At 62.2% G+C, this 57671-nt stretch carries 50 protein-coding genes (2 of these 50 only partly in view); 23 read left to right on the forward strand and 27 right to left on the reverse strand.

Going from position 1 to position 57671, the window contains the following annotated elements; all coding sequences use genetic code 11:
- On the reverse strand, positions 1-340 hold the 5' end (the start) of the coding sequence (locus tag DBR47_RS05075; protein ID WP_124447566.1) for an ABC transporter ATP-binding protein/permease. It extends 1478 nt beyond the left edge of the window; the window shows 340 of its 1818 coding nt (coding positions 1-340); its start codon is at positions 338-340; its stop codon lies off the left edge, out of view.
- Between the two features lie 127 nt (positions 341-467).
- Between DBR47_RS05075 and DBR47_RS05080 the strand changes: the two genes are divergently transcribed.
- Both DBR47_RS05080 and DBR47_RS05085 read left to right on the forward strand, forming a co-directional pair.
- Positions 468-851 (forward strand): acyl-CoA thioesterase, encoded by a 384-nt coding sequence (locus DBR47_RS05080; RefSeq protein WP_231512140.1) that lies wholly within the window; start codon positions 468-470, stop codon positions 849-851.
- A 20-nt stretch (positions 852-871) separates the two neighbouring features.
- Positions 872-2035, forward strand: coding sequence for an FAD-binding oxidoreductase (locus tag DBR47_RS05085; protein WP_124447570.1), 1164 nt, complete (start codon positions 872-874; stop codon positions 2033-2035).
- Between the two features lie 21 nt (positions 2036-2056).
- Here DBR47_RS05085 and DBR47_RS05090 read toward each other — a convergent pair whose 3' ends face one another.
- From DBR47_RS05090 to DBR47_RS05115, 6 genes are all read right to left on the reverse strand, one after another.
- Positions 2057-2821: an enoyl-CoA hydratase gene (locus tag DBR47_RS05090; RefSeq protein WP_124447572.1), complete on the reverse strand. Its 765-nt coding sequence runs from the start codon at positions 2819-2821 to the stop codon at positions 2057-2059.
- 111 nt (positions 2822-2932) lie between these two features.
- The gene (locus tag DBR47_RS05095; protein WP_197046876.1) at positions 2933-4147 is read right to left on the reverse strand and encodes an acetyl-CoA C-acyltransferase; all 1215 of its coding nucleotides are present in this window, start codon (positions 4145-4147) and stop codon (positions 2933-2935) included.
- A gap of 67 nt (positions 4148-4214) precedes the next feature.
- Positions 4215-6611, reverse strand: a complete 2397-nt coding sequence (locus tag DBR47_RS05100; RefSeq protein WP_124447576.1) for a 3-hydroxyacyl-CoA dehydrogenase/enoyl-CoA hydratase family protein — start codon at positions 6609-6611, stop codon at positions 4215-4217.
- A 72-nt stretch (positions 6612-6683) separates the two neighbouring features.
- A complete protein-coding gene (locus tag DBR47_RS05105; protein ID WP_124447578.1) occupies positions 6684-7124 on the reverse strand; it encodes a DUF2147 domain-containing protein in 441 nt (146 codons plus the stop codon).
- An 85-nt stretch (positions 7125-7209) separates the two neighbouring features.
- Positions 7210-9000, reverse strand: a complete 1791-nt coding sequence (locus DBR47_RS05110) for an acyl-CoA dehydrogenase C-terminal domain-containing protein (protein WP_124447580.1) — start codon at positions 8998-9000, stop codon at positions 7210-7212.
- Between the two features lie 54 nt (positions 9001-9054).
- Positions 9055-9753, reverse strand: a complete 699-nt coding sequence (locus DBR47_RS05115; RefSeq protein WP_231512129.1) for a TetR/AcrR family transcriptional regulator — start codon at positions 9751-9753, stop codon at positions 9055-9057.
- Between the two features lie 412 nt (positions 9754-10165).
- Between DBR47_RS05115 and DBR47_RS05120 the strand changes: the two genes are divergently transcribed.
- The 12 genes from DBR47_RS05120 to DBR47_RS05175 all read left to right on the forward strand — a co-directional run bounded on the left by DBR47_RS05120 (position 10166) and on the right by DBR47_RS05175 (position 24281).
- On the forward strand, positions 10166-10723 hold the full coding sequence (locus tag DBR47_RS05120; protein ID WP_124447582.1) for an HNH endonuclease: 558 nt from the start codon (positions 10166-10168) through the stop codon (positions 10721-10723).
- Between the two features lie 117 nt (positions 10724-10840).
- Positions 10841-11338: a glycine zipper 2TM domain-containing protein gene (locus DBR47_RS05125; RefSeq protein ID WP_124447584.1), complete on the forward strand. Its 498-nt coding sequence runs from the start codon at positions 10841-10843 to the stop codon at positions 11336-11338.
- A 638-nt stretch (positions 11339-11976) separates the two neighbouring features.
- On the forward strand, positions 11977-12525 hold the full coding sequence (locus DBR47_RS05130; protein WP_124447586.1) for a hypothetical protein: 549 nt from the start codon (positions 11977-11979) through the stop codon (positions 12523-12525).
- A gap of 42 nt (positions 12526-12567) precedes the next feature.
- The gene (locus DBR47_RS05135; RefSeq protein ID WP_124447589.1) at positions 12568-12933 is read left to right on the forward strand and encodes a response regulator; all 366 of its coding nucleotides are present in this window, start codon (positions 12568-12570) and stop codon (positions 12931-12933) included.
- Positions 12934-13031: 98 nt separating this feature from the next.
- Positions 13032-13349, forward strand: coding sequence for an STAS domain-containing protein (locus tag DBR47_RS05140; RefSeq protein WP_124447591.1), 318 nt, complete (start codon positions 13032-13034; stop codon positions 13347-13349).
- Positions 13350-13353: 4 nt separating this feature from the next.
- Complete coding sequence (locus tag DBR47_RS05145; RefSeq protein ID WP_231512130.1) at positions 13354-15612, forward strand: chemotaxis protein CheA; 2259 nt, start codon at positions 13354-13356, stop codon at positions 15610-15612.
- 29 nt (positions 15613-15641) lie between these two features.
- Positions 15642-18497: a methyl-accepting chemotaxis protein gene (locus DBR47_RS05150; protein WP_124447592.1), complete on the forward strand. Its 2856-nt coding sequence runs from the start codon at positions 15642-15644 to the stop codon at positions 18495-18497.
- A gap of 44 nt (positions 18498-18541) precedes the next feature.
- Positions 18542-21229 carry a methyl-accepting chemotaxis protein gene (locus DBR47_RS25435; RefSeq protein ID WP_124447594.1) on the forward strand — a complete coding sequence of 896 codons (2688 nt, stop codon included), beginning with the start codon at positions 18542-18544 and terminating at the stop codon, positions 21227-21229.
- A gap of 9 nt (positions 21230-21238) precedes the next feature.
- Positions 21239-21784: a chemotaxis protein CheW gene (locus tag DBR47_RS05160; RefSeq protein ID WP_124447596.1), complete on the forward strand. Its 546-nt coding sequence runs from the start codon at positions 21239-21241 to the stop codon at positions 21782-21784.
- Between the two features lie 22 nt (positions 21785-21806).
- Positions 21807-22607 (forward strand): protein-glutamate O-methyltransferase CheR, encoded by an 801-nt coding sequence (locus tag DBR47_RS05165; RefSeq protein ID WP_124447598.1) that lies wholly within the window; start codon positions 21807-21809, stop codon positions 22605-22607.
- Between the two features lie 19 nt (positions 22608-22626).
- Positions 22627-23148, forward strand: coding sequence for a chemotaxis protein CheD (locus DBR47_RS05170; protein WP_231512131.1), 522 nt, complete (start codon positions 22627-22629; stop codon positions 23146-23148).
- A 38-nt stretch (positions 23149-23186) separates the two neighbouring features.
- Entirely contained in the window at positions 23187-24281 is a 1095-nt protein-coding gene (locus DBR47_RS05175) for a chemotaxis response regulator protein-glutamate methylesterase (RefSeq protein ID WP_124447600.1), read from the forward strand.
- Between the two features lie 172 nt (positions 24282-24453).
- Here DBR47_RS05175 and DBR47_RS05180 read toward each other — a convergent pair whose 3' ends face one another.
- Positions 24454-24819 (reverse strand): response regulator transcription factor, encoded by a 366-nt coding sequence (locus DBR47_RS05180; protein WP_124447602.1) that lies wholly within the window; start codon positions 24817-24819, stop codon positions 24454-24456.
- Between the two features lie 280 nt (positions 24820-25099).
- On the opposite strand from DBR47_RS05180, the gene DBR47_RS05185 reads away from it, so the two are divergent.
- The 7 genes from DBR47_RS05185 (at position 25100) to DBR47_RS05215 (ending at position 32589) form a co-directional block, all read left to right on the forward strand.
- Complete coding sequence (locus DBR47_RS05185) at positions 25100-26647, forward strand: methyl-accepting chemotaxis protein (RefSeq protein WP_197046877.1); 1548 nt, start codon at positions 25100-25102, stop codon at positions 26645-26647.
- Positions 26648-26977: 330 nt separating this feature from the next.
- Positions 26978-28645 carry a type IV-A pilus assembly ATPase PilB gene (gene pilB / locus DBR47_RS05190; protein ID WP_124447743.1) on the forward strand — a complete coding sequence of 556 codons (1668 nt, stop codon included), beginning with the start codon at positions 26978-26980 and terminating at the stop codon, positions 28643-28645.
- Positions 28646-28683: 38 nt separating this feature from the next.
- Complete coding sequence (locus DBR47_RS05195; RefSeq protein ID WP_124447606.1) at positions 28684-29907, forward strand: type II secretion system F family protein; 1224 nt, start codon at positions 28684-28686, stop codon at positions 29905-29907.
- A gap of 13 nt (positions 29908-29920) precedes the next feature.
- The gene (locus tag DBR47_RS05200) at positions 29921-30853 is read left to right on the forward strand and encodes an A24 family peptidase (protein WP_124447608.1); all 933 of its coding nucleotides are present in this window, start codon (positions 29921-29923) and stop codon (positions 30851-30853) included.
- Positions 30854-30862: 9 nt separating this feature from the next.
- Positions 30863-31456: a dephospho-CoA kinase gene (gene coaE, locus DBR47_RS05205; protein WP_124447610.1), complete on the forward strand. Its 594-nt coding sequence runs from the start codon at positions 30863-30865 to the stop codon at positions 31454-31456.
- 148 nt (positions 31457-31604) lie between these two features.
- Positions 31605-32360, forward strand: coding sequence for a cell division protein ZapD (gene zapD, locus DBR47_RS05210; RefSeq protein ID WP_124447612.1), 756 nt, complete (start codon positions 31605-31607; stop codon positions 32358-32360).
- Between the two features lie 25 nt (positions 32361-32385).
- Entirely contained in the window at positions 32386-32589 is a 204-nt protein-coding gene (locus DBR47_RS05215; RefSeq protein WP_124447614.1) for a DNA gyrase inhibitor YacG, read from the forward strand.
- Here the strand turns inward: DBR47_RS05215 and DBR47_RS05220 are convergent, their stop codons facing one another.
- Genes DBR47_RS05220 through tal form a run of 3 tightly spaced genes read right to left on the reverse strand, consistent with a single transcriptional unit; the run spans position 32590 to position 35782 of the window.
- Entirely contained in the window at positions 32590-33207 is a 618-nt protein-coding gene (locus DBR47_RS05220) for an HAD family hydrolase (RefSeq protein WP_124447616.1), read from the reverse strand.
- Complete coding sequence (gene pgi, locus DBR47_RS05225; RefSeq protein ID WP_124447618.1) at positions 33204-34832, reverse strand: glucose-6-phosphate isomerase; 1629 nt, start codon at positions 34830-34832, stop codon at positions 33204-33206. Before pgi ends, DBR47_RS05220 begins: the two co-directional genes overlap by 4 nt.
- A gap of 5 nt (positions 34833-34837) precedes the next feature.
- A complete protein-coding gene (tal, locus tag DBR47_RS05230; protein ID WP_124447620.1) occupies positions 34838-35782 on the reverse strand; it encodes a transaldolase in 945 nt (314 codons plus the stop codon).
- A gap of 297 nt (positions 35783-36079) precedes the next feature.
- Between tal and zwf the strand changes: the two genes are divergently transcribed.
- The gene (gene zwf / locus DBR47_RS05235; RefSeq protein WP_124447622.1) at positions 36080-37525 is read left to right on the forward strand and encodes a glucose-6-phosphate dehydrogenase; all 1446 of its coding nucleotides are present in this window, start codon (positions 36080-36082) and stop codon (positions 37523-37525) included.
- Between the two features lie 2 nt (positions 37526-37527).
- A complete protein-coding gene (locus tag DBR47_RS05240) occupies positions 37528-38388 on the forward strand; it encodes a MurR/RpiR family transcriptional regulator (RefSeq protein WP_124447745.1) in 861 nt (286 codons plus the stop codon).
- Positions 38389-38422: 34 nt separating this feature from the next.
- On the opposite strand, the gene DBR47_RS05245 is transcribed toward DBR47_RS05240, so the two are convergent.
- The 16 genes from DBR47_RS05245 to DBR47_RS05325 form a co-directional block, all read right to left on the reverse strand.
- Positions 38423-38725 (reverse strand): lipid asymmetry maintenance protein MlaB, encoded by a 303-nt coding sequence (locus tag DBR47_RS05245; protein WP_197046878.1) that lies wholly within the window; start codon positions 38723-38725, stop codon positions 38423-38425.
- A gap of 17 nt (positions 38726-38742) precedes the next feature.
- Positions 38743-39402 (reverse strand): phospholipid-binding protein MlaC, encoded by a 660-nt coding sequence (locus DBR47_RS05250; protein ID WP_231512132.1) that lies wholly within the window; start codon positions 39400-39402, stop codon positions 38743-38745.
- 95 nt (positions 39403-39497) lie between these two features.
- Positions 39498-40259, reverse strand: a complete 762-nt coding sequence (locus DBR47_RS05255; RefSeq protein ID WP_124447628.1) for a VacJ family lipoprotein — start codon at positions 40257-40259, stop codon at positions 39498-39500.
- The gene (gene mlaD / locus DBR47_RS05260; RefSeq protein ID WP_124447630.1) at positions 40256-40741 is read right to left on the reverse strand and encodes an outer membrane lipid asymmetry maintenance protein MlaD; all 486 of its coding nucleotides are present in this window, start codon (positions 40739-40741) and stop codon (positions 40256-40258) included. The genes DBR47_RS05255 and mlaD overlap by 4 nt, the downstream gene beginning before the upstream one ends.
- Before the next feature lie 35 nt (positions 40742-40776).
- Complete coding sequence (gene mlaE / locus DBR47_RS05265) at positions 40777-41565, reverse strand: lipid asymmetry maintenance ABC transporter permease subunit MlaE (RefSeq protein ID WP_124447632.1); 789 nt, start codon at positions 41563-41565, stop codon at positions 40777-40779.
- Entirely contained in the window at positions 41562-42401 is an 840-nt protein-coding gene (locus DBR47_RS05270) for an ABC transporter ATP-binding protein (protein WP_124447634.1), read from the reverse strand. Before DBR47_RS05270 ends, mlaE begins: the two co-directional genes overlap by 4 nt.
- Positions 42402-43130: 729 nt before the next feature.
- Positions 43131-46625: a pilus assembly protein gene (locus DBR47_RS05280; protein ID WP_124447638.1), complete on the reverse strand. Its 3495-nt coding sequence runs from the start codon at positions 46623-46625 to the stop codon at positions 43131-43133.
- Positions 46626-46650: 25 nt separating this feature from the next.
- Complete coding sequence (locus tag DBR47_RS05285; protein WP_124447640.1) at positions 46651-47313, reverse strand: hypothetical protein; 663 nt, start codon at positions 47311-47313, stop codon at positions 46651-46653.
- Between the two features lie 8 nt (positions 47314-47321).
- Positions 47322-48425 (reverse strand): PilW family protein, encoded by a 1104-nt coding sequence (locus tag DBR47_RS05290; protein ID WP_124447642.1) that lies wholly within the window; start codon positions 48423-48425, stop codon positions 47322-47324.
- A gap of 9 nt (positions 48426-48434) precedes the next feature.
- Positions 48435-48839, reverse strand: a complete 405-nt coding sequence (pilV, locus tag DBR47_RS05295; protein WP_124447644.1) for a type IV pilus modification protein PilV — start codon at positions 48837-48839, stop codon at positions 48435-48437.
- A gap of 29 nt (positions 48840-48868) precedes the next feature.
- Positions 48869-49480: a GspH/FimT family pseudopilin gene (locus tag DBR47_RS05300; RefSeq protein WP_124447646.1), complete on the reverse strand. Its 612-nt coding sequence runs from the start codon at positions 49478-49480 to the stop codon at positions 48869-48871.
- Positions 49474-49947 (reverse strand): type IV pilin protein, encoded by a 474-nt coding sequence (locus tag DBR47_RS05305; protein ID WP_124447648.1) that lies wholly within the window; start codon positions 49945-49947, stop codon positions 49474-49476. The genes DBR47_RS05300 and DBR47_RS05305 overlap by 7 nt, the downstream gene beginning before the upstream one ends.
- Before the next feature lie 311 nt (positions 49948-50258).
- Positions 50259-51734: a glutamate synthase subunit beta gene (locus DBR47_RS05310; protein ID WP_124447650.1), complete on the reverse strand. Its 1476-nt coding sequence runs from the start codon at positions 51732-51734 to the stop codon at positions 50259-50261.
- Between the two features lie 47 nt (positions 51735-51781).
- Positions 51782-56527, reverse strand: a complete 4746-nt coding sequence (locus tag DBR47_RS05315) for a glutamate synthase-related protein (RefSeq protein WP_124447652.1) — start codon at positions 56525-56527, stop codon at positions 51782-51784.
- 116 nt (positions 56528-56643) lie between these two features.
- Entirely contained in the window at positions 56644-57366 is a 723-nt protein-coding gene (locus tag DBR47_RS05320) for a transposase (protein WP_124447654.1), read from the reverse strand.
- A gap of 76 nt (positions 57367-57442) precedes the next feature.
- Positions 57443-57671, reverse strand: partial view of a deoxyguanosinetriphosphate triphosphohydrolase gene (locus DBR47_RS05325; protein WP_124447656.1) — the 3' portion only. 899 nt of this gene lie beyond the right edge of the window; 229 of the gene's 1128 nt are visible here — the last part of the coding sequence; its start codon lies off the right edge, out of view; its stop codon occupies positions 57443-57445.

Below are 57671 nucleotides of genomic sequence, written 5' to 3' on the forward strand. Positions count from 1 at the left end.
CCTCGGTGGCCTTGGCGAAGATCAGCTCGCGCAACTCGGTGAACAGCGAGGTTGACAGACGCAAAGCGCCGTAGGCGAACAGCAGGCCCAGGGGCACGACGGCCATGCTCTGCACCGAACCGGGCTTGATGGCCAGGCTGTCCACCAGCGACTTGAGCAACAAGGGCACGCCCACATTGGCGAACTTGGCGCACAACATAAAGCCCAGGGCGATGGCCACCCGCCAGCGGTAGCGCCACAGATAGGGCAGCAGCTTGCGGACCGTCTGCCAGTCGCCACGTGGCGCTGGGCTGGCCGCTTCGGGCCCGCTGGGCATGGCAATGGCAGGGCTTTTTCGCATGTGGCTGTTGGCTTCGCTTGGGCTCGTTCAGAATGGAGGCTGATTCTCTCAGGCTTAGCTCATGCCCAACACCAGCGATCTTTCCTCCAATAACAACAGTCACCTGCCATCCGCTACCTCCCCCGCCATGCCGCGCGAGCTGGTGTTGCGCGTCATGCCCATGCCGGCCGATGCCAATGCCAATGGCGATATCTTCGGTGGCTGGATCATGGCCCAGGTGGACTTGGCCGGCTCCGTGCTGCCCAGCCGCGTCTCGCGCGGCCGCGTCACCACCGTGGCGGTGAACGAGTTCGTGTTCAAGCAGCCGGTTTCGGTCGGCGATCTGCTGTCCTTCTACGCCCAAGTCACCCGCATCGGCCGCACCTCCATCACCGTCCATGTGGAGGTGATTGCCGAACGCAATCCGGCGGACCCACAAGTGGTCAAGGTGACCGAGGCCAATCTGACCTATGTGGCGATTGACCGCGAGGGCAAGCCACGGCCTTTTGCAGAGGCACAGGCGCAGGCCTAACTTCTTAGTTAAACGCTCCCATGAACGCCCTCAGCTCCAGCACAAAGACCCGCGTCTTGATCCTGGGCGGTGGGGCCATGGGCAGTGCCCTGGCGGCAGCCCTGAGCCAGAGGCCCGGCTGGGCGGAGCGCATCAGCGTGCTGGAGCGCGACCCCACATATGCCCGCGCCTCCTCGGCACTGTCCGCCGCCTCTATCCGCCAGCAGTTCAGCACGCCGCTGAACATCGCCCTCTCGCAATACGGCTTGCAAACACTGCGGGCTCAGCCCCAGGCGCAGCTGCAGGAGCGCGGCTACCTCTACCTGGCCACCCCAGCGGGCCGAGCACGACAAGAAGCCCTGCACAGCCTGCAGCGCAGCCAGGGCGCCAGCATCGATTTGCTCAAGCCTACCCAGCTGCGAGAGCGCTGGCCCTGGCTGGCCACCCAGGACTTGAGCCTGGGCAGTTGGGGGCGCTCCGGTGAAGGCTGGTTTGACGGCTGGGGCCTTTTGCAAGGCCTGCGCAGCCAAGCGTTTCAAGCCGGGGTGCGCTACCTGCAAGGCGAGGCAGTCGCCCTGCGCACGGAGCCGGGCAGCGGTGCGCTGACGGGGGTGGAGAGCACGCTCGGGTTCTTGCAGGCCGATGTCTATGTGCTGGCCTGCGGCGCTTGGTCGGGCCGGCTGGCCGCCACGGCCGGCCTGGCCGTGCCCGTGAGTGCCAAGCGGCGCAGCGTTTACGGTTTTCGCAGCCCGGAAGTGGCGGCAGGCTGCCCGCTGGTCATCGACCCCTCGGGGCTTTGGTTCCGCCCCGAGGGCGATCAATTCATCTGCGGCGGGCCGCCCTTGGGGCCGGACGAAGACGATTTGCCGCTGGAGCCCGAGCCCGATCTGTTCGAGCAAAAACTCTGGCCCGCCCTGGCCGAGCGGGTGCCGGGCTTTGAGTCCCTGCGCCCCACACGCGCCTGGGCCGGCTATTACGAGATGAATAGTTTCGACCACAACGGTCTGGTCGGCGCGCTGGACACCTGCCCCAATCTGCTGCTGGCCTGTGGCTTTTCGGGCCACGGCCTGCAGCACGCCGCCGGCGTGGGCCGGGGCCTGGCCGAGTGGCTGGAGTTGGGGCGTTATCAAACGCTGGATCTGTCGCCGCTCTCCGCCAATCGGATCGCGGCGAACACGCCGGTGGTCGAGCTCAATGTGATCTGAACTCGACGCCGGCGACCTCGCTTACTCGAACTTGGAGAAATCCGGGGCGCGCTTCTGGAAAAAGGCCTGGAAGGCTTCCATGGCCTCGGGCGAGCGCAGACGAGCACCGAAGATTTCGGCCTCATGTTTGATGGTCTCCAGCACCTGCTCATGGCTGTGACGGCGCATCAGGCGTTTGCTTTCGCGCACGGCGCTAGGTGCCAGGGTGTTGAAACGCTCGGCCACGCGGCGGGCGTGATTCACGACTTCACCAGCAGGCAGCACGGCATTGGCGATGCCGCATTCCACCGCGTCGGCGCCGGTGAAGGGGTCGCCCAGCAGCAGCTTCTCGGCCGCTCGTGCGTGGCCCATCAGGCGGGGCACGACGATGCTGGAGCCAAACTCGGGCACCAAGCCCAGACCCACAAAAGGCATGGCCAGGCGCGCGTCGTCGGCCACATAGACGAAGTCACAGTGCAGGAGCAAGGTGGTGCCGATGCCGATGGCAGCGCCGTTGACGGCGGCGATCACCGGCTTCTCGCAGTTCAGCAAAGCGCGCATGAACTGGAACACCGGGGCGTCCTCGTCCCGCGGCGGGCTGCTCATGAAGTCCTCGATGTCATTGCCCGAGGTGAAGATGCCGGGCTGGCCCTGGATCAACACGGCGCGCACGCTCTTGTCGCTATTGGCGGCGACCAAGGCATCGGCCATGGCCTGATACATCACGCGGGTCAGGGCATTCTTCTTCTCGGGGCGGGCGATCTCGATGCTGGCCACGCCGTTGACGATTGCGGTCTTGATGCTCATGGAAATATCTCCTGCGGAATGCAAACTTTGGATGCGATTGTCCCGGATGTAGAGAAGGCCTGACGCACGGGCATCAGGCCTTCCATTCAAACGCGATCTAGGCGCGCCAGATCACAGGCGTTCGATGATGCCTGCGGCACCCTGACCCGCGCCCACGCACATGGTCACCATGCCGTACTTGCCGCCGGTGCGGCGCAAGCCGTGGATGACCGAGGCCGCGCGGATAGCACCGGTGGCGCCCAGGGGGTGGCCCAGGGCGATGGCGCCGCCATTGGGGTTGACCTTGCTGCGATCCAGCACGATGCCCTTGCTGTCCAGATCGTTCAGCACGGCCAGGGACTGGGCGGCGAAGGCTTCGTTCAACTCCACCCAATCCAGATCGGCGGCCGTGATGCCGGCCAGCTTCAGAGCGGCGGGGATGGCTTCGATCGGGCCGATGCCCATGATTTCGGGCGGCACGCCACGCACGGCAAAGCTGACGAAACGCGCCAGCGGAGTCAGGCCGAAGCGCTTGACCGCGGCTTCCGAGGCCACGATCAGGGCGCCGGAGCCGTCCGAGGTCTGCGAGCTGTTGCCGGCGGTGACGCTGCCCTTGGCGGCGAACACCGGCTTCAGACGGGCCAGGCCTTCCATCGAGGTGTCGGCACGCGGGCCTTCGTCGATCTCGACGATGCGGCGGCGCTCGGAGATGGAGCCGTCCAGCAGATTGGGCGAGCGCTCGATGATCTCAAACGGCGTCATCTCGGCCTTGAAGTGGCCGGCAGCGATGGCGGCCTGGGCGCGACGATGCGACTCGACGGCAAACTCGTCTTGCGCTTCGCGGCTGATCTTCCACTGGGTGGCGACCTTCTCGGCCGTCAGGCCCATGCCGTAGGCGATGCCGATGTTCTCGTCACGCTCAAAAATCAGCGGCGACAGCGAAGGCTTGTTGCCGCCCATGGGCACCATGCTCATGGACTCGACACCGGCGGCGATCATCACCTCGGCCTCGCCCACACGGATGCGGTCGGCCGCCATCTGCAGAGCGGTGATGCCTGACGCGCAGTAACGGTTCACCGTCACACCACCCACGGTGTTAGGCAGGCCGGACAGCACGGCACCGACGCGGGCGATATTCATGCCCTGCTCGCCCTCGGGGAAGGAGCAGCCGACGATGGCGTCCTCGATGGCCTTCGGGTCAAGACCTGGCACCTGAGCCAAGGCGGCTTGGATGGCGCGCACCAGCATCTCGTCCGGACGAGTGTTCTTGTAGTAACCACGACCCGACTTGCCGATGGGCAGGCGGGTGGCGGCGCAGATATAGGCTTCTTGAACTTGTTTGCTCATGATCTTCTTTCTGGTCAGTTGGGAACAGAGCTTCTCGATTGGCTCGAAGCTCTGTCCCGCAAGGTCATTAGTTGCGGACGGGCTTACCGGTTTGCAACATGCCCATGATGCGTTCCTGGGTCTTAGGGTGTTCCAACAAGCTGCAGAAATGCTTGCGCTCCAAGGCCATCAGGTATTCCTCGTCGACCAGAGAGCCGGCCTCCACGGCACCGCCGCAGACCACGTCAGCGATCAGGCTGGCGAGGTGGAAGTCGTGGGCGCTGATGAAGCCGCCGTCACGCATATTGGCCAGCTGACCCTTGATGGTGGCGATGCCCGAACGGCCGGCCACAGCGAACTTGGCCCGCAGAGGCGCGCGGTAGCCGGAGTCGAACATGGCCTTGGCTTGCGCCGTGGCCACAAACAGCAGCTCGTCCTTATTGGGCACGACGATGTCGCTGTCCAGCAAGAAGCCGTTCTTCTTGGCTTCCAGGGCCGAGGTCGCCACCTTGGCCGTGGCTGCGGTGGTGAAGCCGTCCTTCAGGAACATGAAGATGTCAGCATTCGCGTTGCCGGCCGCTGCCATCTCGGCCGCGCGGCGGGCGATGTAGGTCAGACCACCGCCGCCGGGGATCAGGCCCACGCCCACTTCCACCAGGCCCACATAACTTTCCATGTGAGCGACACGGCGTGCGCAATGCACGGCCAGCTCGGCGCCACCGCCCAGGGCCAGACCGCGCATGGCGGCGATCACCGGCACATTGGCGTAGCGCAGGCGCAGCATCATGTCCTGCAGCTTCTTCTCTTCCGGGGCGATGCCCTTGGCGCCCTTGCTCATGAAGACGGGCATCAGGGCTTCCAGATTGGCACCGGCCGAGAACACATCGTCCGGCGACCAGATCACCAGGCCCTTATAGCCAGCTTCAGCGATTTCGACCGCCTTCAGCAGGCCATCGGTCACGGTGGGGCTGATCAGATGCAACTTGGCGGTAATCGAGGCAATGACGACTTCATTGTCCAGGGTCCAGACGCGCACTTCCTCGTTCTTGAACAGCTCGGTGCCGGCCTTCAAAGGCTCGGCTGCGCCTTCGCCAAACAGGCTTTCCGGGAAGGCCTGACGCTGGTAGACGGGCAGTTCGGCGCGAGCCTTGAACTTGCCTTCCGCCGCGCTCCAGGAACCGGCCGAGCTGTGCACGCCGCCGTTATCGGCGACCGGGCCTTCAAACACCCAGGCGGGCAGAGCGGCGCTGGACAAAGTCTTGCCGGCCGCGATGTCTTCCTTGATCCACTCGGCCACTTGCTTCCAGCCAGCTTGTTGCCACAGCTCGAAGGGGCCTTGGCTAGAGCCAAAGCCCCAGCGCATGGCGAAATCGATTTCGCGGGCGGTGTCGGCCACGGTGTCCAGATGCACGGCCACGTAGTGGAAGCTGTCGCGCAGAATGGACCACAGGAACTGGGCTTGCGGGTTGCTCGACTCACGCAGCAGCTTGATGCGCTCGGCCGCGGGCTTCTTCAACATGCGGGCGACGATCTCGTCGGCCTTCTTGCCGCCGGCCACGTACTCGCCGGTGGCGAAGTCCAGACGCTGAATGTCCTTGCCGACCTTTTTGTAGAAGCCGCCGCCGCTCTTCTGACCCAGGGCGCCCTTTTCGATCAGGGTCGCCAAGACCTTGGGCGTGGCGTACATCGAGTAGAAAGGGTCGGCCTGCAGATTGTCCTGCATGGTCTTCATCACATGGGCCATGGTGTCCAGGCCCACGACGTCGGCAGTGCGGAAGGTGCCGCTGGAGGCGCGACCCAGCTTCTTGCCGGTCAGGTCGTCCACCAGGTCCACGGAGAGGCCAAACTTCTCGGCCTCGATCATGGTGGCCATCATGCCGGCGACGCCGACCCGGTTGGCCACGAAGTTAGGCGTGTCATTGGCGCGCACAACGCCCTTGCCCACGGCGGTGGTGACGAAGCTTTCCAGCTGGTCAATCACTTCCGGACGGGTGGTGGGGGTGTTGATCAACTCCACCAGATACATGTATCGCGGCGGGTTGAAGAAGTGGATGCCGCAGAAACGTGGCTTCAATTCTTCGGGCAGCACCTCGGCCAGCTTGGTGATGGACAGGCCCGAGGTGTTGGAGGCCACGATGGCGCTAGGCGAGACGAAGGGAGCGATCTTCTTGTAGAGATCCAGCTTCCAGTCCATGCGCTCGGCGATGGCCTCGATGATGAGGTCGCAGTCCTTCAGCTGTTCCAGATGCTCTTCGTAATTTGCTTGGCTAATCAGGGCCGCATCGGCCACATCACCCAGGGGTGCGGGTTTGAGCTTCTTCAGGCCATCAATCGCCTTGGCGACGATGCCATTCTTGGGGCCTTCCTTGGCCGGCAGGTCGAACAGCACCACGGGCACTTTGACGTTGACCAGATGCGCAGCGATCTGCGCGCCCATCACGCCAGCGCCGAGCACGGCGACTTTGCGAACTTGGAATCGACTCACGAACTTCTCCCAAAAAACACTGCTTGAGAGCAAAGCCCGCAGCATGCTGCGGCGGGCTTTGCCATAAAAGAATTACTCGGCACGCACCCAGGTCTGGGTCCGACCGAACATGGGCGCGCCGACATAGCCACGCATTTCCAGTTTCTTGCCACCTTCGATGGGCTTCAGGCGCGCCTTGTAGGTCTTGCCGTTATTGGGGTCGAGGATCTCGCCGCCACCCCACAAGCCCTTGTCATCGCTGTCTTGCTTGATGCCCTTGAGGATGGTCATGCCCACGACGGGCTTGTCCTTGCGCTCGTCTGTGCATTTATCGCATTTGGCGTCTTGTTTGCTGGCGTCGAAGATTTTCTCGATCACACCCGTGAGGACGCCGCCGTTGTCGCTGATGCGAACCAGGGACTTCTCGGTCTTGCCATCGTCGTCAATGGTCTTCCACAGGCCCACCGGCGTGGCTTGCGCCATGGCGAGATTAGCGACCAGGGTCAGAGCGGCAGCGGCAAAAATTGTCTTCATGGGTGTCTCCGATATAGGTTTGGTTTGAATCCCGAGCGATGAGCACCGAAGTGCTCATCTCAACAACAAGAAATCCGACGCGAGCTTAGAACAGGGCTTCGTCCATTTCCATCAAAGGCTGCAGGCCGGCACGTGCGGTGCGGATCAGCGATGCAGTCTCGGGCAGGAGCTTCGCAAAATAGAAGCGTGCCGTCGAGAGCTTGGCGGTGTAGAACTTGTCGCCGCTGGCTTGCTTCTCCAGCGCCACCTTGGCCATGCGGGCCCAGAAGTAGGCGAAGGTCAGGTGACCGACGACACGCAGGTAGTCGACCGCTGCAGCGCCAACTTCATCGGGGTTCTGGAAGGCCTTCATGCCGATCTCGGTGGTCAGCTTGGTGACCTTATCGCCCAGATCTGCCAGCGGGTTGATGAACTCCTGCATGGCTTCATTGGTACCCTCTTCTTCGACGAAGGCGGCGATCTTTTTGCCGAACTTCTTCAGCTTGGCGCCGTTGTCCATCAGCACCTTGCGGCCCAGCAGGTCCAGGGACTGGATGGTGTTGGTGCCTTCGTAGATCATGTTGATGCGGGCGTCACGGACGAACTGCTCCATGCCCCACTCGTGGATGAAGCCGTGGCCGCCGAAGACCTGCATGCAGTGCGAGGTGGCGATCCAGCCGTTGTCGGTGATGAAGGCCTTGATGATGGGCGTCAGCAGCGCGACTTCGTCGTCGGCCTCTTTGCGCTCGTCTTCATCGTCCGAGCTCAGGGCGCGGTCCAGGGTGACGGCCACATAGGTCGACAGGGCGCGGCCGCCTTCGGCGTAAGCGCGCGCGGTCAGCAGCATCTTGCGCACATCGGGGTGCACGATGATGGGGTCGGCGGCCTTCTCTGGCGCCTTGGGGCCGGACAGGGCACGCATCTGGATGCGGTCCTTGGCGTAGGCGGCGGCGTTCTGATACGCCACTTCGGTCAGGCCCAGGGACTGGTTGCCCACGCCCAGGCGAGCGGCGTTCATCATCACGAACATGGCGGCCAAGCCCTTGTTGGGCTGCCCCACCAGGGTGCCGACGGCGTCTTCCAGCACCATCTGGCAGGTGGAGTTGGCGTGAATGCCCATCTTGTGCTCCAGGCCAGCGCAGAAGATGCCATTGCGCTGCCCCAAGCTGCCATCCGCATTCACCAGAAACTTGGGCACGACGAAGAGCGAGATGCCCTTGGAGCCTTCGGGCGCGTCCGGCAGGCGGGCCAGCACCAGATGGACGATGTTGGACACCATGTCATGCTCGCCGGCGGAGATGAAGATCTTGGCGCCGTTGATCTTGTAAGTGCCGTCACCCACAGGCTCGGCCTTGCTGCGCAGCAGGCCCAGATCGGTGCCGCAATGGGGTTCGGTCAGGCACATGGTGCCGGTCCACTCGCCGCTGGTCAGCTTGGGCAGATAGGTGGCTTTTTGCTCGGGTGTGCCGTGGGCATGCAGGGCCTCGTAGGCGCCGTGGCTCAGGCCGGGGTACATGGTCCAGGCTTGGTTGGCCGAATTGAGCATCTCGTAGAAGCTCTGGTTCACCACCAGGGGCAGGCCTTGGCCGCCGAACTCGGGGTCGCAACCCAGCGAGGGCCAGCCTCCTTCCACATACTTGGCATAGGCTTCCTTGAAGCCCTTGGGCGGACGCACTTCATGCGTGGCCTTGTCCAGGGTGCAGCCTTCGGCATCGCCGCTCAGGTTCAAGGGCGCCACCACCTCAGCCGCAAACTTGCCGCCTTCTTCCAGCACGGCATTGATGGTGTCGGCATCGATGTCGGCATGCGGGGGCAAAGCCTTCAGCTGATCCACCACATTGAGCACTTCGTGCATCACAAACTGCATGTCGCGCAGCGGTGGGTTGTATTGGGGCATGTCTTACTCCGAGTGGTTTGATGGTGACAAAAATGGGGATGGCACAAGCGTGGCTCAGCGCCGCTTCTTGGCCGTGGCGTTTTGCCGTGCCTGGGCGTCCGCCACCAAGCCTTCCGGCGTGGCATAGGACTGCACGGCGCGCTCGAAACCCAGGCCCGCACGGGCCAGGGCGCCAGGATTGCGCAGAAAACGAGCGTCATGGTGCAGAGACAGGATCAGCCCGTGCAGCTCAAAAAGAATCTGTTCGACATCGGCGTCGGCATGCAGATGGCCGGCCTTTTGCGCCAGCACAATCGCCTTGTGCAGGGCGGCATGCCAGGCGCGCACCATGGCCACGAGCGCGTCGCGCACCGGGCCCGTGCGGTCATCAAATTCGACCGCGCCACTGATGTAAATGCAGCCGGAGTCCAACTCCAGCGAGACGCGCCGCACCCAGCGCTCATACAAGGCCCGCAAACGTGGCAGGCCGCGCGGCTCGCGGATGGCGTTGAAGAACACCTCTTCCTCGAACTTGGCGTGGTACTCCATCACCACCGCGATCTGCAATTCCTCACGCGAGCCAAAATGGGCGAACACGCCGGACTTGCTCATCTTGGTCACATCGGCCAAGGCGCCGATGGATAGACCCTCCAGGCCCATATGCGAGGCCAGACCCAGGGCAGCTTCCAGAATCACCGCCCGGGTGTGCTGGCCTTTTTGCAAGGACCGCACGCTGCGCGCCGGCTTGGCCGTCGCCGCAGGGGCTGTGTTCACAGAGGTTTTGGGAGGCAAGGTCGCTGACACAGAGTTGATCCGGGGCTGGCTGGCAAAGGGCTGGGAATTGAAGCGAATGAATTCGAGGTGGCGAATAATAAAACGAACGATCGTTCTATTTTGCAGAAACTTTGCCAACTTTGTCGAGCCCGCGTGCGATTTGCGGGCTTTCTAGAGGCGCCAGCCTAGGAGGCTGTCGCCGTGCGCACCGCCTAGCCTCGGCGTCAGTGCCGAACCGAGCGCAAGACCTTTCAGTTTCGGCAGCCAAGATGACAAGTGCTTGACCGCCTCCCTGCCCCGCGCGCCGCGTGGCGGCCATGGCACAGCGGGCAAGGGAGTGACGCGTGGCTTGCAGCAAAACTTGAGTCAGTGCGCACTATTGCAGTACGCTCCCACTTGGAGGTCACAAGCTGTGGACGTGCTTCAACTGGATGTCTCTGGTCGACCGCAGGCCTGGATCACGACCCGCGAAGCGGCCGTCATCTACGCCAGCGACGGCATCGCCTGGACCCTGGGCGAGCCCTGTCAGGTGCTGCGTGGCGGCATGCAGCGTCGCACCGGCGCGCAGTCGCGCATCGAAGTCCACCCCATCGTGGCCGTGCGCGGTTCGGTCCCCAGCCGGGCTTGGCGCCAGTCCCCCGCGCTCACCAATCCCAAGCTGTTTGCCCGCGATCGCTACGTCTGCGCCTATTGCGGCCACTGCTTCCACGCCGACAACCTCACCCGCGAGCACATCCACCCCAGCTCACGCGGCGGGCGCGACAACTGGATGAACTGCATCACCGCCTGCCGCGGCTGCAATGGCCGCAAGGGCAATCGCATGCCCGAAGAGGCAAATATGAGCTTGCTCTACCTGCCCTATGTGCCCAATTTGCACGAGGACATGATTCTGCGCGGCCGCCGCATCCTGGCCGACCAGATGGAGTTTTTGCTCGCCAGCGTGCCGCGCTCCAGCCGCTTGTACACCTGACCCGACTTCAGGCTGGTTTGCGTAAGCGCTTGTAAAGAAGCGTCGCCCGGTCAACCTCGGCACAATGACAATCGTTGGGCAGCGGTCTGCCCAAGGAGAAATCGAATGCCCATCTTGATGAAAAAACTCGTTCTCAGCAGCTGTGTGGTCGCGCTCGCGGCCCTGAGCGCCTGCTCAACCAGCAGCCCCGATGTGATCAAGCGTGAAGACGCGCAGCGCATGTCGCAAATCCAGGACGCGACCGTGCTGTCCGTTCGGCCGGTGACGGTGGACGGCAGCCAAAGCGGCATCGGTGCGGTGGCCGGTGGCGTGGTGGGCGCGGTGGCCGGCTCCTCGGTGGGCGGGCGCCGTGAAGGCCAGATCGCTGGCGTGCTTGGCGCCGTGGCCGGTGCCGTGGTCGGCAATGCGGTGGAACGCAACACCACCCGCGAGGAAGCCGTCGAGGTCATCGTGCAGCTGCGCAATGGCGAACGCCGCTCGGTGGTTCAGGCCAAGGGCAATGAGAACCTCAACCCAGGCGAGGCCGTCATCCTGGTGACCACGGGCGGCAAGACCCGGGTCAGCCGTGCCCCCGCCATCACCGCCCCCAGCAGCGCTGCCTCGGCCAATAACTGAGTTTGACCACGGGCTGGCGCAATGCCAGCCCGACGGGCGCCGTGCAATGCGGCCGCCCTGCTGAGCTCAAGCTCAGTCTTAGCAGGGATTGCACCTGCGGCCTTTTCCAAGCGCCTACTTTGTCAAGATGACAAAAGCCGGAGTCTCGCCTCCTGGTGGCCAAATGCAAATCTTGCCAAAGCGCTATCGCCTACAAACAACAATGCACTAACGCCCGACTCATACTGAGCCAAAGCGTTAAGTCTTGGGCGTTGAAATTCCACCAATGTCGGCGTTAGCTTGCTAAATTAGGCCCTTATCCAAGCATCACTGACTGTGCGGTTAGTGAAACTGGTGTTCTCAAGTCCTGATACCCATGCCGACCGGCTGATTGCGGTCGTGCCTGTCTTAGAAAGGCAGTGGATGAGTCGCCAAACGGGAGGAGCCTTTGGGCATTGCAGTCAGTCCAACGCGTTCGATCAAGCGGAGCGTCAGCCCTCGCGCCGAGCAGTTTTTGACCTTCATCAAGAGGCAAGGCGGCTTGAGCAAGCGCAGTACCGCGCTCGGCCTTCGGCGGAGCCAGGGCGGGGGGGCTATTGCCTCGACAAGGGTGCCCGCCCTCGCGGCCTCCCTCGGACACTTCTAGCCAGCCCACAGCCATGAGCTCGCAAGCCCGCCCCCCCAAAACCACGGCCCCTGTCGCTACAGCTGCGGCTACGACAGGCGTGGCGACCACGGCGGACGTTCCGCCCACAGGTGTCGGTGTCATGACCGAGGCCGTGGTCCCCGTCTGGACCCGACAGTTGGCGGCTATTCAGCACACGGTGCAAGGCGGTACCGTGGAATTGCTCACCAGCGTGGCCAGCATCCTGGGCTTGCAAGATCAACTCAGTGCCGAGCTCAAGAACTTGCCGCCCGATGCGCCGTTTGCCCAGGCCTTGAAGCAACTCAACGACGAATTCCAACAGCAATGCGAACACGCTTTGATGGCCCTGCAGTTTGGCGACCGGGTCGTGCAGATGGTCGACATCCTCTACCAGGACACCGAACGATTTGCGCTCGAACTGCCTGGCATGCAAGACGCCAGCCCGGCCGAGGCCGAGGCTTGGCTGAATGCCCTGGAATCCCGCTACACCACCGACGAACAGCGCCAGTTCCATCGCGGCGAGGAAGCCAAGCCGCCGCAGGACAACGTCGAATTTTTCTAGATCCAGCCCTATCTCTGACCCTTAGAACAGCAAGAGGACACCATGAGCAAAACCATTCTGGTCATCGATGACTCCGGGAGCTTCCGCACCGTGGTCAAACTGGCGCTGCAAAAGGCCGGCTACACCGTCATCGAAGCCGTCGATGGCCAGGACGCTGTAGGCAAGCTGACCGGAGCCAAGATCAATCTGATCGTGTGCGATGTCAATATGCCCAATATGGACGGCCTGACTTTTCTGCGCCATGTGAAGACGGTGGCGGCCTACAAGTTCACGCCGGTGATCATGCTGACCACCGAGTCGCAAGAAGCCAAGAAGGCCGAGGGCCGAGCGGCTGGCGCCAAGGCCTGGATCACCAAACCCTTCCAGCCATCGCAGCTGGTAGACGCGGTCAATCGACTCTGCGTCTGAAGGCAGGTCGGGCCTGAACACACAGGCCCGCCGCCTGAACCCTTCTTTGCAAAGTCGCGCGCCAGCGTCTGGCGCCTAACGTTCTTGGAGGTCTTTAGATGGCCGAAACGAATGCCGAGTTGTTTTCTCTGACCATGGGGCCGGAGATGACTATTTCGCAAGCCGCCGACATCCACGGTCTGTTGCTGGAAACCGTGGGCCGCCTCAATGGCGGTTTGAGCCTGGACCTGAGCGCGGTCAGCGACTTTGACAGCACCGGAATCCAACTGCTGCTGGCCACGCACAAAACCATGCAGGAGCGAGCCGCCGAGTTCAGATTGCACGAGCCCAGCAAGGTCGTGCTCTCCGCCCTCCAATGCTATGGCCTGGACGCGAATCTGCAGTCCCTCGGCCAAGCGAGTGCAAGCGAGGACTGAATCCATGTCAATGAATGACGAAGATGCAGAAATCCTAGCGGTCGCCCGGGCCGGCTTCTTGGACGAGGCGCAGGAGATGCTGCGCCAGTTCGAGCAAGGACTGCTGGTCCTGGAAGAAGACCCCAGCGATTCGGAAAGCCTCAACTCCGCCTTCCGCGCCGCTCACACCATCAAGGGTACGGCCGGCATGTTTGGCTGCGAGGCGGTGGTGACCTTCACCCACGAAGCCGAAACCCTGCTGGAAGCTTTGCGCTCGGGCACTCGCCAGCTCGATGAAGATGTGGTGGCTGCCCTGCTAGAAAGCCGCGACCAAATCGAACTGCTGTTGGGCGAGGTGCAAAGCGGTGAGGAAGACCCGGGCGTCAAGGCCAGCAGCGAAGCCCTGGCGGCCCGCTTGCGCGCCCTCCTGGGCGCAGAAGAGGCGGCCAGCGCTCCGGCGGCGGCCGCGGCCAGCAAAGCCCCTGTGCAGAGCGCCCAGGCCGAGCCAGAAGACAGCGGCGGCGATGCCTGCTGGCATCTGTCCTTGCGCTTCGGTCACGACGCCTTGCGCAACGGCCTGGACCCTTTGGCTTTTCTGCGCTACCTGGCCACCCTGGGCGAGATCAAGGCCTTGCGCAGCCAAGTCCAGGCCATACCCAATCTGGACGAGCTGGACGCCGAGGCCTGCTATCTGGGCTTTGAGCTGCGCTTCGATTCCAAGGCCAAGCGTGAAGACATCGAGCGCGTGTTCGAGTTCGCGCTCGAAGACAGCGATGTGCAGATCTTCGAGCCCGGCACCGCGCCCGCTGCTTTTGAAGAACTCGCCACCCGCCGCTGCGGTGACGATGCCGAGGCTCGCGCCGCCCTCTTCCAATGCTGGCACGAGATGGGCATGCGCTTCAAGGTGCGGCTTGAGGTCGCGGCCGTCCCCGAGGCCGAAGCACCCCAAGTCATTCCGCATATCGAGCGCCGGGTGGGCCCGGCCGAAGAAGGCAAGACCCAAAAGCGCAATGACCGCCGCAGCGGCGAGGGCGAGCGCCGCGAAGGTGGGCGCGACCGCCGGGCCGGTGACGAAACCCGCTTTGTACGGGTGCGCGCCGACAAGCTGGACAAGCTGATCGACCTGATCGGCGAGCTGGTGATCGCCGGCTCGGGCGCCCAGATGATTGCCCATCAGGAAGGCTCGGCTGTACTGGTCGAAGCCACCCAGCGGGTGATGGATCTGGTGCAGGAAACCCGTGACGGCACGCTGGCCCTGCGCATGGTGCCGATTGGCGAGACCTTTGGCCGCTTCCAGCGCGTGGTCCGCGATGTCTCCAAACAGCTGGGCAAGGAAGTCGATCTGGTGGTTACCGGCGGTGACACCGAGCTGGACAAGTCCATGGTGGACTCCATCGCCGATCCGCTGATGCATCTGGTTCGCAACAGCATGGACCATGGCCTGGAAACCCAGGAAGGCCGCATCGCAGCCGGCAAACCGCCGATGGGCCGCCTGGCACTGAACGCCTATCACGATGCCGGTGCGGTGGTGATCGAGGTCAGCGACGACGGCCGCGGCCTGGCGCGCGAACGCATTCTGGCCAAGGCGGTGGAGCGCGGCCTGATTGCCGAGGGTCAGGTCTTGCCCGACCACGAGGTCTGGCAGCTGATCTTCCATGCCGGCTTCTCCACCGCCGAGCAGGTCACCGACCTTTCCGGCCGAGGCGTGGGCATGGACGTGGTCAAACGCAATATCGAGGCCTTGCGCGGCACCATCGCGCTGACCAGCGAGGTCGGCAAAGGCACGCTGACCCAGATCCGCCTGCCGCTGACCCTGGCCATGATCGATGGCTTCCTGACCATGGTGGGTGGCGTCAACTATGTGTTGCCCTTGTCGGCGGTGGCCGAGTGCATCGATGTGCCGGCCGAGTGCGCAACGCAGGGCGAACGGGTCAGCGGCACTTTCGATCTGCGCGGCGAGGTGCTGCCCTGGCTGGATCTGGCCCGTTTTTACGGCATCACGCCAGACACCTCGCGCAGACGCAGCGTGGTGGTGGTGCGCGACGGCCAAACCCGAGTGGGTCTGATCGTGGATCGCCTGCTGGGCGAGCACCAGACGGTGATCAAACCACTCTCAGCCATCTTCCAGCATCTGAAAGCCTTGGCGGGTTCCACCATCCTTGGCTCCGGTGACGTGGCCCTGCTGCTCGACGTCTCCGGCCTGCTGAACGCTGCGGTCCGCAATGGCCAGCAGGTTCGCCAGATCGGCACGGCCGCCTTCGCTCACGCCGCCCTCAAATCCTGAACGCAAAAAACTTCACAGGGTCAAACGTTATGAACAGTCTTCTTCGCAACATCAAACTCTGGCAAAAATTTGTACTCATCGGTTTGGTGGGCTTTGTATTGGCCATCATCCCTGCCTCCCAGCTATTGCGAGGCTTGTTGGGCGATTTGAGCTTTGTGAAGACCGAGCTGACGGGCTTGCAGCCCATCAAGGAGGTACAAAAGTTGGCTCGCGCCCTGCAAGCGCATCGCAGCTACGCCACGCTGAGCCTGTCGGGCCAGCAAGGCAGCGAGGCGGAGCGGGTCCGAGCGCGCGATCTGGTGCGCACCGAGCTGGGCAAGGTGAGCGAGCTGCTGGCCAACCCACAGTTCAGCAAGGCGGCCGGCCGACTCAAGGACACGGCCAACGGCTTTGAACAAGTGGTCAAGGCCTTGGAGTCCGGCCAACTGCCCTTGAAGGACCTCTTGCAGCGCCATGCGCTGCTGCTGCAAAACACTTTGGAGGCGACGCTGGACATCGCCGACGCCTCCGGCCTGATCTTTGAGCCTGACGCCTCCACCTACTATCTGGTGACGGTGGGTTCAGACTTCATGCCCACCACGCTGGAGAACCTCTCGCTGGCCCAGGCCCAGGGCGCGGCCCTGCTCGGCAACAAGGACGGTGCCAGCGAGGCCCGGATGTTGATTGCCGCCTCACTGAACAGCGCCGCCCAGCAGCTCGGTCGCACCTCGACCCAGCTGGAAAATGCCATCAATCTGGAGCCCGCGCTGAAAGACAGCTTGGCCGCCCCGCTCAAGGCCGGCTTGGACAGCCTTGCCGCCTTTGACAAGCTGGCCCGCAATGAGCTGGTGCTCAACGACAAGCCCAGCCTGAATGTGGCCGAATTCCAGAATCGGGCCAATAGCACCATCGAGGCTCAGTACAAGCTGATGGACCAGACCCAGGATGCGCTGGCTCAGGCCCTGGAGCAAAGAGCGGCCTCGGTGCAACGCAAGGTCTGGACCGAGGCCGGCTTGTTCCTCTTGCTGATCGCTGTAGCGGTAGGTCTGATGATTGCTATCGTGCGCTCGGTCACCCGCCCACTGAGCAGCGCGATATCTGCCGCTGAAGCAGTGACCCAGGGTGACCTGAACTACCGCATCGAAGACAAGGGCCAGGACGAGGCCGCCCTGCTGCTGCAAAAGCTCGCCGCCATGCAAGGGAATCTGCGCGACCGTGCAGCCAGCGATGCCGCTGCATTGGCGGAATCCAGCCGGGTCAAACAGGCCTTGGACCGCTGCTCAACCAATGTGATGATTGCCGGCGCCGACGCCCATATCGTCTATATGAACAGCTCGGTGCTGAGCATGATGCAGCGCAATGAAGACGAGCTGCGCAAGGTCTTGCCGCAGTTCGATTCGAAGCGGCTGATCGGCCAGAACATCGATATCTTCCATAAGAACCCCTCGCACCAACGAAATCTGTTGGCGGGGCTCAACGGCGAGTACAAAACTCAGATCAAGGTGGGTTCCCTCACCTTCTCGCTGATCGCGAACCCCATCATTGACGCACAGAACCAGCGTCTGGGTACCGTGGTCGAATGGCGCGACGTGACTCAAGAACTGGCCGCCCGCGAACGCGAACTGCAACTGACCGCAGAAACCTCGCGGGTCAAGCAAGCGCTGGACATTTGCTCGACCAACGTCATGATTGCCGATCCTGACGGCAACATCATTTACAACAACGGCTCGGTGGCGCAGATGATGCAGCGCAACGAGGCCGAACTGCGCAAGGTCTTGCCGCAATTCGACGCGCGCCGCATCGTCGGCTCCAACTTCGACCAGTTCCACCGTAACCCCGGTCATCAACGCAATCTGCTGGGCGGCCTGAAGAGCGAGTACAGGACCGAGATCAAGGTCAGCAACCTCACCTTCTCTCTGATCGCCAACCCGATCTTCGACGCACAGCAACAACGTTTGGGCACGGTCGTGGAGTGGAAGGATCGCAGCGCAGAAGTGGCGGCTGAACAAGAGGTCAGCACCATGGTGGACGGCGCCACCCAAGGTGACTTCGCCAACCGCATCGCGCTTGAAGGCAAGGAACCCTTCTTCCGCATGTTGGGCGAGAAGTTCAATGCCTTGGTTGAAACCGTCAGCGGCACCATCCGCGAGGTGCGCGCGGCAGCCGATCAACTGAGCAGCGCCTCGGATCAGGTCTCGCAGACCTCGCAATCGCTCTCGCATTCGGCCTCGCAACAAGCCGCCAGCGTTGAGCAGACCACCGCTTCTCTGCAAGAAATGGCCTCCTCGGTGAAACAAAACGCCGACAGCGCCAATGTCACCGACGGCATGGCCACCAAGGCAGCCAAGGAAGCCATGGATGGCGGCGCGGCCGTGGGCACCACGGTCAATGCCATGAAGTCCATCGCGACCAAGATCTCCATCATCGACGACATCGCCTACCAGACCAATCTGCTCGCCCTCAACGCCGCCATCGAAGCCGCTCGTGCCGGAGAGCACGGCAAGGGCTTTGCGGTGGTCGCTGCCGAGGTTCGCAAACTGGCCGAACGCAGCCAGGTGGCGGCGCAAGAAATCGGCACCCTGGCCGGCTCCAGCGTGCAGATGGCCGAGAAGGCCGGCCAGCTTCTCAACAATATGGTGCCCTCCATCCAGAAGACCTCCGAGTTGGTGCAGGAGATTTCGGCCGCCTCAGGCGAACAGTCCGAGGGCGTGTCGCAGATCACCGCGGCCATGAACCATCTGTCCACCGCGACCCAGCAGACCGCCTCGGCCTCCGAACAGCTGTCGGCCACGGCCGAGGAGTTGTCGGCCCAAGCCTCGCAGCTGCAAGAGCAAATGGCCTTCTTCCGCTTGGCCGATGACCATGACTCGGGCGGCTCTCGAGCTCGCCCCGGCAAGCATCGCTAAACCCTCAGAAAAGCCCCCAAGCCTCCCCGATCTGAAAGCCCGCCATGCGCACTAATTTGCCCGTCACCCAACAGGAATTCCTGCTCAGGGAGGGCATGACCATCGTGTCACGCACCGACCTGAAAGGCCGCATCACCTATATCAACGACGACTTTCTTGAGGCCAGCGGCTTCGCGGAAGCCGAGCTGATCGGTCAGCCTCACAACATCGTCCGCCACCCGGACATGCCCGAGGAGGCTTATGCGGATATGTGGTCGGTGCTCAAGGGCGGGCGCCCCTGGACGGGCATCGTCAAGAACCGTTGCAAGAACGGCGACCACTACTGGGTGGTGGCCAATGCCACGCCGGTCAAGGAAGGTGATTCGGTGGTGGGCTATATGTCGGTGCGCACCCGGCCGACCCGCGATCAGGTGGCCGCGGCCGAAGGCCTGTACCGCCGCTTCAAAGAAGGCAAGGCCGCCGGCTGGATCATCCGGGACGGCCAAGGCATCAAGACCGGCTTGCTGGACAGCCTGAGGCAGTTCTCCGCCAGCCTGGGCCTGGCCAGCAAGTCCGGCATGGCCGCGCTATTGCTGGCCGCGGGCGCCCTGCTGCTTGGCTATGCCCTGCCGGCGTCCAACTGGCAGTTGGCGGGCCCGGGCCTGCTGGCGGCTTTGCTCGGCGCCTGGGGCCTGTTCGCCATCAACAAGCGCCTGCGCAACACCCTCGAGGTGGCCGGTGCCCAGTTTGAAATGTTTGGCCAGGGCCGCTTCGACGGCGTGGTGAAGACCGAGGGCCGGGACGAGCTGGCGCGCATGATGCTCGCCCTCAAGCGGGTGCAGACGCGATTGGGCTTCGAGTTTGCCGACACCCGCAAGCGTGCAGAAGAAGCCGAACGCATACGCCAAGCCCTGGATGTGGCCGCCACCAACATCATGGTGGCCGATGTGGGCTACAACATCATTTACGGCAATGCCTCGCTCAAGGCAATGTTGAGCAATGCGGAGGAAGACATCCGCAAGGATCTGCCGCGCTTCAGCGCCGCCACCGTCATCGGCAGCAATGTGGACGTGTTCCACAAAAATCCCGCGCACCAGCGCACCATGCTGGATCGCCTGAGCAGCGCCCACACCACCCGCCTGACACTGGGCGGCCGCCGCTTCGACCTGATCGTCAACCCGGTGCTGGTCGAGGGCAAGCGCCTGGGCACGGTAGTGGAATGGAAGGATATGACGGCCGAGCTGGCCGCGGCCGAACGCGAGCAAATGCTCGCAGCCGATAACGCGCGCATCCGCAGCGCGCTCGATGTGGCGGCCATGCCTGTGCGTATCTCCGACGATCGCGGCCTGATCGTCTACGCCAACGAAGCCTTGCTGAACATCTTGCGCCGCGACGAGGCCGCTTTCCGGGCCGAGTTGCCCACCTTCGATGCCCGCCAGGTGATAGGCGGCTCCATCGGCATGTTCTACAAAGATGCAGCGGCGGCGGTGCAACGCATGTTGAATCTGCAGGAGACCACCAATGCCTCCATGGTCCTGGGCGGCCGTAACTACGACGTCACCACCTCTCCCATTCGGGATGCCGCGGGCCGCCTGATCGGCACCGTCGGTCAGTGGCAGGACCGCACCGAGCAACTGGCCGCCGAGCAAGAGTTCGACGCCCTGGCCACGGCCGCCAGCGGTGGCGATCTGAGCCAGCGCATCCCCACGGCGGACAAGACCGGCTTCTTCAAACAGATTGGCGACAAGTTCAACGAGCTGATCGAAACCGTCAGCGGCACCATCCGCGAGGTGCGGGCTGCGGCCGAGCAATTGAGCAGTGCCTCGGACCAGGTCTCGCAGACCTCGCAGTCGCTCTCGCACTCGGCCTCGCAACAGGCCGCCAGCGTGGAGCAGACGACGGCCTCCCTGCAAGAAATGGCCTCATCGGTCAGACAAAACGCCGACAGCGCCAACATCACCGACGGCATGGCCACCAAGGCCGCCAATGAGGCCCAGGAGGGTGGCGAGGCGGTCAGCCAGACGGCCGACGCGATGAAATCCATCGCCACCAAGATTTCCATCATCGACGACATCGCCTACCAGACCAATCTGCTGGCCCTCAATGCCGCCATCGAAGCGGCGCGCGCGGGCGAGCATGGCAAGGGCTTTGCCGTGGTGGCCGCCGAGGTGCGCAAGCTGGCCGAGCGTAGCCAGGTGGCGGCCCAGGAAATTGGCGCCCTGGCCGGCTCCAGCGTGCAGATGGCCGAGAAGGCGGGCGCCTTGCTGGGCAATATGGTGCCCTCCATCCAGAAGACCTCGGAGCTGGTGCAGGAGATCTCCGCTGCCTCAGGTGAGCAGTCGCAAGGCGTGAGCCAGATCACCACGGCGATGAACCATCTCTCCACCACCACGCAACAAACCGCCTCCGCCTCCGAACAGCTCTCGGCCACGGCCGAGGAGCTGTCGGCCCAAGCCGCGCAATTGCAAGAGCAGATGGCCTTCTTCCAATTGGCCGATGACAAACCCTCTGGCGGCGCGCGCAGCAGCGGCGCCACCCTGCATGGCCAGGCCCGCTCGCATGCCGCCCCCAGAAGCTCGGGCGCAAGCAGCGGCAGCGGTGGCAGCGTCAACGCGACCCGGGCCAATTACGAGGCCAATCAGCAGCGCAGCGCCGCGGCCCCGCAGTTCAAGCCACCCGCCGCGAGCAGCAAGCCGCGTGGCGGCGGCAGCGTGGCCGGCGAGATCGACGAGTCCTATTTCAAACGCTTTTAAGGAGCAGCCATGAGCACAGGACATGGCGCCCCAGCGGACATCCTGCTCAGCGCAATCGCCGAGCACGCCAAGGACGGCCCGATGCAGCAGCTGTTGCGACTGGCCGTGGGCCGCGAGACCCTGGTCATCCCCATCGAGGTGGTGCGGGAGATTTTGGAAGTTGGCCGCATGACGCCGCTGCCGCAAACCCCGCCCTTTGTGCGCGGGGTGATGAATCTGCGTGGCGCAGTCGTGCCGGTGGTCGACCTGGGCGCACGCTTCGGCCTGGGGATCACCGAGCTCGGTCGGCGCACCGCCATCATCGTGGTGGAGGCCAAGGGCGATGACGACTACGACCGCCTGATCGCAGGCGTGCTGGTCGACGCCGTCTACGAGGTGCTGGAGGTGGACAGCAAGCGCATCGAACCGGCGCCCAGTCTGGGCGTGGCCATCTCGCCGGAGTTCCTGGCCGGCATGGTCAATGTGCGGGGCAGCTACGCAGCCTTGCTGAATCTGGACCAGGTGCTTTCACCGGCCGCCCTGTCGGCGCTAATGGCCGCACCTCAACCCGCCTGAGCCCAGTCCATCGCCACACACCATGAGCAATCTCTCACCCCAGTCATTCACAGCAATTACCGATTTATTTCATCGGATCTCAGGCATCCGCCTCACCGAAGCCAAGCATGCCCTGGTGCAAAGCCGGCTGCAAAAGCTGGCGACCGACTCCGGCGAGCCCGATCTGAACGTCTTTGTGCAGAAGATGGTGCGCGGCCAGATGCCCGAGGACATGCTGGTCAGCGTGGTGGACAAACTCACCACCAACGAGACCTACTTCTTCCGCGAGCCGGCCCACTTCGAGGACCTGGCCCGACGTGCCGGCGCGCATCGCGGCGGGGGCGAGTTCCTGGTCTGGAGCGGCGCCTCCTCCTCCGGCGAGGAGGCCTACAGCATCGCCATGGTGCTGGCCGACAAACTCGGCACAGCGCCCTGGACCATTCACGGCACCGATCTGTCCACCACGGTGGTGGAGAGCGCACGCCAAGGCCTCTACCCCATGGAGCGAGCGCGCAATACCAGCAAGGACTATCTGCGCCGCTTCTGCCTGCGCGGCGAAGGCCCTTATGAGGGTCAACTTCTCATCATGAAAGAGCTGCGCTCAAGGGTGAAGTTCCAGTGCGCCAACCTGATGCAACCGCTGCCAGCTCTGCCCATGTTTGACGTTATTTTTCTGCGCAATGTGCTGATCTACTTTGACGCACCGGCCAAACGTGCCATCGTGGAGCGCGTGATCGAGCGGCTCAAGCCCGAGGGCGTGCTCTATCCCGGCCATGCCGAATCGCTGGCTGCCTTGGACCTTCCACTCAAGGCCATCGCCCCGGCGATTTACCAACACGCTTGAAGAACCCAGGGTGAAGCCCATGAACAGGCCTTTCAGCAATCTACCGCCACCACGCCTCCCGCCATTGAGCGAGGTGCAGAAGACCATGAACCTGATGCCCGGCCAATGGCATTTTGGCCAGGGCGCGATGCTGCGCACCTTGCTGGGCTCCTGCGTTGCCATCACGCTCTGGCATCCGGCCAAGAAATGGGGCGGCATGTGCCATTTCCTCCTGCCCTCGCGCAGCAATCGCGGCGGTGCCGCACTCGATGGCCGTTATGGCGATGAGGCCATTGAGATGCTGGTGCAGTCCATCAAACGCACCGGCACCAAGCCCGGCGACTATCTGGCTCATCTCTACGGCGGCGCCGACACCATGCCCGACGGCATGAACGTCAAGTTCAATGTCGGCCAGCGCAATATCGAACAGGGCTGGGCCTTGATCGACCAGCATGGTTTCCAGCTGCAAGACGTTGATGTGGGCGACAACGTGCCACGCACCGTGTCCCTGGATCTGCCTAGCGGCAAGGTCGAGGTCAAACGCGGCAAGGCCAATAAGTGATCTGAAGCAAAACCTAGCAAAAATTCGGGAGCGAGCCCATGAGTGAAGCCCTTCGTGTTGCCGTGATCGACGACTCTGCCGTTGTCCGCAAACACCTGACCGGTCTGCTAGAAGCCGCCGGTATCAAGGTCATCATGACCGCCAGCGATCCGCTGTTCGCCTGGCCCAAGCTGGAGTCCAACTGGCCCGATGTCATCGTGCTCGATGTAGAAATGCCGCGCATGGACGGCATCAGCTTTCTGCGCCAGCTGATGCGTGACCACCCCATGCCGGTGGTGATGTGCTCCACCCTCACCGAAGCCGGTTGCGAAACCACCATGCAGGCCTTGGCGGCCGGTGCCGTAGGCTTTGTCACCAAGCCCAAGATCGGTCTGCGCGACTTTCTGGAAGACCCCGGCAATGGCCTGGTAGGCATGGTGCGAGCTGCCGCCAAGTCCAATGTGCGGGCCTTGCCCATCGCCTCGAGCGAACCCGGTCAGGCCGGCCAGCCGGGCAGCCGGCCCAAGGCGCCTTTCAACCCGGCCGCCTTCGCCAGCAATCTGGCCATGGCGGAAACCACCGATCGCGTCATCGCTTTCGGTAGTTCAACCGGCGGCGTGCAGACGATTGAAGCGGTGCTCAAGCAATTGCCCCGCACCATGCCCGGCATCGTGCTGGTGCAACACATGCCGGAAAAATTCACCCAGTCTTTTGCCGCCCGCTTGAATTCCATGACCGATCTGGAGGTGATGGAGGCCAAGGACGGCGACCGGGTCATCAACGGCCGCGTGCTGGTGGCGCCCGGCGGCAAGCATATGCAGCTCAAACGCAGCGGCGCCCAATACGTGGTGGAAGTAAGGGACGGCCCCTTGGTCAACCACCACAAGCCCTCGGTGGATGTGCTGTTCAAATCGGTGGCGCAATGCGCGGGCCGCAACGCCATCGGCGCCATCTTCACCGGCATGGGAGATGACGGGGCGCGTGGTCTGCTGGAAATGCGCAAGGCTGGTGCCACCACCCTGGCCCAAGATGAGGCCAGCTGCGTGGTTTACGGCATGCCCAAGGCGGCGGCGGAATTGGGCGCGGCACAGCACATCGTCTCATTGACGGCCGCACCTGCAGCCCTCATCAAGCTCAGCGGCGTGGCGGGCTGATTGGCGCGCTTTTCAGATTTCCCGGACGCATAAAGGCGTATTCGGGCCTAGCGCCGGGCCGCTCCCAAGCCGGCCCGCCTTGGCAACGCCAAGCGTTGCCGGCTCCTAGGGGGACCGGCTGGGCTTGCCCGCGTTCAGCGCGGCAAAACCGGACGAGGGGCTCACATTCGCTTTAGCGAATCACCTTGCCAATCACCTTCATCAACTCCAGCGGGCTGAAGGGTTTGATCAGGTATTCATCGGCACCGGCCTTCAAGCCGGCTTGGCGGTCGCTATCTTGACCGCGCGCGGTCAGCAAGATCACCTTGGTGCGCTTGAGGCCGGGGTCAGACTTCACCCGCTGGCAAACCTGCAAACCATTGAGGCCGCCGGGCATCATCACGTCGAGCAAGATCAGATCGGGCCGGAAGCTACCGGCCTTGCGCAAACCCTCGTCGCCATTGGGCGACTCTTCGATCTCGTAGTCATCGAACTCCAGCGTTACGCGGATGAGTTCTCGAATTTCCTCTTGGTCTTCAACGATAAGAATTTTCTTCACGATGGCTACCCCTGAAGGCATTTAGTAACGCTACGCCATGATGCCTCAGCCCAGGCGCGCGGTGTACAAATTTGCATCAGGAAAACGCGTCCTATGCACGCAAAAACAGACGGAATTGCCTAGCGTTTATGCGTCAAGAACGCGATGATTGAGCCGAAGTAACGATGTGAGCCCCCGGCATAGGCCGGAGCGCCACTCCAAGCCATAACGTCGATTTGCATCGACCCAAGCACAGAGTGCCGACGATGACTTTCGCTGAACCTAGAGGATGCTCCGTTGCATGAATACTCATCCCGCTCTTCTCAACAGCAACAAGAGTCAGGACATCACCATCTTGCTGGTGGTACTGGTCAACGCAGTTCTTGCGATCGGCCTGGGCTATTACAACCAGGCGCTGCCCCTGGCGCTCAAGGTCGCATTGCCCGGTCTTTTGCTGGCCGGGCTTAGCTATCGCTACGCGGGCGGGCGCATCACCAGCCGTCTGGTTTTGGCAACGGTCTTGGTCGCCCTGGTCGCGTTGCAACTGCAGCTCACCCAAGGTGCCACCAATATCCACGCCAATGTCTATGTGAGCCTGTGCCTGATGCTGTTCTACGGCGATTGGATGGTGATTGCCTATATGGGTGGCTTGCTGGGTCTGCATCATCTGGGCTTTCAAGCGCTCAGCTCCGCGCAAATGCCTTTGTATGTGCATGCCGCGACCGGGCGCTGGGGCCAGTTGGCCGATCTGGGTTTTCTGGTCGTGCTGAGCGCCTTCCTGATCCAAGGCGCACGCCAGATGCAGGTGCGGGCGAATGAACGCTTCGAGCTGGAGTTTCTGGTCAATGCCATGGGCAAGGACGGCCCCATCCGCCTGAACTTGGATTCGATCCGTACCAGCTCCAAGGTCGGTGGCCGCCTGAAGGACGTGCAAAGCCGCATGTCCTCCGCCCTGCGACTGGTGCGCGAGGCCACCTTCAGCGTGCACGGGGCGGCCGAGGAAGTTGGCGCCACCAGTACCGAGCTGCTCTCACGCACCGACAAGACCGCCAACGGCCTGAAAGACGCGGCCATGAGCCTGGAGCAGATCACCATGATCGTGCAGGCCAGCGCTCGCGCTTCCAAAGAGGCGCTGGACATGTCCCACGCCTCCTCGGCCATGGCCATCAAAGGCGGTGATGTGGTGTCGCAGATGGTGGCCGCCATGCAGGAGATCGATCAGTCCTCCCGCCGCATCACCGACATCATCTCGGTGATCGACATGATTGCCTTCCAGACCAATATCCTGGCCCTGAACGCGGCGGTGGAAGCGGCCCGTGCCGGTGAGCAAGGCCGCGGTTTTGCGGTGGTGGCCGGCGAGGTCCGCCGCCTGGCGGGTCGTTCGGCCGAGGCCGCCAAAGAGATCAAGACCTTGATCGCGGCCTCGCTGGAAACGGTGGAGCGGGGCGCCAAGCTTGCCGATGTGGCGGGCGACACCATGGTCGATCTGGTCAGCTCGGTCAAACGGGTGGGTGAGGTCTTCAACAATCTGACGGCCGACAACTCCGAGCACGCGCAAGGCCTGGAAGTGGTGGCCGCCTCGGTCAAGGAGTTGGACGAGGTGACGAGGCAGAACGTCCATGTGGCGGAGCGTTCCGGCGAGATTGCCCATGAGCTGCTGGGTCAGTCGGTGGCCCTGGCCGAGGTGCTCAGCACCTTCCGCCTGGGCGACGACTCAGCCGTCACCGAGTTCCTCAAATCGGCCCGCGCCGCCGTCGAAGCCGCTGCCAATGTACGCAACGATATGGCCTCCCGCGCCAGCTCGGCCAGCGCCGAATCCAGCAGCGGCTCCAATATCGACTTCTTCTAAAACGGCGTCATGCGCCCCTGGAACACTTTTTTACACACTGTGTCGCGACCGCGACGAAGTGCGTTTGGCGCGAAAAAGCAGGGACTTCACCGAGTAACAGAGGGAAATAAAGTTCGGCTCTCGGTTTAAAGTGCCGGGCTGAGGCTCGGCATGACCGGGCGCTTTGTGCACTATCCATTCAATTCGGAATCTTGTTGCCCGCGATGATTTGAGATTGGTGCCGGGGCGCCCGTCCGCTGGAGCCGCCCTCAAACCATCGCAAGCCCGAGAGACCCCGTGGAACCCACCTTGGCCGAGCCACCTCAGTCCGCCCTGTCCGGCGTCGCCCGCATGCTTGTCCATGCGGGCAAGATGCAGCACAAGCAGGCCGAGGACCTGATGCGCCAGGCGCGCGAGAAAAAGCTCAGCTTCGTGAACGCCGTCATCAGCGCCGGCGTGGTGAGTTCTTCTGATCTGGCCCACACCTTGTCTGCCGCCCTGGCCGTGCCCCTGCTGGACCTGGCCGCCATGGATGCCCAGCGCATGCCGCGCGACATCGTTGACGCCAAGCTGGCCAATCAATATCAAATCGTGGTCTTGGGGCGCCGCGGCAGCCGCCTCTTCATCGGCGGTGCCGACCCCACCGATCAAGACGTGGTGGAGCGCATCAAGTTCGCCACCCAGCTGACGCCGGAATGGGTGATCGTCGAGCATGACAAGCTGACCCGCATGCTGCAAGGCTCGGCGGCCAGTGCGGCCGAGGCGCTGGAGTCCATGTCGGGCGGCGACTTCGACTTCGACATCGCCGAGGAAGACGCCGCCCCGCAGCAAGAAGCGGCCGAGTTGGCCGATGTGGAAGACGCACCGGTCGTGCGCTTCCTGCAAAAAATGTTGGTGGACGCCATCAATATGCGCGCCTCCGACCTGCATTTCGAGCCCTATGAATACCACTACCGAGTGCGCTTTCGGGTCGATGGTGAGCTGCGCGAGATCACCCAACCCCCCATCGCCATCAAGGACAAACTGGCCTCGCGCATCAAGGTCTTGTCCCGCCTGGACATCGCCGAGCGTCGGGTACCGCAAGACGGGCGCATGAAGCTCAAGTTCGGGGCCAAGGCCATCGACTTCCGCATCAGCACCTTGCCCACCTTGTTCGGCGAGAAGATCGTGATCCGTATTCTTGACCCCTCCTCGGCCAAGCTGGGCATCGACGCCCTGGGTTACGAGAAGATAGAGAAAGAGCGCCTGCTGGCCGCCATCTCCCGGCCCTACGGCATGGTGCTGGTGACAGGCCCCACCGGATCGGGCAAGACGGTGTCGCTCTACACCTGCTTGAACATCCTCAACCAGCCGGGCGTCAATATCTCCACCGTCGAGGACCCGGCCGAAATCAACCTGCCCGGCATCAACCAGGTCAATGTCAATGACAAGGCGGGCCTTAGTTTCTCGGCCGCCCTGAAGTCTTTCCTGCGTCAGGATCCCGACATCATCATGGTCGGTGAGATCCGTGACCTGGAAACGGCCGACATCGCCATCAAGGCGGCCCAGACCGGCCATATGGTGATGTCCACCCTGCACACCAATGACGCCCCCAAGACGCTCAGCCGCCTCTTGAATATGGGTGTGGCGCCTTTCAATATCGCCTCCAGCGTCTTGCTCATCACGGCCCAGCGCCTGGTGCGCCGCCTGTGCGAGAACTGCAAGGCGCCAGCCGACTACCCCCGCGAGGCTTTACTTCGCGCCGGTTTTGTCGAAGAAGAGCTGGATGGGAGCTGGAAACAGTACCGCGCCGTGGGCTGCTCCAACTGCAATAACGGCTACCGCGGCCGCGTCGGGCTCTACCAAGTCATGCCGATTACCGAAGCCATACAACGCATCATCCTGGCCGAAGGTTCGGCCATGGATATCGCGGTGCAGGCCAAGCTTGATGGCGTGCGCGACTTGCGCCAGTTTGGCCTGGTCAAGGTCAAGCTTGGGGTGACGACGCTGGAAGAAGTCCTGGCCGCAACCAATGAATAGTTCGGGCCGCACCCTGATGTGCGCCCCTTGGAGGTGATATGGCGACGACAAGCGCAACGGCCAAGCGCGTGAATGAATTCACGTACGAATGGGAGGGCAAGGACCGCAATGGCAAGCTGGTACGAGGAGAAATCCGCGCCGGCGGCGAAGCCATGGTCAGCGCCACCCTGCGCCGTCAAGGCATTCTGGTTAACAAGGTCAAGAAGCGCCGCATCAGCGGCGGCAAGTCCATCACGCAAAAAGACATCGCCGTCTTCACCCGCCAATTGGCCACCATGATGCGGGCCGGCGTGCCCTTGCTGCAGTCTTTTGAGATCGTCGGCCGCGGCAGCACCAACCCGCGCCTCACCCGCTTGCTGAACGACATCCGCCAGGACGTGGAGACCGGCACCAGCTTGTCCACCTCGCTGCGCAAGCACCCCATGTATTTCGACGCGCTCTACTGCAATCTGGTCGAAGCGGGCGAGGCTGCCGGTATTCTGGAGTCGCTGCTGGATCGCTTGGCCATCTACCAGGAGAAGACGGTTGCCATCAAGAACAAGATCAAGTCCGCCCTTACCTACCCGGTGGGCGTGCTGGTCGTGGCCTTTGTGGTGGTGGCGGTGATCATGATTTTTGTGGTGCCCGCCTTCGAGGACGTGTTCAAGTCCTTCGGCGCCGAACTGCCCGCGCCCACCTTGATGGTGATCGCCATGTCCAAGTTCTTTGTGGGTTACTGGTTCATCATCTTCCCCAGCATCTTCTTGTCCATCTACTTCTTCTTCCAGAGCTGGAAGCGCTCGGTCAAGATGCAGCACACCATGGACCGCCTCTTGCTGAAGGTGCCCATCTTTGGCGATCTGCTCTACAAGTCGGCCGTGGCACGCTGGACCCGCACCCTGTCCACCATGTTTGCGGCCGGTGTGCCCCTGGTCGAAGCCCTGGACTCGGTGGGCGGCGCCTCCGGCAATGCGGTGTTCGCCGAGGCGACCGAAAAGATCCAGCGCGATGTGTCCACCGGCACGGCCCTGACCACCTCCATGACCTCAACCGGCATCTTCCCCACCATGGTCTTGCAGATGGCTGCCATCGGTGAGGAGTCGGGCTCCCTGGACCATATGCTGTCCAAGTCCGCCGAGTTCTACGAGGACGAGGTCGACGAGGCCGTCAAGGCCTTGTCCAGCCTGATGGAGCCTTTCATCATCGTCATTCTGGGCACCATCATCGGCGGCATCGTGGTCGCCATGTATCTGCCCATCTTCAAGCTGGGCCAAGTGGTTTAAGCCACGAGAATTTATGTCTTCTGCGGAATTTGAGTTTCTTCTCTCGCCCTATGTGCTGGGCGTCTTGGGCCTGTGCGTGGGCAGCTTTCTGAATGTGGTGGTGCACCGCCTACCCCTGATGATGGAACGCCAGTGGCTGCAGGATGCGGCCCACACCTTGGGTGACGGCGAGGCCTTGGGCCGCGTGGCCCAAGTCCCCAAGGCCGAGGCCGACAAGCTCGCGGCTTCGGCCACCGGCTTGGCGGACAAGCTGGAAAAGCTGCCAAAGCTGGGCATCGCCCTGCCCCGCTCGCGCTGCCCGTCCTGCGGCCATGTGCTGGCTTGGCATGAGAACCTGCCCCTGCTGGGCTGGCTGCGCCTGGGCGGCAAATGCGCCGCCTGCAAGGCCCCTATTTCCAAGCGCTACCCGCTGATTGAGTTGGCCACCGGCCTGATGTTTGCGGCCCTGTCTTGGCATTTCGGCCCACAGCCCACAACCTTGCTCTGGTGTGGCTTTGCCGCCGCCTTGCTGGCCCTGGCCGCCATCGACTGGGACACCACCCTCTTGCCCGACGCCATCAACCAGCCCTTGCTCTGGGCCGGCCTCGCCGCCTCCTTGCTGGGCTTCACCCTGCCGCTAACGGCTTCGCTCACCGGCGCACTAGTGGGCTATCTCTCGCTCTGGAGCATTTACTGGCTGTTCAAGCTCGTGACCGGCAAAGAGGGCATGGGCTATGGCGACTTCAAGCTGCTGGCCGCCCTGGGCGCCTGGCTGGGTTGGCAGATGATTTTGCCCATCGTGCTGGGCGCCTCCCTGATAGGCGCCATCGTGGGCATCGCCATGAAGATGAACTCCCAGCTGCGCGAAGGCCGTTACGTGCCCTTCGGCCCCTTTCTGGCGGGTGGTGGCTTCGTCGTGCTCTTCGCCGGGCCTGAGCGGGTGCTGGGCTGGCTGGGCTGGGCCTAAGCCGCAAGCATGACTGTCTTGAAAATCGGCCTGACCGGCGGCATTGGCAGCGGCAAAAGCACGGTGGGCCGCTGCTGGGCCGAATTGGGTGCAACCCTGATCGACACCGATGCGATCGCCCGCAGCCTGACCTTGCCCCAGGGTGCGGCCATGCCGGCCATCGTGCAAGAGTTCGGCCCACTGGCAGTGGACGAGCAGGGGGCACTGAATCGCGCCTGGATGCGCGAACAGGCCTTTGCCGACCCCGCAGTCAAACGGCGGCTGGAAGCCATACTCCACCCCCTGATTGGCGCGCTGACGCAAGAGCAAGCTGCCGCGTCCAGCGCCGATGTGATCGTCTTCGACGTGCCGCTGTTGGTCGAATCAGGACGCTGGCGCCAGCGGGTCGACAAGGTGCTGGTGGTGGACTGCGAGGAGCAAACCCAGATCGAGCGCGTCATCGCCCGCAATGGCTGGAGCCGTGAGACCGTGCTTGCCGTGCTGGGCCAGCAGGCCACACGCAGCCAGCGCCGCGCCTGCGCCGACGCGCTGCTTTACAACGAGGCCATCACACCCGAGGAGTTGAAAAGGCAAGTCCTGACCCTCGCCCGGCATTGGACTTGAAGGATTTCGCTGCAAATCTAGCCGCCATTGAAGCGAGCAGGCGCTCTGGCTGTGAAACAATCAGGCCACATCGCGCAGCGCCCCGGCAGACAGCAGGCCCTCAGGACGCAGCGCTTGGCCTCAATGCTGACCGACAGGAATGACCGCCTTGGTCCTATACGAATATCCCTTCAACGAGAGCATCCGCACGATGCTGCGACTGGAGCATCTGTTCGACCGACTGGGTCAGCTGATGGAGCGCGAGACGCCGCTCGACCACCACTTCGCCTTGGTGACGATTTTCGAGATCATGGATGTGGCCTCGCGCGCCGATCTGAAGTCCGACCTGCTCAAGGAGCTGGAGCGGCACAAGACTCAGCTCGGTAGCTACCGTGGCAAGCCGGGTGTCTCGGACGAAGCGCTGGACGAAGTCATCCATCGCATCGACCATGCCTTTGACGGCCTCAACAAGCTCTCGGGCAAGGCCGGCCACGCCCTCACCGCCAATGAGTGGCTGATGAGCATACGCAGCCGCATCAGCATCCCCGGCGGCACCTGCGAGTTCGATCTGCCGGCCTACTACACCTGGCAGCAATTCCTGCCGGTGCGCCGCCGCAAAGACCTGATGCAATGGACCGAGAGCCTGATGCCGCTGGCCGAGGCCTTGCAAGTGCTTTTGGGCCTGCTGCGTGACTCCGGTGCGCCGCACAAGGTGGCCGCGACGAACGGCCAGTTCCAACAAAGCCTGCCGGCCGGCCGGGTCTTCCAACTCCTGCGCATGCGCATCGACCCCAGCCTGGGGCTGATCCCCGAGATCAGCGGCCACCGCCTGATGGTGTCCATACGCCTGATGCGGCAGGACGAAGACGGGCGGCTCAAGCCGGCCCAGCAAGACGCCGGCTTCGAGCTGACGCTCTGCGCCTAATCAATCAAAGCCTTTCCAGACCCCGATGAGCACAAGCCGTATCGTGCGCTGCCCCACCTGCGGTGGTGACAGCATCTTCGCCCCCAGCAATCAGTGGCGGCCGTTCTGCAGCCAGCGCTGCCGCCAGATCGATCTGGGCGCCTGGGCCAGCGAGAGCTTTCGCGTCGAGACCACGCCACCGCTGGAAGACCTGGACCCCGACGCCTTGCCGCCAGACCTGCGGCAGTAATCAGCCCAAGATAGTGGCCAGCTGACGCCGCGCCTCAGCGGCATCACTGAACAAAATCGCCTGCCAGCCCAAGGCCTTGGCGGCCTCGATATTGGCCGGGTGATCGTCCAAGAAAACACAGCTCTGCGGCGTGACGCCGAACTGCGCAGTGGCCAGTTCAAACACCGCCGCCGAGGGCTTGGACTGCTTGACCCGGCCCGAGAACACGCCGTCCTCGAACCATTCGCGCAAGGGGAAACTCTGCTCCAGATGCTCGGCATAGGGCTCGGGCATATTCGACAAGAAAAAGAGTCGGTGCCCCGCTTGCTTGAGTTCCTGGATCAGGGCCACCGTCTCAGGCAAAACCTGCAACTCATCCGGCACTGCCGCCACCACCTGGGCCACTTCTTCAAGCGGCCAGCCGGTACGTTGGGCAATGCGGGCCGTCACCGTGGGCGCATCGATCAAGCCTTGATCAAACGCGCCCCAGTCGCCGCCATAGGCTGTGAAGAACTCAGCCGCCACGGCCGCGCCCTCGGCCGCATCGCGCACCCGATGCGGCCAGACACGGGCGAGGAAGCTGGGCGGATGCCAGCGAAACAGCACGCCGCCAAAGTCAAAAACAATGCTCTTTTTCATTGGATTTTTTGAAGCAAGCCGGCGGTCGAGCCGTCCAGCCCGCCGGCATCGCCATTGCTCAGGCGCGGCAGCAGCTTGTTGCACAAGGCCTTGCCCAGCTCCACACCCCATTGGTCAAAGCTGTTGATGCCCCAGAGCGCACCGCTGACAAACACACGATGCTCGTAAAGCGCGATCAAGGCGCCCAGGGAGCGTGGGCTCAACTCGTCCAGCAAGAGGGTCGTGCTGGGGCGATTGCCAGGGAAGCTGCGATGACGGGCCAGCACCTCGGACGCCAAGGTCTTGGAGGCCGTCGGTGCCTGCTCGCCCAGGGCTTCCTCATAGGACTTGCCCTGCATCAGGGCCTGGGACTGCGCCAGGCAGTTGGCCAGCAATTTCAAATGCTGATCGGCCAGGCTGCGGGCCAGATCGCCCTGCACATGGGCCCCGAAATTGGGCTTCTTGACGGCGATGAATTCCACCGGGATCACATCCGTGCCCTGGTGCAACATCTGGAAGTAAGCATGCTGGCCGTTGGTACCCGCCTCACCCCATACCACAGGGCTGGTGGCATAGGGCAAGACCTGACCCTGCAGGTCAACACCCTTGCCATTGCTCTCCATCTCCAGTTGCTGCAGATAGGCCGGCAGGCGCTTCAGCCCTTGGTGATACGGCGCCACGCTGCGGCTGCTGAAGCCGTGGAAATTGCGATACCAAATATCCAGCAAGCCCAGCAGCACCGGTGCATTGCGCTCCAGCGGCGTGTGAGCGAAATGCTCGTCCATGGCATGGGCCCCGGCCAACAGGCTGCGGAAGTTGTCGGCCCCAATGGCAATAGCAATCGGCAGGCCGATCACCGACCACAGCGAGTAGCGCCCGCCCACCCAGTCCCAAAAGCCAAACGTGGTCTGGATGCCGAAGGCCGCCGCCGCCGCGGTATTGCTGCTGGTGGCGACAAAGTGACGCGCCACATCGGCTTCAGACTTTCCTGCGGCCAGGAACCAGGCCTTGGCCGACTGCGCATTGGCCAGGGTTTCTTGCGTGGTGAAGGTCTTGGAGGCAATCACGAACAGCGTCGTGGACGCCTTCAAATCCCGCAGCACACCGGCCAAATCATGGCCGTCCACATTGGAGACAAAGTGCAGCTTCAGCCCCGGCTGGGTGTAGGACTGCAAAGCCCCCACCACCATGGCCGGGCCCAGATCGCTGCCGCCAATGCCGATGTGGACCACATCGGTGATCCCGCTGCGGGCCGTGTCGCGCACGCTTTCGGCATAAGCCAGCATGGCGGCCAGCGAGGCTTGCACCTCCGCGCTGAACAGGCCCGCGCCCGCCGGGGCGCGCAAGGCCGTGTGCAGCACGGCGCGATCCTCGGTCAGATTGACCGGCGCGCCGGCCAGCAAGGCCTCGCGTTGTGATTCCAGCCCGCAGTCACGGGCCAGTTGCAAGAGCAAGTCCAGCGTGGCGGTGTCGATGCGGTTTTTGGACAAGTCCACAAACAGCTCCGGCGCAGCGATGCTCCAGTGGCCGAAGCGATCGGCCTCCGCTGCGAAGGCCTGCCGCACATCAAAGTCGCGGCCGCTGGCATTGAAATGCGCTTGCAACAGTGCCCAAGCTGGGCTTTGATCACAACGCGAAATCCCCATAGTCCTTAACTCGCAATCATCTGATCCAGTTTGGCCGAGTCGATGGCAAACAGGCGGATACCTTCGGCCAGCTTTTCGGTGGCCATGGCATCCTGGTTGAGGGCAAAGCGGAAGCCCGCTTCGTCGAAAGAAACATGCGCAATCTCGGCCTTGGCCGCGGCCTCGGCGTCCAGGGCGCGCGGCAGGGCGGCGTCCAGAGCTTGAAGCTGGCTGAGCAGATCGGGGCTGATGGTCAGCAGATCGCAACCCGCCAGGGCTTGAATCTGACCCACATTGCGGAAGCTCGCACCCATGACCTCGGTCTTGATGCCGTGCTTTTTGTAGTAGTTGTAGATCTGGGTGACCGACTTGACGCCCGGGTCATTGGCACCCGACTGAGCGACCTCATCCCATGCCGAGCCGGCGCTCTTTTTGTACCAGTCGTAGATACGGCCAACAAAGGGCGAGATCAGCTGGATGCCCGCCTCACCGCAGGCCACGGCCTGGCAGAAGGAGAACAGCAGGGTCAGATTGCAGTGGATGCCTTCGCACTCCAGCTCGGCGGCGGCTTGAATGCCTTCCCAGGTGGAAGCGATCTTGATCAGCACCCGCTCGCGGCCCACGCCGGCGGCCTCGTACAAGGCCATGATGCGGCGGGCGCGCGCCACGGTGGCGGCCTTGTCAAAGCTCAGGCGCGCATCGACCTCGGTGGACACGCGGCCGGGCACGACCTTGAGGATCTCCAAGCCAAAGCGCACCAGCACTTGATCCACGATCTCATCCAGCGGCTTGGCCTTATGGGCGGCCACCGTGTCCTTCAACAGTGGCGCGTAATCAGGCGACTGCACGGCCTTGAGGATCAGCGAGGGGTTGGTGGTGGCATCGCGCGGCGCGAACTGAGCCAGTTGCAGGAAGTTACCGGTGTCGGCGACCACGGTGGTGAGGGATTTGAGTTGGTCGAGTTGGTTCATGGCAGGCGCGATGACAAAAGAGAGAAAACGGAGGAAAAGGGCAAACCCGTATTAGAACCGTTTCCCTGCGCTGGCTTGGCGGCGGTGCAAGCAGAGCCAGACGACGGAGGGGCGGCGGGTTACAGCTCTGCTTGTCAAAAATCTCCCATGAACTTGCGGCGGATGAGGCCTCGGATTGACCGATTCAAGAAACTCCGGCATCATAATTCCAGAAACTTTGTTACATCGCAAACTCATTTTGCTTCACCCCGTCTGCCGCGGCAGACACCCGTACACCTTCTATCAAGGCCTAGCTCAATGTCTTTTGATCTCGTTTTCTTCGGCGGCACCGGCGATCTCACCTGGAGAAAGCTGATGCCCGCGCTGTTCCAGGCCTTCCGCCACGGCAAGTTGCCCGCTGGCGGCCGCATCCTGGCCGTGGCCCGCGACGAGATGACGGACCAGGCCTATCGCGAATGGCTGAAGGCCCGCTTCCAGGAAGTGGACGGCAGCAAGCGTCCCAATGAGGAAGAGTTTGAGAAGTTCGCCGACCTGCTGCATTACCGCCGCATGGACTTGTCGCAGCCCGAGCATTACCAGCGTCTGAAGGACTGGCTGGGCGAACGGGCGGCCGATACCGTGGTGCTTTACCTGGCCACCAGCCCGCATCTGTTCACCCAGATCTGCCAGCAGCTGGGTGCGGCCGGCCTGAACCACGAGCGCATCCGCGTCGTGCTGGAGAAGCCCCTGGGCCATGACCTGGCCAGCGCCCAAGAGATCAACCAAGTCGTGCGCTCGGTGTTCAAGGAAGAGCAAGCCTTCCGCATCGACCACTATCTGGGCAAGCCTTCGGTACAGAATCTGATGGCCTTGCGCTTTGGCAATGCCTTGTTCGAACCCCTTTGGCGGCGTGAAAGCATCGCCAATATCCAGATCACCCTGGCCGAGCGCCTGGGCGTGGGCACCCGCGGCGGTTTCTACGACGGCACAGGCGCCCTGCGCGACATGATTCAGAACCATGCCTTGCAGCTGCTCACCATGATTGCCATGGAGCCGCCCTCCAGCAACGATGCCGACGCCATCCGCGACGAAAAGCTCAAGGTGCTGCGCTCACTGAAGCCCTTTACCGCCGAGAGCGTGAGCCGCGACGTGGTGCGCGGTCAGTACCGGGCCGGCTCCATCGAAGGCCAGGCCGTGCCCGGCTATCTGGACGAGGCCAAGGTGCCGGCCGACAGCCATTGCGAAACCTTTGTGGCTCTGCGCACCGAGGTGCAGAACTGGCGCTGGGCGGGTGTGCCCTTCTATCTGCGCACCGGCAAGCGCCTGGCGGAGCGGGACGCGCAAATCGTCATCAACTTCCGCCCCGTGCCCCACCCCATCTTCCCCGGCACCAACCAGGCCAACCGCTTGGTGATCAAGCTGCAACCCGAGGACGGGCTGGAACTGCAATTGCTGGCGGCCAAGGGCGGAGCCCACGGCGAGGCGCTAACGCCGGTGTCCCTGGACCTGGACTTCGACAAAGCCTTTGCCGCCAACCGCGTCGGTGCTTACGAGCGCCTGCTGCTGGATGCCATCGCCGGCCGCTTGAACCTCTTTGTGCGTAGCGACGAACAAGAGCAGGCCTGGCGCTGGGTGGAGCCGATTTTGCACGCCTGGGCAGAGGACGACGCAGGCCCACGGCCCTATACCGCCGGCTCCTGGGGCCCGGCCGCTGCCAGCGCCCTGGTGGCGCGTGATGGCTTTGCCTGGGGTGAAGAGGAGTGAGCATCCTGGAGCGCGTGAAGGCCGCTCTGCCGGCCCTGCCGCCGGCCGAGCAGCGCGTGGCCAAGCTCTTGCTGAACGATGCGCGCGGCTTCGCCAATCTGCCGGTCAGCGAGCTGGCCGACCGGGCCCATGTCTCCAAGCCCACGGTGGTGCGCTTTTGCCGCAGCGTGGGCTATGACGGCCTGGCCGACTTCAAGCGCAAGCTGGCCGGCAGCGTCAACGAAGGCGTGCCCTTTGTGCACCGCGCGGTGGATGAGGATGAGAAGCCGGGCGACCTGATCGTCAAGGTGGTGGACAACGCGGTGGCCGCCCTGCTGCACTACCGCAACGACGCCGCCAGCCATGCGTTTGAGCGCGCTATCAACGCCCTGGCCGAGAGCGCGCGCAACAACCGCCGCATCGAGTTTTATGGCGTGGGTAACTCGGGCATCGTGGCGCAGGACGCGCAGCACAAGTTTTTCCGCCTGGGCATCAACACCGCCGCCTGCAGCGACGGCCATGTGCAATTGATGAGCGCCACCATGTTGCAGGCGGGCGATTGCGCCGTCGTCATCAGCAACTCCGGTCGCAGCCGCGACCTGCTGGACGCCGCCGAGATCGCACGCAAAAAGGGGGCGACCATCATCATCATCACCGCCAGCGGCTCGCCCCTGGCGGCCTTGGGCCAAAGCCAGGGTCAGATCTTGCTGGCGGTGGACCACCCGGAAGACTACGACCGCTACAGCCCCATGGTCTCGCGGCTTTTGCATCTGATCGCGGTCGATATTTTGACCACGGGCGTGGCCCTGCGTCTGGGGCAGACGCTGAGGCCCATGCTGCAGGAGATCAAACGCAATCTGCGCAGCAAGCGTTACGCGAACTGATCGTGTCGGGCGGCTTGCAGGCCGCCCGCAGGGTTCAGGCCGGCAGCAACTCCGGCCACAGCAACTCGGCCACGCCGTAGACCCGGGCCAGCTCTTGCAGCTTGGCCGGCACCTCGTGCAGCTGCAGCTGCACGCCCTCCTGGGCGCATAGACGGGCCGCGCTGATCAAAAGCGTCAGCACGCCGGAATCAAAGTCTTGCAGATCCGCCGCGCTGATGCGCAGCTGCGCACCGGCGGCGCTGCGCACCTGCGCGGCCTCGGCCCGCAGACTGGCTTGCAGGGCCGTCCACAGCGTGGGCAGCTGCTCTAAGCGAACGGAGGCAGGCAGTTTGAGCATGGGCATGCAGCGCTGGCTCAGGCCTTGCCGTTACCGGCTGCGGCCTTCTGATTCTTGTCGGCCAAGGTCTTGATCAGGCCGTCGATGCCATTGGCACCGATCTCTTGCGCAAAGCTGTTGCGGTACTGATCGGCCAGCCAGATGCCCAGCACATTGACGTCATAAATCTTCCACAGGCCGGAAGACTTTTCCAGGCGGTAGTCCAGCTGGATCGGGTCACCCTTGCCGCGGATCTCTGTCTTCACCACCACCTCGGTGTCATCTGCGCTGGCACGCAGGGGCTTGAGCGCGATGGTCTGATCCTTCACCTGGGTCAGCGCGCCGGCATAGGTACGCACCAGCAAGGTCTTGAACTCTTCCTGCAGGCGCTGCTGCTGGGCGGGCGTGGCCTGGCGCCAGAAGCGGCCCACGGCCGAGGAGGTCATGCGCTGGAAGTTCACATGGGGCATGACCTTGGTGTCGACCAGGTTGATGATTTTTTGAATATCACCGGCCTGAATGGCTTTGTCGGACTTGACCGCATCCAGGGTCTCCAGCGAGAGCTGGCGGATCAGTTGATCCGGTGCGGCATTGGCGTCCGCCGCCTGTGCCGGCAGGGCCGCAGCCCAGATCAGGCCAGCGGCCAGGGTGGCGGAGAAGAATCCGCGCTTCAACAGGTCTCGTTTGCTTGCATTCATTGCTGTCTGCTCTTTCATTCTTCAATCGTTCGGTCGGAAGGCCTTAGCTAGAACGCCGCAGGCCTTGCTTGGGTTCACAAGAATTCGCTCAGAACTCAGGGACCGGCTTGGGGATTCTCTGCAGGCGGCTTCTCCGGCGTCAGCACTTCGTACTCGTCGTCATCGCTGAAGCTGCCGCGACGCTGCAGATAGGCATCGCGGTAGAAGGTGTATTTGTCCAGAGCAATGCCTTCCAGCATCTGGCTGGCACGCAGGAAGTTGGAGCGCGCATTGATGGTTTGCAAGCTGTAAATCGCCACCTTGGCCGAGCCCTCCTTGAACACCAGCGAGGGCGAAGCGGCATAGTCCCAGGGCAAGGCCAGGCTGTCTCGCACCGAGGAGGGGCCGAAGATCGGCCAGACGATGTAGGCGCCGGTACCCAGGCCCCAGCGGCCAAAGGTCTTGCCCAGGTCTTCACTCTTCTTCTCGAGACCCACCTCGGTGGAGACATCGATCAGGCCGCCAAAACCCAACACGGTATTGACCGCAAAGCGCATGCCCTGTTCCACCCCTGCCTTCAAGCGCCCTTGCAAGAACAGATTGACGGTGGACCAAGCATCGTTGACGTTGCCAAAAAAGTTGTCGATGGACAGACGGACGGGCGCGGGCACGATGTCTCGATAAGCCGTGGCCACCGGCACCAGCACATGCTCGTCAATCGCATCGTTGAAGCTGAAGACCTTGCGGTTCCAAGACTCCCAAGGGTCCAATTTCTGGCCCGGCGCGCCGGGGCCACGCAGATTGGCGCAAGCACTGAGCATCAAGGCCATGCACAGCAGCACGAAGGCGCGTAGGACAGGGGCGAGGCCTGCCCTCATGGCTTGGCTCCGCCAGCTGACGACCCGCTATCGGCCGCCTTGTTGTAGAGGAACTGGCCGATCAGGTTCTCCAGCACCACGGCGGACTGGGTCTGCTTGATGCTGTCGCCGGCCACCAGATTCTTCTCGTCGGCACCGGGCTCCAGGCCAATGTACTGCTCGCCCAGTAGGCCGGCCGTCAGGATCTTGGCCGAGCTGTCCTTGGGGAAGGCCATCTTCTTCTGCAGGTTCAGCGTGACCTTGGCCTGAAAGCTTTTGTCATCGAAATTGATGGACTCCACCCGGCCGATGACCACACCCGCGCTCTTCACCGCGGCATTGGCCTTGAGACCGCCGATATTGTCGAACTTGGCCGTCACCTGGTAGGTTTCGTCAAAGTTCAGGCTCAGCAGATTGCCGGCCTTGAGGGCCAGGAACAGCAAGGCGGCGCCGCCCAAGAGGACAAAAAAACCGACCGCCGCATCATGTCGAGAGGCTTGCATGCCGTACTCCAAAAACTAGCTAATTCAAAAAATTCTCAGATGGAGAACATCATGGCCGTCAGCACAAAGTCCAGTGCCAACACCGCCAAGGATGAAACCACCACGGTCCGCGTCGTGGCCTGAGCCACGCCTTCGGGCGTGGGCTTGCAGGCATAGCCTTGCAACAAGGCCACAAAGGTCACGGTCACGCCAAACACAAGGCTCTTGACCACGCCATTGCCAACGTCGGCGAACACATCCACCCCGCCCTGCATCTGCGACCAGAAGGCACCGGCGTCGATGCCGATCAGCACGACTGCCACCAGCCAACCGCCGATCACGCCGATGGCCGAGAACAAGGCCGCCAGCAAGGGCATGGCAATCACCCCGCCCCAGAATCGTGGCGCCAGCACCCGGGTCAGCGGGTCCACGGCCATCATCTCCATGGCGGTCAATTGCTCGCCGGCCTTCATCAAACCGATCTCGGCCGTTAACGAAGTACCGGCCCGGCCAGCAAACAGCAAGGCGGCCACCACGGGCCCCAGCTCGCGCACCAGACTCAAGGCTACCAACAGGCCCACGGCCTCGGCCGAACCATAACGTTGCAAGGTGTAATAACCCTGCAGCGCCAGCACAAAGCCAACGAACAGGCCCGACACGCCGATGATGGACAGCGAGCGGTTGCCCAAAAAATAGACCTGGTCGCGCACCAGGCCAAAACGCAGCAAAGCCTGGGGTGAACGCGCCAGGATCTGCGTCAGCAAGCGCGCACCAGCGCCCACGCTGGCCAGCTGCTCGCGCGTGGCCAGGCCCAGCCTGGCCAGAAAATTGGGCCGGCCGCTCATACGTCCTGCTCCAGGCCAAAGTCCTGCGCGACCGGCGTGGCGGGCTGATGAAAGCGCACCGGGCCATCGGCGTGGGCGCCCACAAACTGCTTGACCAAGGGATCCGCGCTATGCCGCAGCTCATCCGGCGTGCCTTGGGCCACCACACGGCCGTTGGCAATCATGGCCACCTCGTCGGCGATGGCAAAGGTTTCATGCAAATCATGGGAAACAATGATGCTGGTCAGGCCAAGCGCATCATTCAAATCTCGAATCAGCCGCGCCGCCACACCCAGGGAAATCGGGTCCAGGCCGGCGAAAGGCTCGTCGTACAAAACCAGGTCCGGGTCCAGGGCGATGGCCCGCGCCAAGGCTACCCGGCGCGCCATGCCACCCGACACCTCAGACGGCATCAAGTCGCGCACACCGCGCAGGCCCACCGCATTGAGCTTCATCAGCACCAGATCGCGGATCATGGCCTCGGGCAGCTTGGTGTGCTCGCGCAAGGGGAAGGCCACGTTCTCGAACACCGAGAGATCGGTGAACAAGGCGCCGAATTGGAACAGCATGCCCATACGGCGACGCACGGCGTAGAGTTGATCGCCACCCAGCTGCGCCAGATCTTGACCATCGAACAAGACCTGACCCTTGAAGGGCCGAATCTGCCGCCCCAAGAGCCGCAAGACCGTGGTCTTGCCGCCACCCGAAGTGCCGATCAAGGCCAGCACCTTGCCACGCCGCACCTTCAGATTGACCGACTCCAGAATCACCCGGTCGCCATAGCCGCAGCTGACATCGCGCAACTCGATCAGAGCGGTTTCTTCTTCAGTGGAATTCAAGTAGGTGGTAGACGCCATGAGCCTCGGGCAGTCGGACCCCAGGCCCGATGGACGAAAGCGACATCATAGGGGAAACACCCGAGGGCTGCTGAGGGCGGGCCTAGGACCCCATCGGAGTGGACGAAATTCCCGGCTCGGCGTCGAATCGGACCTCAACACGCATCCATGACTTGACCTGCTGACCATTCAACTCCCCGGGTCGAAACCGCAGCGAGAGAAAGGCGCGCTTCGCCGCCAAAGCCAGGGGCTCTGGCAATGGGGGGTCGTCCATTTGGACACTTTGCACCGCCCCCGCCTCATCAATGAAGAGCCTCAGAACCCCAATATAGCTACCGATCAAGGCGCTAGCCTCCTTGGGCCACTCCAGCTCTGGCGCCTGTTGAGCTGTGGGCGCTTGCGTCAGAAGTGGACGAGGCCAGTAGTCCAGTTCATCCGCCACTGGTGCAACTTCCCCCTGGACCTCAAGCATGGCCCGCTCAGACAAGCCTTCAGCCGGCGCCAGGGGTTCAAGCCTGAAGTCCGTGGATGCTAAGGACGCTATCTCAGGCTTGCTTTGCGGAACCTGTCCGGCGCCGCCACTGACGAGGCCCTGCGACAGACGAATCGCGACAGGCTTTGGAGAAGCTTGAGAGGGTGGAGACCCAAACTCAAGCACTGTGGCAAACGTCAGGTGGATGGCGAGGACCAAGGCGAGCAAGCCCCCAAGCACCCAGCGACGCGAGGGGGAAGGAGCCCATGGCCTCTGGATCAATTCATCAACTCTCGCCACGATGTTCTACGCATACTTCCCATGGTCGGCGGTGTCACTTCCGCACCGTTGCGCGCCACGTTTTTGCCATCCACACCTTGAATCAAGGTGATCAGTTTGCCCGTCGAGCCAACAATAGACGTGATACCCGCCACCAAAGTCGTGCCTGAGTAAGCCAGCAAGGGCGTGCCGCTACCGACATCCAGGTAGTACAGCCATGAGGTACCTCCCGGCGAGCAAACCGTAGGCGTGGGAATATTGCTGGCGACGATCAGCTGATTGAGTTGCTGATCGAAGTCGACGTTAACCCGCTCACCGGTCGTCAGATTCAAGTCCACATACCAACCCAGCTGAGTCGCCCAGTTCACGGTCGACGGGTTCAAAAGGCCACTACGGTCTGCCTTAAGGGTTTGCTTCACCATGCCAGCATTGCTGCGCAGTGCGCCCAGGCCTGTCGTGGCGAGTTGATCCTTGAAGGTGTAGATCGACTGAGTCGCCGTATCTCCCACGTCCGTGGTGCCGAGGTAGCGACCCGTGGCCACCGAGATCACGGGGTATTTGTACTGCCCGGACACAATCTCGCTCAGCACGGGCTTGGTCGTGATCGGTTGGTTTGACCCCGTCTTACCCACCAGGACTGCCTCGCGGCCCGTGGGGGCGTAATTGTCATCAAAGTCAAAGCGCCACACATTGCCCAACATATCCCCGCCATAAATACGGGAGGCAATATTGAGCTTGTCATCATCCACCCAGGCATTGATCTTGCCGAGATTGCTAGGCGTTCCGGTGTCGCCCGCGCCTGTACCCACCTTGCTGATCAAAGTGCCTGCGACGGCGTCAAGAACGTAGAGGTAGCCCTTGCCATCCCCTGGACTGACATTGTTGTAACCCGAACTGAAAGCGACCACCCACGTGCCCGCCTTGTTCTTGGTGATGATGGGATTGCCAAAGGTGTAGCCAAGATCGGTATCGGTGTACTCCCAAAGCGAAACGGGAGCATTGGGGTCCGTCACATCAAGCGCGTAGTAACCGCGCCCCCCTTTGCCCAAGCCGCCGATCAAAATGGTCCGCCACTTGCTGCCGTCGTAAACGTCGGAGACCACGGGCGCGCCATCTACATAAAAGCGATGCAAAGTCTCGTACCTGGCGTCCGCCAAGACATACATGTCTGAAATCACCATGGAAGGCACATAAGCCCACAACTCGGTGCCTCCGGTGCTGTCTTCGCTGACCTTCAATGCATGCAGCATGCCATCGTTGGCAGCGACATACAGGACACCTTGGCGGTTCATCTGATCATGGGCATAGGTGGCATAGCCGTCGGCATAACTCAGGGGCGGCTTTTTCACATAGACCGGAGCACCGTTGACGATGTCACCCATCGGGCTGCTACGAATGCGGAACAACTGGTCATCCAAGGCAGCGGCCGATTGCTCGTAGCTGCTATTACCTCGCAGAAAGTCGACCACATTGGTGGCTGTGACCTTTGCCTGTGCTGCGGAACTCAGAGACGCGCATTGCGAAAGTCTGAAACTACCGCTGGCACACAAACTATCAAAAGCACTTGCGAAACCTGCTGAACGAAGATTGGGCTCGGTGAACTCGGCAAGGCCGCTCGCGGCTGAACCTCCTCGGAACAGAATACTGCGGGTCCCCTGGCCCTTGATACGCGAAGCCGCCGACCAAACAGGGGTGCTGGGATTGATAACCTCACCGCTTGCCGTATTGATCTTGTGTGCGTTAACCGTGCCGTCCCAGGTCTTGGTGGTGTAAACAGGAATGAACAGCCAGTCGTCGCCAGCCGAAGGTGTCAGCGAGCTGGTCGCAGCGGCCGCCGAACTGCCGGTCGTCGCGTCAATTTTGGTCAAGGCATCTACCAGGCTTGCCGCCATATCAGCCGAATTCTTGGCGCTGTAATAGACACCGCGCCCATTCACAGCTGCGTGCCAGAGGTCATCGATACGCTCTTCATTGACGTTGTTGATCGGATCAGGCCAATTTTTATTGCCTTGCTTCAGGTCAAAAAAATCACCGCTGGACTGGGTTTCATAGTTTTTGTCATAACGCAAAGTTCCATTCAAACCCAGGCCCATGGTAAAGGTCGTCATGTGCTGGGCCGAGTTTGTATCCTTTTTTCCGTCACTTGGCACATTGTTATCACATACTGTCTGCCCTGAGACCGCACCATTGCAATTACCCAGAGCAGGTGTACGCAGATCGGTCATGTAGTAATACATGGCCACATCGGCCAAGGTTTCGCCAATGCTCAACTGGTCACGCATGGGACGATCCACAGACGAATCGCCGTCCAGATTTCCAACGCCACTTCCCCCTGAAACATTCAAGGGAGCGGCGGAATCCTGATTCCAATAGCCGTCGGTGGAAAGAATTGTGTAGTTTCGCTGGCAGGAATACTGCATCGGATCGGATTGCCCAGACAAGCGGTTGGCAAAGTATCGTCCTGCCCGAGCCAAGGCCGGCCGCAAGGGTGTGTTACTTGTACCGGACGTGCCGTAGAGCCGGGTGAAGAAATCAACCTTTTGAGTACCGCTGTCGTAATCTCGAATATTCAAGAATCCGGTACTATCCGAGCCGCCATTGGCATAATCGCTGATTCTCGAGAAGCCGACACGAAAACGCGTAGCGTCAATAAGCGCAAAGGCCCGACCTGCACCTGCACGAATGGCCAGCATGCGAGTTCTGTAGTAAGAATACCAATTTGCGTAATTGGTTTTCTGCGCAGCCGTGAGCGAGGAACTGGCTCGCACGATATCAAAATCATTGTCCAAACAACTCCCTGCCGGCGCGCTGGCCTTGCGCGTCGCCCAAAGAAATGGACCGGCCTGGCCAGCATTCGTCACCTGGGTGGTTGTCGTTTTCAAAGCGCAACTATTGCTAGTTGAGCTATTGCAAGTCTTACCTGGCGCGTTGACACGCTCAACCAGGACCGTCGTAGTGATAGTGTTGGTGCCGTCCCAGTAACTAGAAGTCCTTGGATTGGGGCGCGGCAAGGCGCAACTGCTGGATGTCGATTTACCACAGGGAGATGCCGTGGATGAGCTCGTATTCGTATCAATAATGGGGCCTAAGACATCGGGAGTCTCAGGATTGTTATTGCTTAGATTCGTATTACTGCCCGAACTGGTGTTATACCCATCATTCCAAGCCGAGGTGAACGAGGCATTTGCCATCAGTGTACCGTCGGATTTCAAGGGGGGATCGTAAGTTCGGGTGGGGTCGTAAAATACAAGATTGTCGGAAACGGCCCCAAAACAAACGTTATTGCGTTGAGCATCATCGGGCAGAAAATTCCAGGACATGGAGCCGGAATTATCCAAGACAAACATCAGATTGCTACGCACCAAAGTGCCGTTGGACATGGTGCCAAGCGGCTTGTCCGAGATGTCAGCCGTACCGGCAAAACAGTTTTGCCAAGACAGGGCCAAGAGCAAAAGACTGCAGGCCAGGGCATGGGGAATTTTGAATAGATTCATGCTGATACTCCCGAAGTCCGAAGACTTACATCTGGACAATGGTTTCAGTAAACGCGACAGTTCCGCGCGGCCCTTGGGCACGCACAACGATGCGGTAATACTGCAGATTGTTGACGGCAATAACGGCCTTGCCTTGCTTGTAGTCGACCGATCCCTTGTTTCCGCCTGAAGTCATTGCCGCGCCTAGAGGGAACGCACAGTCAATCGCCGCAGGATTTCCCTCGACGGCGCACAAACGAGTGATGACGTAGCGCGCTCGGTTGTTACCGCCATTGAGGACGATTTCTGGCGACGCAGCCACACAAGTCCCAAAGCTGCCGGCTGGATACAGGGAACAACCATCGCCTGTCCAATCAACGACAGCCCGATTTGAGGCTGTACTCATATGCCCTGTTACATCCAAAGAATCACGGCTGGATGCGTAATAGCCAGCCGCCGCCACATCGCCTCGCAATGTTTGCCCTGCATTGGTGTTCAGCCATGTCAGCGCTTGCTCAGCGGCTTGGCCGGCCGCCGAAGTCGCATCTTGCTTAAAGCCCAGATTGCCAATGACCAAGGACCCCGTATCTACCGAGCGAACCAAGGCCACTGCGGCAAGAGTCAAGACCACCAAGGCCATCAAGGCAAACAGCAAGGACAGCCCATGCTGTCGACCGTGAAGTTTGAATCTCGTCTGACGGTTTTTCATAGCAGCCTTCACCACAACATATTGCGCAAGGGCACAACCACGTCGTAGACCCTGTAGCGGTAGTGTTTCCAGTCAGGAACACCCTCCACCTTCATATTGATACACCTGCTGCCATTGCAGTCCACCGCACCTGCGACATTGACGGCAGAGCCAACATCCCATTGCGGCGCGTTCAGGCTGACCTCTTCTTTTTGATAGCTGACACTGCGCGCCACCAAGGCAATGCGCACGGACAGCACTTGACGCCAACCCGCATTGGTCGTCGGAGTCCCGTTGTCATAAGCATCCACAACACCGTCGCCATCGGTATCTTTGCCATACATGGCCTGCAAATTGACGATTTGCGGAAACAAGTCCTCGGTGCTCGCCGCACCCGAGGCCAGACCCAAAGTTTGCTGACGCAAAACATAGTCAGCCGAAACACTGAAAGTCCGACTGACCAACTGCCCTGTATTGAGCAACTGGGTTCCAGCCAAATAGCCGTTTGCCGGAAACACAGTCGCCAGGCTCTCATTCCAAACGCCACCCGTATGCTGCAATTGGTTGGTATTGAGAATGGCCGAAACATTGAAGGCACTGCACCAATTTGAGGCCGCATCGTAGGCAGACGGCAGTGCGATCAACATATCACCTACATTGACGCCAACGGCTGAGCGAACCACGAATCGATCCGCGGCGGCCAAGTGATCGACCGTCACCTGCAAGGGAACAGAGAAGTTTCGACTGGCCGACATCACGGTGATGGTGTCTGGCGCGCCATTGGCTCCGTCTTGAATCAAGGCGGGCACAAGATTCCACACAAAATTGCCCGTGGTTGAGTGATTGGCGTGAATGGGACAACCTAGTCCGGCCTTGTCATTCGTCAGGCCGTACCCCGCCATCTGAATTTCGCGCTGCAAACTGTACAAAGCCAGAGCACCATTGACCTGCGCATCTGAACCGCTGGTGCTGGTGCGTTTTTGCCCCTCAGCGAAAGACAACACCTGCGCCACAACCAACACCACGACCAAGCCCAACAGCATGCCCACCATCAACTCGATCAGCGACACACCCTTTGCGGTCTTGCGTCGACCCGAAAGAGGGGCGTGAAGAGCTAGAGAATTGAATTTCATGGCATCACATCAGGTAATGGAAGTGGCCGTGGAGAACTGATTGGTCGATTCACCCGGTTGCGTCCAACGAATTACGATGGTGACAACACCGGCAGCGCTAACAGTCACGGTAGACGTTCCGCTCGGCAAGCGCGCGGCCAAACGGTCCTGCCAGGCGGTACAAGCTGCACCGCAGGTTGTGCTGTCGTACTGGGCCAGATTGGCGCGGTCTGACCACATTTCCCCTATCAAGGACTGCGCAAGAAACGAGGCCTCAGCACGAAAAGTCGCCGAGGTTTGCGCACGAGTCATTGAAGCTTGCAAGCCGACAACACCCAACACGCCCATGGCGCAAATCAATAGGGCAATCAAAGCTTCGAACATGGCAAAGCCATGCTGATGATTGCGCTGGAAGGACTGTGCTTTGACTTTCAATTTCAACTCCTGAGCGTCCGCCGCCACCGTCAGCAAATTCGCGGATCTGAGGCTGCCGTGACCTTGGGCTCGCAAAGCCGCGTGGTTCCGCCGGAGCCAATGACTATCCTTAAGGCGCGGTAGTCGTCGCCTGGGCTTTCGTTGTCAACCGAGATCACAGCAATGCTGTTGAGCCCAACGGGCCGCCCAAACCCATCAAACTGCAAGAGGGATGCATCGCCGGCTGCAGCATTGAGTCCCGCCACAGAAACTTTTTCGGCCGAAGCTCCGCCGGCCTGCTTGTCCAAGATACGAGGGCTTACCGTTTCAGAAACCGGCTCAGCACACTTACCCTCCGGGCTATCAAGACTGACCACCCAAGATGCCCCCGACTGAGACACCGCGCAGCTGTTGTCCATCACCGCCACATTGCTCAGACTGACCAAGGAGAACTGCACCGGCTCATTGCGACGAATGGCCTCGGCGCGCGCGCGCTGCACGCCAGCAAGAAGCGATGTTGCAACATTGCGGATCTGTGTATTGCGGATCCAGACCGCCGCGGAGGGAACCGCCATTGCCAACAGCACCGAGACAATCGTCACCGTGACGATCAACTCGATCAGGGTCAGCCCACGGCTAGCCTGTGTGCGCATGATCAGCATTCACTGCCACGAGACAACCAGCAACTCTTGTTGGTGGCGTCACCCTTGAACAAGGTGGTGGTCTGTGCGTTGGAATGATTGATGGTGAAGACATGGCCCAGAGCCGCAGTGCCGCTCTTACCCGTGGCAGTCACGGTATAGCCTTGCCCACCGTTCGAAGTAACGCAGGCATACGAAAAATTGCGGGCACTGCTAGGAGCGAAATTTGCCCAGGCCGGAGCACCGGCTGCATCCGCACAAGCGGCGCCACCGTAATTGCGGTTGTCCTGGTAATACTGTTCCAGCTTGATCCGGTAATCCGCCAATTGTGAGAAGGCCTCGGGCAAGGTGCCACGACGGATGTAGTCCTTGTAAGACGGCAAGGCCACGGCCGCCAAGATGCCCACAATGGCCACCACAATCATCAACTCCACCAGGGTGAAGCCGCGCGGGGCGCAAGAGGGAATGCGGGGTTGGATGGGATGCATGTGGAACCTTTTGTCTGCTCATTCGGGACGGAAAATCGTCTTCAAATCGGACCGGCGAGCGTGTCTGTTAGAAGGATTGTCGGCAGCTTGGACCCCGAAGACTGTGCAATATTGCTCACTTCAAAGCCATGACGCGACAGGCGCGGGGGCACTTGCGACGAACGGTCAAAACCGCCCAGGCTTGCAACCTGAACGCAACACCACCGGGCGATCTTGCCCAGTTCGCCAAGTCTTGGCGCCAAGAAAAAAGCCACCCAAGGGTGGCTTTTCAATGGCTTTTCAGTGCGGAGGAGCTTCCCCCCTGGGCTTGCTCAGCGCGGCAAGTCGCTCACGCCCATCAAGAACTCATCCACCGCTCGCGCCGCTTGGCGGCCTTCGCGGATGGCCCAGACGACCAGGCTTTGGCCACGCCGCATATCGCCAGCGGCGAACACCTTGGGCACATTGGTCTGGTAGCCACCGATGAAGTCCACCGAGGCCTTGGCATTGCCGCGCGCATCTTTGTTGACGCCAAAGGCCTCCAGCACCGTGGCCACCGGAGCCACAAAACCCATGGCCAGGAAGACCAAGTCGGCCTTCAAGATCTGCTCGGAGCCGGGTACCTCGACCATCTTGCCGCTCTGCCATTCGACCCGCACCGTCTTGACGCCGGTCAGCTTGCCCTTCTCGCCAATGAATTCCTTGGTGGAGATGGCGAACTCGCGCTCGCAGCCTTCTTCGTGGCTGCTGGAGGTGCGCAGCTTGAGCGGCCAGTATGGCCAGGTCAGCGGGCGGTCTTCCACCTCGGGCGGCTGGGGCATCACCTCGAACTGGGTCACGCTCTTGGCGCCATGGCGGTTGCTGGTGCCCACGCAATCGCTGCCGGTGTCGCCACCGCCGATGACGATCACATGCTTGCCGTCGGCGCGGATCTGGCCCTTGAGCTTGTCACCGGCATTGACCTTGTTCTGCTGGGGCAGGAACTCCATCGCGAAATGGATGCCTGAGAGTTCGCGGCCCGGGGCTGGCAGATCGCGCGAGCCCTCGCTGCCGCCGCTGAGCAGCACGGCGTCGAACTGACTCTTCAGTTCATCAGCGCTGATGCTGTCCTTGGCCCAGTTGGTGACCTTGGAGCCCTCGGGCAGCGCGCCCACCAGCACGCCAGTGCGGAAGACCACGCCCTCGGCCTCCATCTGCGCGACGCGGCGGTCGATATGGCTCTTCTCCATCTTGAAGTCGGGGATGCCGTAACGCAGCAGGCCACCGACGCGGTCGTTCTTCTCGAACACAGTGACGCTGTGGCCGGCGCGGGCCAATTGCTGAGCCGCGGCCAGACCAGCGGGGCCGGAGCCGACGACGGCGACCGTCTTGCCGGTCTTGCGCTTGGGCGGCTGGGGCTTGACCCAGCCTTCGGCCCAGGCCCGGTCGATGATGGCGTGCTCGATGGACTTGATGCCAACGGCGTCGTCATTCACGTTCAGCGTGCAGGCCGCCTCGCAGGGCGCGGGGCAGATGCGGCCGGTGAACTCGGGGAAGTTATTGGTGCTGTGCAGAATGGTGATGGCATTGGCCCAGTCTTCGCTACGGCCGCGGTACACGAGGTCGTTGAAGTCCGGGATGATGTTGTTCACCGGGCAGCCGTTATTGCAAAACGGCGTGCCGCAGTCCATGCAGCGCGCGCCCTGCTGCTTGGCTTGATCGGCGTTCAGACCGATGACGAATTCCTTGTAGTTCTTCAGGCGTGCGGGGACGGGCTCATAGCCCTCGTCCAAACGCTCGTACTCCATGAAGCCGGTGACTTTTCCCATGATCTTGGTCCTTCGATTCTTTTGATTCACCGCGTCGGCGGCGGGGCTCAGGCCTTGACCACAGCGTTGGGCTTGGCCGCCTGAGCAATGGTCTGCGCCGCTTCCTTGGCCGCATGGATCTCGCCCAGGGCGCGGCGGTACTCGTGCGGGAACACCTTGACGAACTTGGCACGCGAATCGGCCCAGTGGTCGAGGATGTCGCGGGCACGTTGGCTGCCGGTCCAGCGATGATGGTCTTCCAGCATCTTCTTCAGGATGGCTTCGTCGGTCTGCGCTTCGGCGTCACCCAGGTGGTGCCAGATGGCGCGGTCAACCGTCGCTTCTTGCTCATGCGCGGGCAGCAATTTGTCCAGCGCCACCATGCTGGTATTGCAGCGCTTGGCGAACTGGCCGTCTTCGTCGAACACGTAGGCGATACCGCCGCTCATGCCGGCCGCGAAGTTGCGGCCCGTCTTGCCCAGCACGGCCACGGTGCCGCCGGTCATGTACTCGCAACCATGGTCGCCGGTGCCCTCCACCACGGCGGAAGCGCCGGAGAGTCGCACCGCGAAGCGCTCGCCCGCCACGCCACGGAAGAAGGCCTCGCCACGGGTCGCACCGTACAAGACGGTGTTGCCGACGATGATGTTCTTGGTCGCGTCGCCACGGAACTCGATCGAGGGGCGCACCACCACACGGCCGCCGGACAAGCCTTTGCCGGTGTAGTCGTTGGCATCACCGATCAGATAGAAAGTTATGCCCTGAGCCAGGAAGGCGGCATAGCTCTGGCCGCCCGTGCCTTCCATCTGGATGAAGATGGTGTGGTCGGGCAGGCCTTCGGGGCGGCGGCGGATCAGCTCGCCCGAGAGCATAGCGCCCACGGTGCGGCGCACATTCGTCACCTCCTGCATGAACTGCACCTTCTCGCCGCGCTCGAAGGCGGGCAGACACTTCTCGATCAGCTTGACGTCCAGGGCACGGTCCAGACCGTGGTCTTGCACATCGTTGTGGATGCGGGCCACGTCGGCCGGCACCGTCGGGCGATGGAAGACTCGCGCGAAGTCCAGGCCCTTTGCCTTCCAGTGCGAGATGCCTTTGCGGGTGTCTAGCAGATCGCTGCGGCCAACCAGATCTTCGAACTTGCGGATGCCCAGCTGGGCCATGATCTGGCGCGCTTCTTCGGCGATGAAGAAGAAGAAGTTCACCACATGCTCGGGCTTGCCGGTGAACTTGGCGCGCAGCACCGGGTCTTGCGTGGCCACGCCCACCGGGCAGGTGTTCAGATGGCATTTGCGCATCATGATGCAACCCTCGGCCACCAGGGGCGCGGTGGCGAAGCCGAACTCGTCGGCACCCAGCAAGGCACCGATGACCACGTCGCGGCCCGTCTTCAGCTGACCATCGGTCTGCACCCGCACGCGGCCGCGCAGGCGGTTCAACACCAGGGTCTGTTGCGCTTCGGCCAGGCCCAGCTCCCAGGGCGTGCCGCAGTGCTTGATGGACGACCAGGGCGAGGCGCCCGTGCCACCGTCATGACCGGCGATCACGATATGGTCCGCCTTGGCCTTGGCCACACCGGTGGCCACCGTGCCCACGCCCACCTCAGACACCAGCTTGACCGAGATATCGGCCTTGGGGTTGACGTTCTTCAGGTCGTGGATCAGCTGAGCCAGGTCCTCGATGGAGTAGATGTCATGGTGGGGCGGGGGCGAAATCAGGCCCACGCCGGGCACGGAGTAACGCAGGAAACCGATGTACTCGCTGACCTTGCCCCCAGGCAGCTGGCCGCCCTCACCCGGCTTGGCGCCTTGGGCCATCTTGATCTGGATCTGATCGGCACTGACCAGGTACTCGGTCGTCACGCCGAAACGGCCCGAAGCCACTTGCTTGATCTTGGAGCGCAGGGAGTCGCCGTCCTGCAGCTCGTAGTCGACCGCGATGACCTTGTTGCCGACCACGTCCGACACCTTGGTGCCTGAAGTGATCTTGATGCCCTTCAATTCATTGCGATAGCGCGCCGGGTCTTCACCGCCCTCGCCGGTATTGCTCTTGCCACCGATGCGGTTCATCGCCACGGCCAGGGTGGCATGGGCCTCGGTGCTGATGGAGCCCAGGGACATGGCGCCGGTGGCGAAGCGCTTGACGATTTCCTTGGCGGACTCGACCTCCTCCAGCGGGATGGCTTTCGTCGGGTCGAACTTGAACTCGAACAGGCCGCGCAAGGTCATATGGCGCTTGCTTTGATCGTTGATGATCTGGGCGTATTCCTTGTAGGTCTCGAACTTGCCGCTGCGGGCGCTGTGCTGCAGCTTGGCGATGGCGTCCGGCGTCCACATATGTTCTTCACCGCGGGCGCGCCAAGCGTATTCGCCACCGGCGTCCAGCATGCTGGCCAGCACGGGGTCGTCACCAAAAGCGGCCGTGTGCAAGCGGATGGCTTCCTCGGCCACCTCGAAGACGCCGATGCCGCCCACCTGGGTGGGCGTGCCGCGGAAGTACTTCTCCACAAAGTCGCTCTTCAGGCCGATGGCCTCGAAGATCTGCGCGCCGCAGTAAGACATATAGGTGGAGATGCCCATCTTGGACATGATCTTGGACAGACCTTTGCCCACCGCCTTGATGTAGTTGTAGATGGCTTTGTCTGCGCTCAAATTGCCGGGCAACTCCGCCGCGATCTCGCTCAGCGTCTCCAGTGCCAGATAGGGGTGAACCGCCTCGGCACCAAAGCCGGCCAACACGGCGAAGTGATGAACCTCGCGAGCGCAGCCGGTCTCCACCACCAGGCCAGCGGTGGTGCGCAGGCCGGCACGCACCAGATGGTGGTGGATGGCCGACAAGGCCAAGAGCGCGGGGATGGCCACTCGGCCGGCGCTCAGGCGACGGTCGGTGATGATGAGGATGTTGTGGCCGCTCTTGATCGCGTCCACGCTCTCGGCGCACAGCGAGGCCAGCTGAGCTTCAACACCCTCGTTGCCCCAGGCCTTGGGATAGGTGATGTCCAACTCATGGCTCTTGAACTTGCCGTTGGTGTGGGCTTCGATCTGGCGCAGGCGAGCCATGTCCTTGAAGTCCAGCACGGGTTGGGCCACTTCCAGGCGCATGGGCGGGTTGACGGCATTGATATCCAACAGGTTCGGCTTGGGGCCGATGAAGCTGTTGAGCGACATCACGATGTTCTCGCGAATCGGGTCGATAGGCGGGTTGGTCACCTGCGCGAACAGCTGCTTGAAGTAGTTGAACAGCGGCTTGTTCTTGCTGGAGAGCACGGCCAGGGGCGAGTCATTGCCCATGGAGCCGATGGCCTCCTCACCCTGGCTGGCCATGGGGGCCAGCAGGAATTTGAGGTCTTCCTGGGTGAAGCCGAAGGCTTGCTGGCGGTCCAGCAAGCTGGCCTCAAACGCGGCCGGGCTCACATCGGCCAGCTCGATATCGTCCAGGCGCACCCGCACGTTTTCGATCCACTGGCGGTAGGGGCGGGCGTTGGCGTATTGGTTCTTCAGCTCTTCGTCATCGATGATGCGGCCCTGCTCCAGATCGATCAGGAACATCTTGCCCGGCTGCAGACGCCACTTCTTGACGATCTTGTTCTCGGGGATGGGCAGCACGCCGGACTCGGAGGCCAGCACGACCAGATCGTCGTCGGTGATGCAGTAGCGGGCGGGCCGAAGGCCGTTGCGGTCAAGCGCGGCGCAAACCTGGCGGCCGTCGGTGAAGACCATGGCGGCCGGGCCGTCCCAGGGCTCCATCATGGCGGCGTGGTACTCGTAGAAGGCACGGCGGCGCAGGTCCATCTGCTCGTGCTGCTCCCAGGCCTCCGGGATCATCATCATGGCGGCATGGGCCAGCGGATAGCCGGCCATGGTCAGCAGCTCAATTGCGTTATCAAAGGTCGCCGTGTCGGACTGATGCTCGAAGCTGATGGGATAGAGCTTGTTCAGGTCCTCCCCCAGCACCGGCGACTTCATCACGCCTTCGCGAGCGCGCATCCAGTTGAAGTTGCCCTTGACGGTGTTGATCTCACCGTTGTGCGCCACCATGCGGTAGGGGTGAGCCAGCGGCCACTCGGGGAAGGTGTTGGTGGAGAAGCGCTGGTGCACCAGGGCGATGGCCGAAGCCACGCGCGGGTCGGCAAGGTCTTTGTAATAGCTGCCCACCTGGTCGGCCAAGAGCAAGCCCTTGTAGATCACCGTGCGGCAGCTCATGCTGGGCACGTAGTACTCGCGGCTATGAGTCAGGTTCAGGGCCTGGATGGCGCTGGACGCCGTCTTGCGGATGACGTAGAGCTTGCGCTCCAGGGCGTCGGGAACAATGATGTCTGGGCCACGGCCGATGAAGATCTGCCGGATGATGGGCTCTTTCTCGCGCACCGTGGGCGACATGGGCATCTCGGCGTCCACCGGCACATCGCGCCAACCCAGCAAGACCTGACCCTCGGCCTTGATGGCGCGGGCCAACTCCTGCTCGCAAGCCAGGCGGGAGGCATGCTCCTTGGGCAGAAAGATCATGCCAACGCCGTACTCGCCGGGCGGCGGCAAATCGACTCCCTGCTTGGCCATCTCGGCGCGGTAGTACTCGTCGGGGATCTGGATCAGGATGCCGGCGCCGTCGCCCATCAGCTTGTCGGCACCGACGGCACCACGGTGGTCCAGATTCTCAAGAATCTTCAGACCCTGCTGCACGATGCTGTGCGCCTTCAAGCCCTTGATATGGGCCACAAAACCCAGGCCGCAGGCATCTTTCTCGTTCTGCGGACGGTACAGGCCGTGCTCGCTCAGGTCTTGAATCTCAGCTTGAAAATCCGCTGCCTTGCTCATGGCGCACTCCAGTTCATTCATCGGTGAACGGAGATTACTGCGCCGCAGCAAATGCATCAAGCCGAAATAAATGGGGTCAGAGTCAATTTATTTCCAGAGCAACGCAGGCGTACCAATTAAATGGGGTCAGAGTCAATTTTCTTGGGTGTTTTGACCGAACCCAAGGGGCGCCCTCTGGGCCTAGCAAGCAAGGGGCGCGCCGTTTGCTCGCTCAGCTGTTTGAGAAATTCGGGGCGGCAAAGTGGCACTCCTTTGAAAACCGCCTCGGTCAGCTGCCGCCGCTCAGCCTCAGCCACACCTTGGTCCAGCAGTTCTCGATAGGCCAACTCCCGCTCAAACGGCGTGTTGCCCAAAGACCAGAACAAGGCATGGTCATTGACCAGAGGATCGCCCCGCCGCCCCAGGTGATGGGCGCAGCTGGACCAGGGGAAGTCAGAGGCCTCGGCGCACATGCCGGCCCGCACCGGATTGAGCTCGATATAGCGCATGCACGCCATGAAATGGTGCTCTCCTTCGATCAAGGCCGCACGGAATCGCCCCTCCCACAGCGTGCCGCTGCGCTGGTACTTGAAGTTGTACCAAGCCACATAGCGCCGGCCGAGGGATTGCATCATTCGGCTCAGGCCCTGCTCTTCTGCGGGAGTCGCAAGCAGATGAATGTGGTTGTCCATCAAAACATAGGCATGAATGGCGACCTTGTGGGTGGTGGCGCAGTCACGCAAGATGTCCAGGAACTGCTGGCGATCCGCGTCGCCCTGAACAATCAGCTGACGGTTGTTGCCGCGCTGGATCAGGTGATGCGCTTGCTCAGGGAGAACGAGTCGAGGGGGTCTGGCCATGATTCTTCAATGACAGTTTGGGCATGAGATGGCCCAAATTATCAAAGAAAATTCACTCTGACCCCATTATTTCGAATCAGAACAGGGTTTTGCCGGTCAGGCGCTGATGCTCGCGCAGGGCGAAGCGGTCGGTCATGCCGGCGATGTAGTCGGCACAGGCGCGAGGTGCGTCGGCGGCGCCGGAAAAATCTTCGGGCAGTTGCCGGGGATCGGCGGTGTAGAGCTCGAACAAGTCGCGCAAGACTTGTTCAGCGCGCAGGCGAGTTTCCTGCACCTGGGGGTGGCGATAGAGCTTGGCGAACAAA

The organism is Paucibacter sp. KBW04, assembly GCF_003852425.1.
GTDB lineage: Bacteria > Pseudomonadota > Gammaproteobacteria > Burkholderiales > Burkholderiaceae_C > Paucibacter_A.

What these genes read in the sequence shown, in the direction of transcription:
- DBR47_RS05080 (WP_231512140.1), top strand. Translation starts at nt 468, where the DNA reads ATGCCGCGCGAGCTGGTGTTGCGCGTCATGCCCATGCCGGCCGATGCC.
- DBR47_RS05085 (WP_124447570.1), top strand. Translation starts at nt 872, where the DNA reads ATGAACGCCCTCAGCTCCAGCACAAAGACCCGCGTCTTGATCCTGGGC.
- DBR47_RS05090 (WP_124447572.1), bottom strand. Translation starts at nt 2,821, where the DNA reads ATGAGCATCAAGACCGCAATCGTCAACGGCGTGGCCAGCATCGAGATC.
- DBR47_RS05095 (WP_197046876.1), bottom strand. Translation starts at nt 4,147, where the DNA reads ATGAGCAAACAAGTTCAAGAAGCCTATATCTGCGCCGCCACCCGCCTG.
- DBR47_RS05105 (WP_124447578.1), bottom strand. Translation starts at nt 7,124, where the DNA reads ATGAAGACAATTTTTGCCGCTGCCGCTCTGACCCTGGTCGCTAATCTC.
- DBR47_RS05110 (WP_124447580.1), bottom strand. Translation starts at nt 9,000, where the DNA reads ATGCCCCAATACAACCCACCGCTGCGCGACATGCAGTTTGTGATGCAC.
- DBR47_RS05125 (WP_124447584.1), top strand. Translation starts at nt 10,841, where the DNA reads ATGAAAAAACTCGTTCTCAGCAGCTGTGTGGTCGCGCTCGCGGCCCTG.
- DBR47_RS05130 (WP_124447586.1), top strand. Translation starts at nt 11,977, where the DNA reads ATGAGCTCGCAAGCCCGCCCCCCCAAAACCACGGCCCCTGTCGCTACA.
- DBR47_RS05135 (WP_124447589.1), top strand. Translation starts at nt 12,568, where the DNA reads ATGAGCAAAACCATTCTGGTCATCGATGACTCCGGGAGCTTCCGCACC.
- DBR47_RS05140 (WP_124447591.1), top strand. Translation starts at nt 13,032, where the DNA reads ATGGCCGAAACGAATGCCGAGTTGTTTTCTCTGACCATGGGGCCGGAG.
- DBR47_RS05145 (WP_231512130.1), top strand. Translation starts at nt 13,354, where the DNA reads ATGTCAATGAATGACGAAGATGCAGAAATCCTAGCGGTCGCCCGGGCC.
- DBR47_RS05150 (WP_124447592.1), top strand. Translation starts at nt 15,642, where the DNA reads ATGAACAGTCTTCTTCGCAACATCAAACTCTGGCAAAAATTTGTACTC.
- DBR47_RS25435 (WP_124447594.1), top strand. Translation starts at nt 18,542, where the DNA reads ATGCGCACTAATTTGCCCGTCACCCAACAGGAATTCCTGCTCAGGGAG.
- DBR47_RS05160 (WP_124447596.1), top strand. Translation starts at nt 21,239, where the DNA reads ATGAGCACAGGACATGGCGCCCCAGCGGACATCCTGCTCAGCGCAATC.
- DBR47_RS05165 (WP_124447598.1), top strand. Translation starts at nt 21,807, where the DNA reads ATGAGCAATCTCTCACCCCAGTCATTCACAGCAATTACCGATTTATTT.
- DBR47_RS05170 (WP_231512131.1), top strand. Translation starts at nt 22,627, where the DNA reads ATGAACAGGCCTTTCAGCAATCTACCGCCACCACGCCTCCCGCCATTG.
- DBR47_RS05175 (WP_124447600.1), top strand. Translation starts at nt 23,187, where the DNA reads ATGAGTGAAGCCCTTCGTGTTGCCGTGATCGACGACTCTGCCGTTGTC.
- DBR47_RS05185 (WP_197046877.1), top strand. Translation starts at nt 25,100, where the DNA reads ATGAATACTCATCCCGCTCTTCTCAACAGCAACAAGAGTCAGGACATC.
- pilB (WP_124447743.1), top strand. Translation starts at nt 26,978, where the DNA reads ATGCTTGTCCATGCGGGCAAGATGCAGCACAAGCAGGCCGAGGACCTG.
- DBR47_RS05195 (WP_124447606.1), top strand. Translation starts at nt 28,684, where the DNA reads ATGGCGACGACAAGCGCAACGGCCAAGCGCGTGAATGAATTCACGTAC.
- DBR47_RS05200 (WP_124447608.1), top strand. Translation starts at nt 29,921, where the DNA reads ATGTCTTCTGCGGAATTTGAGTTTCTTCTCTCGCCCTATGTGCTGGGC.
- coaE (WP_124447610.1), top strand. Translation starts at nt 30,863, where the DNA reads ATGACTGTCTTGAAAATCGGCCTGACCGGCGGCATTGGCAGCGGCAAA.
- DBR47_RS05215 (WP_124447614.1), top strand. Translation starts at nt 32,386, where the DNA reads ATGAGCACAAGCCGTATCGTGCGCTGCCCCACCTGCGGTGGTGACAGC.
- DBR47_RS05220 (WP_124447616.1), bottom strand. Translation starts at nt 33,207, where the DNA reads ATGAAAAAGAGCATTGTTTTTGACTTTGGCGGCGTGCTGTTTCGCTGG.
- pgi (WP_124447618.1), bottom strand. Translation starts at nt 34,832, where the DNA reads ATGGGGATTTCGCGTTGTGATCAAAGCCCAGCTTGGGCACTGTTGCAA.
- tal (WP_124447620.1), bottom strand. Translation starts at nt 35,782, where the DNA reads ATGAACCAACTCGACCAACTCAAATCCCTCACCACCGTGGTCGCCGAC.
- zwf (WP_124447622.1), top strand. Translation starts at nt 36,080, where the DNA reads ATGTCTTTTGATCTCGTTTTCTTCGGCGGCACCGGCGATCTCACCTGG.
- DBR47_RS05245 (WP_197046878.1), bottom strand. Translation starts at nt 38,725, where the DNA reads ATGCTCAAACTGCCTGCCTCCGTTCGCTTAGAGCAGCTGCCCACGCTG.
- DBR47_RS05250 (WP_231512132.1), bottom strand. Translation starts at nt 39,402, where the DNA reads ATGAATGCAAGCAAACGAGACCTGTTGAAGCGCGGATTCTTCTCCGCC.
- DBR47_RS05255 (WP_124447628.1), bottom strand. Translation starts at nt 40,259, where the DNA reads ATGAGGGCAGGCCTCGCCCCTGTCCTACGCGCCTTCGTGCTGCTGTGC.
- mlaD (WP_124447630.1), bottom strand. Translation starts at nt 40,741, where the DNA reads ATGCAAGCCTCTCGACATGATGCGGCGGTCGGTTTTTTTGTCCTCTTG.
- mlaE (WP_124447632.1), bottom strand. Translation starts at nt 41,565, where the DNA reads ATGAGCGGCCGGCCCAATTTTCTGGCCAGGCTGGGCCTGGCCACGCGC.
- DBR47_RS05270 (WP_124447634.1), bottom strand. Translation starts at nt 42,401, where the DNA reads ATGGCGTCTACCACCTACTTGAATTCCACTGAAGAAGAAACCGCTCTG.
- DBR47_RS05280 (WP_124447638.1), bottom strand. Translation starts at nt 46,625, where the DNA reads ATGAATCTATTCAAAATTCCCCATGCCCTGGCCTGCAGTCTTTTGCTC.
- DBR47_RS05285 (WP_124447640.1), bottom strand. Translation starts at nt 47,313, where the DNA reads ATGAAAAACCGTCAGACGAGATTCAAACTTCACGGTCGACAGCATGGG.
- DBR47_RS05290 (WP_124447642.1), bottom strand. Translation starts at nt 48,425, where the DNA reads ATGAAATTCAATTCTCTAGCTCTTCACGCCCCTCTTTCGGGTCGACGC.
- DBR47_RS05300 (WP_124447646.1), bottom strand. Translation starts at nt 49,480, where the DNA reads ATGCTGATCATGCGCACACAGGCTAGCCGTGGGCTGACCCTGATCGAG.
- DBR47_RS05305 (WP_124447648.1), bottom strand. Translation starts at nt 49,947, where the DNA reads ATGCATCCCATCCAACCCCGCATTCCCTCTTGCGCCCCGCGCGGCTTC.
- DBR47_RS05310 (WP_124447650.1), bottom strand. Translation starts at nt 51,734, where the DNA reads ATGGGAAAAGTCACCGGCTTCATGGAGTACGAGCGTTTGGACGAGGGC.
- DBR47_RS05315 (WP_124447652.1), bottom strand. Translation starts at nt 56,527, where the DNA reads ATGAGCAAGGCAGCGGATTTTCAAGCTGAGATTCAAGACCTGAGCGAG.
- DBR47_RS05320 (WP_124447654.1), bottom strand. Translation starts at nt 57,366, where the DNA reads ATGGCCAGACCCCCTCGACTCGTTCTCCCTGAGCAAGCGCATCACCTG.